The 56,821-nt window shown below is 64.3% G+C and carries 50 protein-coding genes and 2 rRNA genes (2 of these 52 only partly in view); 15 read left to right on the top strand and 37 right to left on the bottom strand.

The window, feature by feature from the left end:
- The 3 genes from holA to ACMGT0_RS04585 all read left to right on the top strand — a co-directional run.
- On the top strand, positions 1-749 hold the 3' portion of the coding sequence (gene holA / locus ACMGT0_RS04595) for a DNA polymerase III subunit delta (protein ID WP_054060059.1). Its footprint begins 289 nt before the window's first position; the window shows 749 of its 1,038 coding nt (coding positions 290-1,038); its start codon lies off the left edge, out of view; it ends in the stop codon at positions 747-749.
- A 66-nt stretch (positions 750-815) separates the two neighbouring features.
- The gene (gene arfA, locus ACMGT0_RS04590) at positions 816-977 is read left to right on the top strand and encodes an alternative ribosome rescue factor ArfA (RefSeq protein WP_017123357.1); all 162 of its coding nucleotides are present in this window, start codon (positions 816-818) and stop codon (positions 975-977) included.
- Positions 978-1,049: 72 nt separating this feature from the next.
- Positions 1,050-2,366: a lytic murein transglycosylase gene (locus ACMGT0_RS04585; protein ID WP_416771650.1), complete on the top strand. Its 1,317-nt coding sequence runs from the start codon at positions 1,050-1,052 to the stop codon at positions 2,364-2,366.
- A 187-nt stretch (positions 2,367-2,553) separates the two neighbouring features.
- On the opposite strand, the gene ACMGT0_RS04580 is transcribed toward ACMGT0_RS04585, so the two are convergent.
- The 13 genes from ACMGT0_RS04580 to ACMGT0_RS04520 all read right to left on the bottom strand — a co-directional run bounded on the left by ACMGT0_RS04580 (position 2,554) and on the right by ACMGT0_RS04520 (position 14,998).
- The gene (locus tag ACMGT0_RS04580) at positions 2,554-3,507 is read right to left on the bottom strand and encodes a S66 peptidase family protein (protein ID WP_054060061.1); all 954 of its coding nucleotides are present in this window, start codon (positions 3,505-3,507) and stop codon (positions 2,554-2,556) included.
- A gap of 5 nt (positions 3,508-3,512) precedes the next feature.
- A complete protein-coding gene (lipA, locus tag ACMGT0_RS04575; protein ID WP_054060062.1) occupies positions 3,513-4,541 on the bottom strand; it encodes a lipoyl synthase in 1,029 nt (342 codons plus the stop codon).
- 1 nt (position 4,542) lies between these two features.
- Entirely contained in the window at positions 4,543-5,193 is a 651-nt protein-coding gene (gene lipB, locus ACMGT0_RS04570) for a lipoyl(octanoyl) transferase LipB (protein ID WP_054060063.1), read from the bottom strand.
- On the bottom strand, positions 5,193-5,468 hold the full coding sequence (locus ACMGT0_RS04565; RefSeq protein ID WP_017903133.1) for a DUF493 domain-containing protein: 276 nt from the start codon (positions 5,466-5,468) through the stop codon (positions 5,193-5,195). Before ACMGT0_RS04565 ends, lipB begins: the two co-directional genes overlap by 1 nt.
- Positions 5,469-5,576: 108 nt before the next feature.
- A complete protein-coding gene (locus tag ACMGT0_RS04560) occupies positions 5,577-6,740 on the bottom strand; it encodes a D-alanyl-D-alanine carboxypeptidase family protein (protein ID WP_054060064.1) in 1,164 nt (387 codons plus the stop codon).
- Positions 6,741-6,981: 241 nt separating this feature from the next.
- Positions 6,982-8,001 carry a septal ring lytic transglycosylase RlpA family protein gene (locus tag ACMGT0_RS04555; RefSeq protein ID WP_054060065.1) on the bottom strand — a complete coding sequence of 340 codons (1,020 nt, stop codon included), beginning with the start codon at positions 7,999-8,001 and terminating at the stop codon, positions 6,982-6,984.
- Positions 8,001-9,011, bottom strand: a complete 1,011-nt coding sequence (mltB, locus tag ACMGT0_RS04550; protein WP_054060066.1) for a lytic murein transglycosylase B — start codon at positions 9,009-9,011, stop codon at positions 8,001-8,003. Before mltB ends, ACMGT0_RS04555 begins: the two co-directional genes overlap by 1 nt.
- A gap of 17 nt (positions 9,012-9,028) precedes the next feature.
- Positions 9,029-10,132, bottom strand: coding sequence for a rod shape-determining protein RodA (gene rodA / locus ACMGT0_RS04545; protein WP_010446724.1), 1,104 nt, complete (start codon positions 10,130-10,132; stop codon positions 9,029-9,031).
- A 38-nt stretch (positions 10,133-10,170) separates the two neighbouring features.
- The gene (gene mrdA / locus ACMGT0_RS04540; protein ID WP_054060067.1) at positions 10,171-12,057 is read right to left on the bottom strand and encodes a penicillin-binding protein 2; all 1,887 of its coding nucleotides are present in this window, start codon (positions 12,055-12,057) and stop codon (positions 10,171-10,173) included.
- Positions 12,058-12,066: 9 nt separating this feature from the next.
- Complete coding sequence (gene rlmH, locus ACMGT0_RS04535; RefSeq protein ID WP_003185785.1) at positions 12,067-12,534, bottom strand: 23S rRNA (pseudouridine(1915)-N(3))-methyltransferase RlmH; 468 nt, start codon at positions 12,532-12,534, stop codon at positions 12,067-12,069.
- Between the two features lie 9 nt (positions 12,535-12,543).
- A complete protein-coding gene (rsfS, locus tag ACMGT0_RS04530) occupies positions 12,544-12,969 on the bottom strand; it encodes a ribosome silencing factor (protein WP_054060068.1) in 426 nt (141 codons plus the stop codon).
- A 66-nt stretch (positions 12,970-13,035) separates the two neighbouring features.
- On the bottom strand, positions 13,036-13,698 hold the full coding sequence (gene nadD, locus ACMGT0_RS04525; protein WP_192842765.1) for a nicotinate-nucleotide adenylyltransferase: 663 nt from the start codon (positions 13,696-13,698) through the stop codon (positions 13,036-13,038).
- Between the two features lie 28 nt (positions 13,699-13,726).
- The gene (locus ACMGT0_RS04520) at positions 13,727-14,998 is read right to left on the bottom strand and encodes a glutamate-5-semialdehyde dehydrogenase (protein WP_416771644.1); all 1,272 of its coding nucleotides are present in this window, start codon (positions 14,996-14,998) and stop codon (positions 13,727-13,729) included.
- Positions 14,999-15,177: 179 nt separating this feature from the next.
- On the opposite strand from ACMGT0_RS04520, the gene ACMGT0_RS04515 reads away from it, so the two are divergent.
- Both ACMGT0_RS04515 and ACMGT0_RS04510 read left to right on the top strand, forming a co-directional pair.
- Entirely contained in the window at positions 15,178-15,864 is a 687-nt protein-coding gene (locus ACMGT0_RS04515) for a DNA-3-methyladenine glycosylase (protein WP_054061509.1), read from the top strand.
- 15 nt (positions 15,865-15,879) lie between these two features.
- Entirely contained in the window at positions 15,880-17,196 is a 1,317-nt protein-coding gene (locus ACMGT0_RS04510) for a bifunctional DedA family/phosphatase PAP2 family protein (protein ID WP_416771642.1), read from the top strand.
- 29 nt (positions 17,197-17,225) lie between these two features.
- Here ACMGT0_RS04510 and ACMGT0_RS04505 read toward each other — a convergent pair whose 3' ends face one another.
- The 3 genes from ACMGT0_RS04505 to ACMGT0_RS04495 are packed head-to-tail and all read right to left on the bottom strand — an operon-like array spanning position 17,226 to position 18,904.
- Complete coding sequence (locus ACMGT0_RS04505; RefSeq protein WP_054058561.1) at positions 17,226-17,816, bottom strand: LON peptidase substrate-binding domain-containing protein; 591 nt, start codon at positions 17,814-17,816, stop codon at positions 17,226-17,228.
- 12 nt (positions 17,817-17,828) lie between these two features.
- Positions 17,829-18,545: an LrgB family protein gene (locus ACMGT0_RS04500; RefSeq protein ID WP_416771640.1), complete on the bottom strand. Its 717-nt coding sequence runs from the start codon at positions 18,543-18,545 to the stop codon at positions 17,829-17,831.
- A complete protein-coding gene (locus ACMGT0_RS04495) occupies positions 18,542-18,904 on the bottom strand; it encodes a CidA/LrgA family protein (RefSeq protein ID WP_054058563.1) in 363 nt (120 codons plus the stop codon). Before ACMGT0_RS04495 ends, ACMGT0_RS04500 begins: the two co-directional genes overlap by 4 nt.
- 162 nt (positions 18,905-19,066) lie before the next feature.
- Here ACMGT0_RS04495 and ACMGT0_RS04490 point away from each other — a divergent pair, with 162 nt between their 5' ends.
- The 3 genes from ACMGT0_RS04490 to ACMGT0_RS04480 all read left to right on the top strand — a co-directional run bounded on the left by ACMGT0_RS04490 (position 19,067) and on the right by ACMGT0_RS04480 (position 22,021).
- Positions 19,067-19,522 carry a MaoC family dehydratase gene (locus ACMGT0_RS04490; RefSeq protein ID WP_054058564.1) on the top strand — a complete coding sequence of 152 codons (456 nt, stop codon included), beginning with the start codon at positions 19,067-19,069 and terminating at the stop codon, positions 19,520-19,522.
- A gap of 111 nt (positions 19,523-19,633) precedes the next feature.
- Entirely contained in the window at positions 19,634-21,352 is a 1,719-nt protein-coding gene (locus ACMGT0_RS04485; RefSeq protein WP_054058565.1) for a C13 family peptidase, read from the top strand.
- 27 nt (positions 21,353-21,379) lie between these two features.
- A complete protein-coding gene (locus ACMGT0_RS04480; protein WP_054058566.1) occupies positions 21,380-22,021 on the top strand; it encodes a nucleoside-diphosphate sugar epimerase in 642 nt (213 codons plus the stop codon).
- 308 nt (positions 22,022-22,329) lie between these two features.
- Here ACMGT0_RS04480 and ACMGT0_RS04475 read toward each other — a convergent pair whose 3' ends face one another.
- From ACMGT0_RS04475 to ACMGT0_RS04445, 7 genes are all read right to left on the bottom strand, one after another.
- Entirely contained in the window at positions 22,330-22,617 is a 288-nt protein-coding gene (locus tag ACMGT0_RS04475; RefSeq protein WP_054058567.1) for a YceK/YidQ family lipoprotein, read from the bottom strand.
- The gene (gene ubiX / locus ACMGT0_RS04470; protein ID WP_081009897.1) at positions 22,610-23,239 is read right to left on the bottom strand and encodes a flavin prenyltransferase UbiX; all 630 of its coding nucleotides are present in this window, start codon (positions 23,237-23,239) and stop codon (positions 22,610-22,612) included. The genes ACMGT0_RS04475 and ubiX overlap by 8 nt, the downstream gene beginning before the upstream one ends.
- Positions 23,236-24,585 carry a UDP-N-acetylmuramate:L-alanyl-gamma-D-glutamyl-meso-diaminopimelate ligase gene (gene mpl, locus ACMGT0_RS04465; protein WP_416771638.1) on the bottom strand — a complete coding sequence of 450 codons (1,350 nt, stop codon included), beginning with the start codon at positions 24,583-24,585 and terminating at the stop codon, positions 23,236-23,238. Before mpl ends, ubiX begins: the two co-directional genes overlap by 4 nt.
- Before the next feature lie 114 nt (positions 24,586-24,699).
- Positions 24,700-25,068 (bottom strand): glyoxalase superfamily protein, encoded by a 369-nt coding sequence (locus tag ACMGT0_RS04460; RefSeq protein ID WP_054058569.1) that lies wholly within the window; start codon positions 25,066-25,068, stop codon positions 24,700-24,702.
- Between the two features lie 140 nt (positions 25,069-25,208).
- On the bottom strand, positions 25,209-26,102 hold the full coding sequence (locus ACMGT0_RS04455; protein WP_054058570.1) for an NAD-dependent epimerase/dehydratase family protein: 894 nt from the start codon (positions 26,100-26,102) through the stop codon (positions 25,209-25,211).
- 128 nt (positions 26,103-26,230) lie between these two features.
- A complete protein-coding gene (locus ACMGT0_RS04450) occupies positions 26,231-27,139 on the bottom strand; it encodes a LysR family transcriptional regulator (protein WP_054058577.1) in 909 nt (302 codons plus the stop codon).
- 55 nt (positions 27,140-27,194) lie between these two features.
- Positions 27,195-27,785: an NAD(P)H-dependent oxidoreductase gene (locus ACMGT0_RS04445; RefSeq protein ID WP_054058571.1), complete on the bottom strand. Its 591-nt coding sequence runs from the start codon at positions 27,783-27,785 to the stop codon at positions 27,195-27,197.
- Between the two features lie 194 nt (positions 27,786-27,979).
- Between ACMGT0_RS04445 and ACMGT0_RS04440 the strand changes: the two genes are divergently transcribed.
- Positions 27,980-28,294 carry a putative quinol monooxygenase gene (locus ACMGT0_RS04440; RefSeq protein ID WP_054058572.1) on the top strand — a complete coding sequence of 105 codons (315 nt, stop codon included), beginning with the start codon at positions 27,980-27,982 and terminating at the stop codon, positions 28,292-28,294.
- A gap of 134 nt (positions 28,295-28,428) precedes the next feature.
- Positions 28,429-28,776, top strand: a complete 348-nt coding sequence (locus ACMGT0_RS04435; RefSeq protein WP_017903103.1) for a cupin domain-containing protein — start codon at positions 28,429-28,431, stop codon at positions 28,774-28,776.
- A gap of 85 nt (positions 28,777-28,861) precedes the next feature.
- Here the strand turns inward: ACMGT0_RS04435 and ACMGT0_RS04430 are convergent, their stop codons facing one another.
- The 6 genes from ACMGT0_RS04430 to ACMGT0_RS04405 form a co-directional block, all read right to left on the bottom strand.
- On the bottom strand, positions 28,862-29,266 hold the full coding sequence (locus ACMGT0_RS04430) for a hypothetical protein (protein ID WP_416771634.1): 405 nt from the start codon (positions 29,264-29,266) through the stop codon (positions 28,862-28,864).
- Between the two features lie 272 nt (positions 29,267-29,538).
- Positions 29,539-30,756, bottom strand: a complete 1,218-nt coding sequence (locus tag ACMGT0_RS04425) for a cytochrome c biogenesis protein DipZ (RefSeq protein ID WP_054058573.1) — start codon at positions 30,754-30,756, stop codon at positions 29,539-29,541.
- Between the two features lie 94 nt (positions 30,757-30,850).
- Positions 30,851-31,087 (bottom strand): DUF2790 domain-containing protein, encoded by a 237-nt coding sequence (locus tag ACMGT0_RS04420; protein WP_054063725.1) that lies wholly within the window; start codon positions 31,085-31,087, stop codon positions 30,851-30,853.
- A gap of 162 nt (positions 31,088-31,249) precedes the next feature.
- A complete protein-coding gene (locus ACMGT0_RS04415) occupies positions 31,250-33,613 on the bottom strand; it encodes a DNA polymerase II (protein WP_416771631.1) in 2,364 nt (787 codons plus the stop codon).
- A gap of 125 nt (positions 33,614-33,738) precedes the next feature.
- A complete protein-coding gene (gene mmsB, locus ACMGT0_RS04410; protein WP_054063724.1) occupies positions 33,739-34,626 on the bottom strand; it encodes a 3-hydroxyisobutyrate dehydrogenase in 888 nt (295 codons plus the stop codon).
- Between the two features lie 14 nt (positions 34,627-34,640).
- Complete coding sequence (locus ACMGT0_RS04405) at positions 34,641-36,164, bottom strand: CoA-acylating methylmalonate-semialdehyde dehydrogenase (protein ID WP_054060411.1); 1,524 nt, start codon at positions 36,162-36,164, stop codon at positions 34,641-34,643.
- 128 nt (positions 36,165-36,292) lie between these two features.
- On the opposite strand from ACMGT0_RS04405, the gene ACMGT0_RS04400 reads away from it, so the two are divergent.
- Complete coding sequence (locus ACMGT0_RS04400) at positions 36,293-37,240, top strand: LysR family transcriptional regulator (protein WP_054060412.1); 948 nt, start codon at positions 36,293-36,295, stop codon at positions 37,238-37,240.
- A 35-nt stretch (positions 37,241-37,275) separates the two neighbouring features.
- Here ACMGT0_RS04400 and ACMGT0_RS04395 read toward each other — a convergent pair whose 3' ends face one another.
- Genes ACMGT0_RS04395 through ACMGT0_RS04385 form a run of 3 tightly spaced genes read right to left on the bottom strand, consistent with a single transcriptional unit; the run spans position 37,276 to position 39,537 of the window.
- Positions 37,276-37,779: an OmpA family protein gene (locus ACMGT0_RS04395; RefSeq protein WP_054060413.1), complete on the bottom strand. Its 504-nt coding sequence runs from the start codon at positions 37,777-37,779 to the stop codon at positions 37,276-37,278.
- Positions 37,780-37,783: 4 nt separating this feature from the next.
- Positions 37,784-39,055: a diguanylate cyclase domain-containing protein gene (locus ACMGT0_RS04390; RefSeq protein ID WP_416771628.1), complete on the bottom strand. Its 1,272-nt coding sequence runs from the start codon at positions 39,053-39,055 to the stop codon at positions 37,784-37,786.
- The gene (locus ACMGT0_RS04385; protein ID WP_239688082.1) at positions 39,052-39,537 is read right to left on the bottom strand and encodes a YfiR family protein; all 486 of its coding nucleotides are present in this window, start codon (positions 39,535-39,537) and stop codon (positions 39,052-39,054) included. Before ACMGT0_RS04385 ends, ACMGT0_RS04390 begins: the two co-directional genes overlap by 4 nt.
- A 435-nt stretch (positions 39,538-39,972) precedes the next feature.
- Here ACMGT0_RS04385 and ACMGT0_RS04380 point away from each other — a divergent pair, with 435 nt between their 5' ends.
- The 4 genes from ACMGT0_RS04380 to ACMGT0_RS04365 all read left to right on the top strand — a co-directional run bounded on the left by ACMGT0_RS04380 (position 39,973) and on the right by ACMGT0_RS04365 (position 44,409).
- The gene (locus ACMGT0_RS04380; protein ID WP_273826367.1) at positions 39,973-40,824 is read left to right on the top strand and encodes a sugar phosphate isomerase/epimerase family protein; all 852 of its coding nucleotides are present in this window, start codon (positions 39,973-39,975) and stop codon (positions 40,822-40,824) included.
- A gap of 12 nt (positions 40,825-40,836) precedes the next feature.
- Complete coding sequence (locus tag ACMGT0_RS04375; RefSeq protein WP_054060417.1) at positions 40,837-41,895, top strand: isopenicillin N synthase family dioxygenase; 1,059 nt, start codon at positions 40,837-40,839, stop codon at positions 41,893-41,895.
- Between the two features lie 37 nt (positions 41,896-41,932).
- A complete protein-coding gene (locus tag ACMGT0_RS04370) occupies positions 41,933-42,724 on the top strand; it encodes an ABC transporter substrate-binding protein (RefSeq protein ID WP_054060418.1) in 792 nt (263 codons plus the stop codon).
- 140 nt (positions 42,725-42,864) lie between these two features.
- The gene (locus ACMGT0_RS04365; RefSeq protein WP_416771625.1) at positions 42,865-44,409 is read left to right on the top strand and encodes an amino acid ABC transporter permease/ATP-binding protein; all 1,545 of its coding nucleotides are present in this window, start codon (positions 42,865-42,867) and stop codon (positions 44,407-44,409) included.
- 40 nt (positions 44,410-44,449) lie between these two features.
- Here the strand turns inward: ACMGT0_RS04365 and recD are convergent, their stop codons facing one another.
- From recD to ACMGT0_RS04340, 5 genes are all read right to left on the bottom strand, one after another.
- A complete protein-coding gene (recD, locus tag ACMGT0_RS04360; RefSeq protein WP_416771623.1) occupies positions 44,450-46,537 on the bottom strand; it encodes an exodeoxyribonuclease V subunit alpha in 2,088 nt (695 codons plus the stop codon).
- Positions 46,534-50,223 (bottom strand): exodeoxyribonuclease V subunit beta, encoded by a 3,690-nt coding sequence (gene recB, locus ACMGT0_RS04355; protein ID WP_416771621.1) that lies wholly within the window; start codon positions 50,221-50,223, stop codon positions 46,534-46,536. The genes recD and recB overlap by 4 nt, the downstream gene beginning before the upstream one ends.
- On the bottom strand, positions 50,220-53,681 hold the full coding sequence (gene recC / locus ACMGT0_RS04350) for an exodeoxyribonuclease V subunit gamma (protein WP_416771619.1): 3,462 nt from the start codon (positions 53,679-53,681) through the stop codon (positions 50,220-50,222). Before recC ends, recB begins: the two co-directional genes overlap by 4 nt.
- A 203-nt stretch (positions 53,682-53,884) precedes the next feature.
- Positions 53,885-54,000: ribosomal RNA gene (rrf, locus tag ACMGT0_RS04345) — 5S ribosomal RNA — on the bottom strand.
- A gap of 149 nt (positions 54,001-54,149) precedes the next feature.
- Positions 54,150-56,821, bottom strand: a 23S ribosomal RNA gene (locus ACMGT0_RS04340) (it continues 219 nt past the right edge of the window).

The raw sequence follows: 56,821 nt of genomic DNA, 5'->3' as shown, positions 1-56,821 counted from the left end.
TGGAGTACTGCGCGCGACCGGCCGACGATACCCTGCTGCTGATCAGCCTGCCCAAGCTCGACGGCAGCGCGCAGAAGACCAAGTGGGGCAAGGCGCTGATCGAAGGCCAGCAGACCCAGTTCATCCAGATCTGGCCGGTGGATGCCAACCAGTTGCCGCAATGGATTCGCCAGCGCCTGGCCCAGGCGGGGCTTTCCGCCCAGCAGGATGCCGTGGAACTGATTGCCGCACGGGTCGAGGGCAACCTGCTGGCCGCCGCCCAGGAAATCGAAAAGCTCAAGCTGATGGCCGAGGGCGGGCAGATCACCATCGAGACGGTGCAGGCGGCGGTGGCCGACAGTGCCCGCTTCGATGTGTTCGGCCTGGTCGATGCCGTGCTCAATGGCGAGGCAGCCCACTCCCTGCGCATGCTCGAAGGGCTGCGTGGCGAAGGGGTCGAGCCGCCGGTGATTCTCTGGGCCCTGGCCCGGGAACTGCGGCTGCTGGCCAACCTGTCCCAGCAGTACAGCCAGGGCGTACCGCTGGACAAGGCCTTCAGCCAGGCCAAGCCGCCGGTGTGGGACAAACGCCGACCACTGATGAGCAAGGCCCTGCAACGCCACTCGGCACAACGCTGGAGCCAGTTGCTGATGGATGCCCAGCGCATCGACGCGCAGATCAAGGGCCAGGCTGCCGGCTCGCCATGGAGCAGCCTGAGCCGACTCAGCCTACTGATGTGTGGACAGCGTCTGGCGCTGCCAGCGGAATAACCCCACTGGACAGACAGGTGCATCTGCCTGATGATTCGCGCTCTTCCAACCCAAGAGTGCACTGCCATGAGCAAGCCGTCCCGGCGCCGTCCCAACAAAGCCAAATCGATCATCGCCCAGCCACTGTTCCGAAGCCGCCAGGAACAGCCGGCCAAAGGCAAGGGCAGCTACCGTCGCGAAGCCTTCCAGTCCAAAAGCTGGGAGGCTTCTGACTTTCTGGCCGCGTGAAAGTGTCATCACGACCTGCACCCCCAAGGCATGATAAGGTCAACACCTGATTCGCATTCTTCGGACCCGCGCATGCCCTTTAGTCTCACCCTCGGTTGGCCTTTGCGCCGACTGTTCGCCTCCACCAGCTTCATCCTGCTCGTCGCCTGTGCGGAAAAGCCCACGGCCGCCGACGCCCAGCCGCTGCCAACACTGCCCGCTACGCCGGTGCCGACTCCCGCAGCAGCACCTGCCACCGATACCCCGTTTATCCAGCCCGCCCAGAGTTTCGAGGATTGGCGCGCGGCATTCCGTATCGAGGCATTGCGCGCCGGGATCACCCCGAATACCTTCGACAACGCCTTCGCCGGCGTCAGCCCCGACATGAGCGTGATCAAGGCCGATCGCAGCCAGCCGGAGTTCACCCGGCCAGTGTGGGAATACCTCGACGGCGCACTGTCGGCGACCCGCGTGCGCAAGGGCCAGGCCCTGCTGGTGCAGAACAGCGCGGTGCTGCAGAGCATCGAGCAGCGTTATGGCGTCGACCGCGAGGCCCTCGTCGCGGTCTGGGGCATGGAGAGCAACTTCGGCCAGTTCCAGGGCGATAAATCGGTGATCCGTTCGCTGGCGACCCTGGCCTACGAAGGCCGTCGTCCGGGCTTCGCCCAGAGCCAATTGCTGGCCGCCCTGCAGATCATCCAGCATGGTGATATCCGTCCGGAACAGATGCTCGGCTCCTGGGCCGGCGCCATGGGCCAGACCCAGTTCATCCCGACCACCTACAACAGCTATGCGGTGGACTTTGACGGCGATGGCCGCCGGGATATCTGGAACGATTCGGCCGATGCCCTGGCCTCGACCGCCAACTACCTGCAAAGCTCGGGTTGGCAGAAAGGCCAGCCTTGGGGTTTCGAAGTCGCGGTACCGGCCGGTTTCGACTACTCGCTGGCCGACGGCGCCATCCGCAAGCCGGTCAGCGAATGGCTGCAGATGGGCGTGCAACTGCCCGCCGGCGTCGCCCTGCCCTATGGCGCCGCACCGCTCTCGGCTTCGCTGCTGCTACCGGCGGGTTATCGTGGGCCGGGGTTCCTGGTGCTCGACAACTTCCGCGCCATCCTCAAGTACAACAACTCGTCGTCCTATGGCCTGGCGGTCGGGCTGCTGTCCCAGCGGTTCAACAGTGGTGGCGTAATTCGCGGCAGTTGGCCCAAGGATGACCTGCCACTGAGCCGCAGCGAGCGGATCGAGTTGCAGACGCTGCTCAGCAGCACGGGCTACGATGCCGGCAACCCGGATGGGATCATCGGGGCCAACACCCGCAAGGCCATTCGCGGTGCACAGCAATCGCTGGGTTGGCCAGCGGATGGCTATCCGAATCACAAGCTGCTCGAGAGCCTGCGCAAACGCTAGAAAGCAACGCGCTCCCTTAGGAGCCGGGCTTGCCCGCGCAGCTTTCAGTGGCCGCGCTGGCCTCTTCGCAGGCAAGCCTTGCTCCTACAGTGCATGTCGTAACAGTTTGGGAGCGGGCCCTGTTCGCGGGCAAGTCGGATCGCCGCACCGCCTGCCTCTACAGGCCTCGTGTCGAATCTGGACGAAATCAGATCCGCACCACATCCTGCTCCAGCACCAGCCGCCGTGCATCGGCCTCCAGGCGCACCTGCGCACCCAGCGGCAGCGTCAGGTTCGGGTCGCAATGCCCACTGCGCCAACCGGCCAGCACCGGAATCCCCAGGGGGCCCAGTTCCTGCTTGAGCAGCCTCGCCAGGGCATCGCTGTCGACCCCGGCAAAATCCCCCACCAGCACGCCCTTCAGGCCTTCGAGCTTGCCTGCCAGGCGCAGGTGGGTGAGCAGCCGATCCACCCGATACAGAGGCTCGTTGACGTCCTCGATGAACAGGATCACGCCATCGGTATCGATTTCGTAGGGCGTCCCCAGGCTGGTGCAGATCAACGTCAGATTACCGCCCTGCAGGCGCCCATGGGCGCTTCCCGGGGCCAGGGTGCTCAGTGGATAGGCTTCGGGGTGTTCGAGCGTATCACCGGCCTTGAGACGGCCACCAAGCAGGTCGAACAGGGACGCTTCGGTCGGTGGCAACTTGCCCTTGAGCAGATCGATGTTGAACATCGGTCCATGGAACGTCATGAACCCGGCGTAACGGGCAATTGCCAGGTGCAGGGCGGTGATATCGCTGTAACCGACCAGCAGCTTGGGATTGCGGGCGAGCAGCGGGTAATCGATCCGCTCCAGCAGCCGCGGGCAGCCATAACCGCCTCGCAGGCAGAGGATGGCGTCGATTTCCGGGTCGGAGAAGGCATCGTGCAGGTCCCGCAGGCGAACCTCGTCGCTGCCGGCCAGGTAACCGTCCCGTTGCGAGACACCTGGAAAGATCCGTAGCTCATAACCGCGCGAGCGTACCCACTGCCGGGCTTCCTGCGGGTCGATGGCGACCGGGCCGGCCGGGGCGATCAGGCCGATCACCCCGCCCTGGGGCAGTGCCGACACCGCGCTTTGTTCCGGGTAGAAGTCCCGCACGGGTCGAAGGCTGCCCATGGGTCTTACGACGCTCCCAGCAGTTCGGCCTTGACCAGCTTGGCCTGCTCGTCGGCATGGTACGAGGAACGCACCAGCGGGCCCGAGGCGATGTTCTTGAAGCCCATCTTGTAGCCTTCCTCGGCGAACCAGGCGAAGGTGTCCGGATGGACGAAACGCTGTACCGGCAGGTGACTGCGCGATGGCTGCAGGTACTGGCCGAGGGTCAGCATGTCGATGTCATGCTCGCGCATGCGCTTCATCACTTCGATGACTTCGTCGTCGGTCTCGCCCAGGCCGAGCATCAGGCCGGACTTGGTCGGTACGTGCGGGACCATCTGCTTGAAGCGCTGCAGCAGGGTCAGCGACCACTGGTAGTCGGAACCCGGACGCGCGGCCTTGTACAGGCGCGGTACGGTTTCCAGGTTGTGGTTGAACACATCCGGCGGCTCGGCCGCGGTGATTTCCAGGGCGACGTCCATACGGCCGCGGTAGTCCGGGACCAGGGTCTCGAGCTGCACGTTCGGCGACAGCTTGCGGATCTCGCGGATGCAGTCGGCGAAGTGCTGGGCACCGCCGTCACGCAGGTCGTCGCGGTCCACCGAAGTGATCACCACGTACTTCAGGCGCAGGTCGGCAATCGCCACCGCCAGGTTCTTCGGCTCGTCGACGTCCAAAGGCTTCGGCCGGCCATGGCCGACGTCGCAGAACGGGCAACGACGGGTGCAGATGTCACCCATGATCATGAAGGTCGCGGTACCGCCGCTGAAGCACTCGCCCAGGTTCGGGCAGGAGGCCTCTTCGCAGACACTGTGCAGCTTGTGCTTGCGCAGCAATTGCTTGATGCGGTCGACTTCCGGCGACACCGGGATGCGCACGCGAATCCAGTCGGGCTTCTTCGGCAGCTCGGTAGTCGGGATGATCTTCACCGGGATCCGCGCGACCTTCTCGGCACCACGCAGCTTGACGCCGGTTTCGACTTTCGCACGGGCCGGGCGCTCGGAAACATCCAGCGCCGGGATCAGGGTTTGCACAGCGTCTTGCGCAGTAGTCATATCAATCGATTCCGCCCGTGAGGGTCGTCTGCTCAGCATAGTCGAGGTGTTTGACGAGCTGCGCACGCAGCCGGGCACTTACCTCGGCAAATTCAATCGGTCCTGTGTGGTCGCGCAGCTGGGTCATCGCCAGCCCCGCATAACCGCAGGGGTTAATCCGTCGGAACGGCGCCAGGTCCATGTCGACGTTCAACGCCAGGCCATGGAAGGAACAGCCGTTGCGAATCCGCAGACCCAGGGAGGCGATTTTCGCGCCATTGACGTATACCCCGGGAGCATCGGCCTTGGCCTCGGCCTGCACGCCATACTCGGCGAGCAGTTCGATCAGGCTGCGTTCCATCCGGCTGACCAGTTCGCGCACGCCGAAACCCAGGCGGCGAACGTCCAGCAGCAGATAGGCCACCAGTTGGCCAGGCCCATGATAAGTCACTTGGCCGCCACGATCGACCTTCACCACCGGAATGTCGCCCGGCAGCAGCAGGTGCTCGGCCTTGCCGGCCTGGCCCTGGGTGAAGACCGGCGGGTGCTGCACCAGCCAGACTTCATCGGGAAACTCTTCGGACTTGCGTCCGTCGGTGAATCGCTGCATGGCATGCCAGACCGGCTCGTAAGGCGTCTGGCCGAGCTCGCGAAAGCCCAACATGCCTGCCATCACAGCACCATGTGTACGAAGCCGGTGGCCCGCAACTCGCTGTTGATGTTGTACAACTGGTCCTGGTCGGTGGCCACGATGTGCAGCTGGATCGTGGTGTACTTGCCGTTGCTGCTCTGGCGTTCGTCCACCCGCTGGTCGTTGATCGTCGCATGCTTGCGGACGATCTCGACGATCTTGTCCTTGTTGCCCACACCCGTGTCACTGATCACCTTGACCGGATAGTCGGTAACCGGGAACTCGATTTTCGGAGCTTTTACTTCAGTGTCTGTCATGACAATAACGGCCTCGTAAGCCCAGGCAACGGACGTGCCTCGCACCCGGGTCGGGTGGAGGCACGCAAATCGACACTATGTGATGAAAATGCCGCTGGTGAAACCGCGTCAGTTGAACATGCCGTAGAAGAACATGCGGATGCTATCCCACAGGCGACGGAAGATACCACCTTCCTCCACCGCGTCCAGCGCGATCAGATCAGTGCTGCGCACCACCTTGTCATCCAGTTTGACTTCCACTTTACCGATGACGTCACCCTTGGCGATCGGCGCGACCAGTTTCGGGTTGATGGTCATGCTGGCGGCGAGCTTTTTCAGCTGGCCTTTAGGCATAGTCATGGTCAGGTCTTCGGCCAGGCCGGCCTTGACTTCGTGGGTGGTGCCTTTCCAGACCGGCGCCTTGGCCAGCTCGGTGCCCTTCTGGTAGAAGGTCTGGGTTTCGAAGAAGCGGAAACCGTAGGTCAAAAGCTTCTGGGTCTCGGCTGCACGGGCCGCTTCGCTGTTGGTACCGAACACCACCGCGATCAGGCGCTGGCCGTCACGCACCGCCGAGGACACCATGCAGTAGCCGGCTTCTTCGGTGTGGCCGGTCTTCAGGCCGTCAACGGTCTTGTCACGCCACAGCAACAGGTTGCGGTTGGGCTGCTTGATGCCGTTCCAGAAGAATTCCTTCTGCGAGTAGATGGCGTAGTGCACCGGGTCGACACGGATGATCGCGCGAGCCAGCAGCGCCATGTCGTGGGCCGACGAGTAGTGCTCGGGGTTCGGCAGGCCGGTCGGGTTCATGAAGTGGCTGTTGCTCATGCCCAGATCGCCAGCGGTCTTGTTCATCATGTCGGCGAAGGCATCTTCGCTGCCGGCGATGTGCTCGGACAGCGCCACGCTGGCGTCGTTGCCGGACTGGATGATGATTCCGTGCAGCAGGTCGCTGACGGTCACCTGCGAACCGACCTTGACGAACATCCGCGAACCACCGGTACGCCAGGCGTTCTCGCTGATGGTCACCGGATCGTTCTCGCCGATCTGGCCGCGACGGATTTCCAGGGTCGCGATGTAGGCGGTCATCAGTTTGGTCAGGCTCGCCGGCGGCAGGCGCTGGTCGCCGTTGTTCTCGACCAGCACGTTGCCGCTGGCGGCATCCATGAGCACGTAGGACTTGGCGGCAAGTTGCGGCGACGCCGGCAACGCCATGTCATCGGCAGCCCAGGCGGCGGGCGCCATGATCAACGGCACAAGCAGGCACAAACGTTTGGCAAAGGTGGTGATGTTCATCCGTCTCTCGAAATCGCTAATGGAAACTTGCCCTCACGGGCAAAACTAATCAGACAGCCAGAGGCTGCCCCGTGTTCGGTTGCTCGCTCCACCACCCTTTCCAGGCTTTTATTATTAAACGAACCAACAACCAGGCCCCGGCCCCAGGCTCAGCACCCCATGTATCCGCGCTCGCCCAGGCGGCGTTGAAACATTCTGTACAGAGCCTTGGAAGGCTACCCAATCCGCCATTTTGCCTGTGTTACTCCGACGTCACCAGACTTGGCGAGCCGAGATTGGCCAGGCGGACACTGTTCTGCACCTGCTGGACCTCATCCGGCGTGCCGATCGGCCCCATCCGCACCCGATGCAGTGTCTGCTGGTTGCGTACGATCGAACTGACGAACACCGGCGCCTTGACCATCGAGCTCAGCTTCGAGCGCAGCAGTTCGGCAGCGTCCGGGTTCGCGAAGGCGCCCACCTGGAGATACTGGCCAGAGGCTGGTACCGCACCGTTTTTTTTTGCATCGGCCTGTGCCTGCACAGGGACCACGTCGGTGGCGTGCTGTTGCGGCGGTGGCGTCCACTGCTCGATGGTGCCGGTGGAAGCCGACAGAGCCGGCGTGGACGTCTGCGCCACCTGCGGTTCATTGAGCATCAGCGGCGCCGGCCGGCCACGCTGGGCCCACCATTGTTGCGGATCGATGCCTTCGACCCGGACCCGCGCCGTGCCGATCTCGGCGTAGCCGAGCTTCTTGGCGGCGGCGTAGGACAGGTCGATGATCCGGTCGGAATAGAACGGCCCGCGGTCGTTGACCCGCAGGATCACACTGCGATTGTTGTCCAGGTTGGTCACCCGCACGTAGCTGGGCAGCGGCAGGGTCTTGTGTGCGGCACTCATGCCGTACAGGTCGTAGACCTCGCCGTTGGCGGTGTTCTGGCCGTGGAACTTGGTGCCGTACCAGGACGCGGTACCCTGGGCGATGTAGTTCTTCGAATCCTGCAGCGGGAAGTAGGTCTTGCCCAGCACCGTGTAGGGGTTGGCCTTGTAGGGACCGGAATGCAGGGTCGGGGTGGCGTCGGGAATCCGCGATACATCGACGTCCCACCATGGCGCGCCGTCCTTGTGGGCCCGGTTGATGTCCAGCCCGGGCTTGGAACGGATCGCATTGGAAGACGACGACTGATAGGGCGAACGGCTGGACGAGCAACTGACCACCAGCACCGCCAGCGCGGTGCAAGCCAACAGCTTCAGTGGTTTGGAAATCGGCAAAGCCTGCATTACTTGACGCCCCGTGCTTGGACCAACAGGTCAGACAGCTGATGCACGGCCATGGCGTACATTACGCTGCGGTTATAGCGCGTGATCGCATAAAAATTCTTCAGGCCCATCCAGTATTCAGGCCCATTGTCGCCTTCCAGGCGAAATGCCGTCACCGGCATGTCATCGCGCAGCGCATCATGACTCGACCAGCCCAGTGCCCGCAACTCCCCCACGGTCTTCACCGGGTCGAGACCGGGGCTCAGCCCCTGGTCGACCTGGTCACCGCGCACATCGGCGCGACTGACCACCGGCTCGCCGGTCACCCAGCCGTGGCGCTTGAAATAGCTGGCGACACTGCCGATGGCGTCGTCGGCGTTGGTCCAGATATTGATGTGGCCGGTGCCGTCGAAATCCACCGCATAGGCGCGGAAACTGCTCGGCATGAACTGCGGCAGGCCCATCGCCCCGGCGTAGGAGCCCTTGAGGCTCAGCGGATCGAGCTGCTCCTCGCGGGCCAGCAGCAGGAACTCGCGCAGTTCCTTGCGGAAGAACTCGGCGCGGGGCGGGTAGTCGAAGCCCAGGGTCGACAGGGCATCGATCACCCGGTAGTTGCCGGTGTTGCGGCCAAAGAAGGTTTCCACGCCGATGATCGCGACAATCACCTGGGCCGGCACGCCATATTCCTGCTCGGCGCGGGCCAGGGCGGCCTCGTGCTGGCGCCAGAAGTCGACGCCACGGGCGACCCGGGCATCGGTGAGGAACATCGGGCGGTATTCCTTCCACGGCTTGACCCGCTCGGCCGGCCGGGAAATCGCATCGAGAATGCTCTGCTTGCGCTCGACCTGACGGAACACGTCCATCAGTTGCTCACCGGCGAAACCATAGTCGCGGGTCATTTCACCGACGAACTCGGCGACTTGCGGCGATCCTTCGTAATCACCGGCCAGCGCCCCCGGCGCGGCCCCCAGGCAGCCGAGAAGGCCCATCCAGGGAGCGCATCGAGCCGCCCAGTCGCGCATCACTTGCATTGAACTGTTCACCTTAATCAAACCTGTGCGATCCACTTACGGTGGGTATGGATCGACATCAAAATCCCAAACGCTGACAGCAGTGTCACCAGCGAAGTTCCGCCGTAGCTAATGAACGGCAACGGCACCCCGACGACAGGCAACAGGCCACTGACCATACCGATATTGACGAAAACATAAACGAAGAAAGTCATGGTCAGGCTGCCAGCCAGCAGCTTGCCGAACAGGGTCTGGGCCTGGGCGGTGATCACCAGCCCACGACCGATCAGCAACAGGTATAGCAGCAGCAGGACGCAGATCCCCACCAGGCCGAACTCCTCGCCCATCACCGCGATGATGAAGTCGGTGTGGCTTTCCGGCAGGAAGTCCAGGTGCGACTGGGTGCCCAGCAGCCAGCCCTTGCCGAACACGCCGCCGGAACCGATGGCGGCCTTGGACTGGATGATGTTCCAGCCGGTCCCCAGCGGGTCGCTTTCCGGGTCGAGGAAGGTCAGGATCCGCTGCTTCTGGTAGTCGTGCATGATGAAGAACCACATGCCCACCGCCACCGGTACCGCCGCTGCCAGCACGCTGAGGATCCAGCGCCAGCGCAGCCCCCCCATGAACAGCACGAACGCGCCACCCGCCAGCACCAGCAGCGAGGTGCCGAGGTCGGGCTGGCGGACGATCAGGATGAAGGGCACGCCGATCAGCATCAGGCTGATCCCCACATGCTTGAGCTGCGGCGGCAGGGTGCGCTTGGACAGGTACCAGGCGATGGTCGCCGGCATCAGGATCTTCATGAATTCCGACGGCTGGAAACGAATGACCCCGGGAATGTTGATCCAGCGCGTCGCGCCCATGGCGTTGTGGCCCATGACGTCCACCACCACCAGCAGCATGACCCCCAGCACATAGGCCAGGGGCACCCAGCGGGCCATGAAACGCGGCTCGAACTGGGCAATGACGATCATCGACACCAGGCCGATACCGAAGGACGTCGCCTGCTTGATCAGCAGGTCCCAGCTCTTGCCGCTGGCCGAGTACAGGACGAACAGGCTGCCGGCCGCCAGGGTCAGCAGCAGGACCAGCAACGGGCCGTCGATGTGCATGCGCTGCAACAGGGTGGCCCGGCGGCGCATCACATCCTCACTGGAGAGGATGCGATCGAAATTGGCAATCACGGCGTAGCCTCCGCGGTAGTAGTGCCAGCGTATTCAGGTTTGAGCCGGCCATCCGGGCCGAGCAGCCAGGCATCCATCACCTGGCGGACCACCGGCGCCGCGACGCCGGAACCGGACTCGCCGTTCTCGACCATCACCGCGACGACGATCTTGGGGTTGTTGGCCGGGGCAAAGCCGACGAACAACGCGTGGTCGCGATGGCGTTCCAGGACCTTCGAGCGATCATATTTCTCACCCTGCTTGATCGCCACGACCTGAGCCGTACCACTCTTGCCGGCGATCAGGTACTGCGCGCCGATCGAGGCCTTGCGCGCGGTACCACGGGCACCGTGCATCACCTGCTGCATGCCGTGGTTGACCTTGTCCCAGTCCGACGGGTTGCGCAGGACGATATCCGGCATCGGGTTGTCATCCTTCGGCCGCTGGCCCTCGATGGTCTTGGCCAGGTGCGGCCGGTTCCACACGCCCTTGTTCGCCACCAGGGCCGTGGCCTGGGCCAGTTGCAGCGGCGTGGCCTGCATGTAGCCCTGGCCGATCCCGAGGATCAGCGTCTCGCCCGGGAACCAGGCCTGGCGGCGCGTGGTGCGCTTCCACTCGCGCGACGGCATCAGCCCCGGCGATTCCTCGAACATGTCCAGGGAGACCTTCTGGCCCAGGCCGAACTTGTTCATGTAGCTGGCCAGGCGGTCGATCCCCAGCTTGTGGGCCAGGTCGTAGAAATAGGTGTCGTTGGAACGCATGATCGCCGTGTCGAGGTCGACCCAGCCGTCGCCGGTGCGGTTCCAGTTGCGGTATTTGTGATCGTAGTTCGGCAACTCGTAGTAGCCGGGGTCGAAGACTCGCGTCGAGGCGTTGACCACACCGCTGTCCAGGCCGGCGATCGCCACCGCCGGCTTGATGGTCGAGCCGGGCGGGTACAGACCGCGCAACACCCGGTTGAACAGCGGCCGGTCGATGGAATCGCGCAGTTCGGCGTAGGCCTTGAAGCTGATGCCGGTGACGAACAGGTTCGGGTCGAAACTCGGCTGGCTGACCATTGCCAGCACCTCGCCGGTGCTCGGATCGAGCGCCACCACCGCGCCACGACGGCCACCCAGGGCTTCCTCGGCGGCTTCCTGCAGCTTGATGTCCAGGCTGAGGACGATGTCCTTGCCCGGTACCGGATCTGTGCGCTTGAGCACCCGCAGGATACGACCGCGGGCGTTGGTCTCGACCTCCTCGTAACCGACCTGGCCATGCAGCTCCGCCTCGTAGAAGCGTTCGATGCCGGTCTTGCCGATATGGTGGGTACCGCTGTAGTTCACCGGGTCGAGGACCTTGGCCTCCTTTTCGTTGATCCGCCCCATGTAACCCACCGAATGGGCGAAGTGCGCGCCCTGTGGATAATGGCGAACCAACTGCGCGACCACCTCGACGCCCGGCAGGCGGAACTGGTTCACGGCGACGCGGGCGATCTGCTCCTCGGTGAGCTCGAACAGGATCGGCACCGGCTCGAACGGCCGGCGCCCCTGGCGCATGCGTTTTTCGAAGAGCACGCGATCCTCGGGCGTCAGTTGCAACACCTCGACGATCACATCCAGCACTTCCTGCCAGTTGCCGGCCCGTTCGCGGGTCATGCTCAGGCTGAAACTCGGCCGGTTATCGGCCACCACCACACCATTGCGGTCGTAGATCAGGCCGCGGGGCGGCGGGATCGACTGCACATGGACGCGGTTGTTTTCCGACAGGGTCGAGTGGTAGTCGTACTGGATCACCTGCAGGAAATACAGGCGGGCGATCAGCACACAAATCAGCAGCACGACCACCACCGCGCCGACCACGACACGGTTACGCACCAGACGGGCGTCTTTCTCGTGGTCCTTGAGGCGAATCGGCTGGGTCATTCGGCAGGCTTATTTGTGATAGGGGTGGCCGGACAGCACGGTCCAGGCACGATACAGCTGTTCACCGATCAGAATCCGCACCAGCGGGTGCGGCAGCGTCAGCGGCGACAGCGACCAGCGCTGATCGGCCCGTGCACAGACTTCCGGCGCCAGCCCCTCGGGGCCACCGACCATGAAGTTGACCGTACGCGAATCCAGGCGCCAGCGATCCAGTTCGACCGCCAACTGCTCGGTGCTCCACGGCTTGCCGTGGACCTCCAGCGTGACGATCCGCTCGTTGGGGCCGACCTTGGCCAGCATGGCCTCGCCTTCCTGACGGATGAAACGAGCCACGTCGGCATTCTTGCCCCGGGTATTGAGCGGTATCTCCACCAGTTCCAGCGCCAGTTCGGAAGGCAGACGCTTGGCATACTCATGCCAACCCTCTTCCACCCATTTGGGCATGCGGGAACCGACGGCAATCAGACGCAGACGCACGGGCGACCCTTATTCCATGTCCTTGTTGAGCTTGGCGAAGTGCTCATGGGAGTTTTCCGGGCTGTGGTGGGCAGCGCTGGCCGAACGGCTCTGCTCGGCACCGGCCCACAGGCGCTCCAGGTCATAGAACTGGCGAGCCGAGGCGGTCATCATGTGCACGATGACGGTGTCCAGGTCCAGCAGCACCCAGTCGCTGTCGCCCTTGCCTTCCTCGCCCAGCGGACGCAGGCCCTTGGCCTTCACGTTCTCGCGCACCTTGTCCAGCATCGCGTTGATCTGGCGGTTGGAGGTACCGGTGGCGATCACCATGTAGTCGGTGATGCTGTTCTTGTCACGCACGTCGATGACCTGGATATCCTGGGCCTTGACGTCTTCCAGTGCGGCCTTGGCCACTTCGACGATGTCCGCGCCGTTCAAAACTTCTTTGTTCGTCATATAAAACTCATTCAGCTCGTATGTTTGGCGATTTCTTCGCGCAACTTGCGGCGTTGAAACCCACCTTCAGTTCGACGCACGGTACAGACCGTGCGCATCGATATAGGCCAGGACCGCGTCAGGCACCAGGAAACGTACCGACTTACCGCTGGCCAGCAGTTGACGGATCTGGGTGGCCGACACCGCGAGGGGTGTCTGCCAGACGAATGTAATATGCCCGCCAGGCCCCGGCAGGGCCTTCGGGTCGCTGACCGACCGTGCGGCCAGCAGGTTGCGCAAGGCATCCGGCGGCTCGCTGTCGGCATCCGGGCGTTGCAGCACCAGGATGTGGCAATGCAGGAGCAACTCCTCCCAGCGATGCCAGGTGGGCAGGCCGCAGAATGCGTCCCAGCCCAGCAACAGAAACAATTGGTCCTCGGCGGCCAACTCGGCCCGCATGAGTTCCAGGGTGTCGATAGTGTAGGACGGCTTGTCCCGCTGCAGCTCCCGATCGTCGACCACCAGCGGCGCGATGCCGGCCACTGCGCATTCGACCATCGCCAGCCGGGCACGCGCCGAAACCTGCGGCGTGTCGCGATGAGGAGGCCGGGCGCTGGGCATCAGGCGCAACTCATCGAGCTCCATCAGTTCCGCGACCTCCAGGGCACTGCGCAAATGGCCGATGTGCACCGGGTCGAAGGTTCCGCCGAGCACACCGATGCGCCGAGGTGGAACTTCGCGAGGGGGCACGGCGGCTGACTGGCGTTTGCCGACCAAGTCAGAGCGACTCCTGGCCACGCAACTGCCCGTCGCCGACCACGATGTACTTCTCGCAGGTCAGGCCTTCCAGACCGACCGGTCCGCGGGCGTGCAGCTTATCAGTAGAGATGCCGATCTCGGCACCCAGCCCGTATTCGAAACCATCGGCGAAGCAGGTCGGGGTGTTGAGCATCACCGAGCTGGAGTCGACGTCGGCCATGAAGCGCCGGGACTCGGCCAGATCCTCGGTGACGATCGAGTCCGTGTGATGGGAACCGTAGCCGTTGATGTGCTCGACGGCCATGTCCAGGCCGTCGACGACGCGGATCGACAGGATCGGCGCCAGGTATTCGGTGTTCCAGTCCTCTTCGGTCGCCGCCACGGCCTCGATGATCGCCCGGGTCCGCGCGCAGCCACGCAGCTCGACGCCCTTGGCCCGGAACTGCTCGGCCATGGCCGGCAGGAAGGACTCGGCCACGGCCTTGTCCACCAGCAGGGTCTCCATGGCGCCGCAGATGCCGTAGCGATAGGTCTTGGCGTTTAAGGCGATGCGCCGGGCCTTGTCGAGGTCGGCACGGGCGCTGACATACACGTGGCAGATGCCGTCCAGGTGCTTGATCACCGGCACCCGGGCATCGCGGCTGATCCGCTCGATCAGGCCCTTGCCGCCACGGGGTACGATCACGTCGACATACTCGGGCATGCTGATCAGCGCCCCGACAGCGGCCCGGTCGGTGACTTCCACCACCTGCACGACGGCCGCCGGCAGGCCGGCCTCGTCCAGGCCGCGCTGGATGCAGGTGGCGATGGCACGGTTGGAGTGGATCGCTTCGGAGCCGCCACGCAGGATCGTCGCGTTGCCGGACTTCAGGCACAGGCTGGCGGCATCGATGGTCACGTTCGGCCGCGATTCGTAGATGATCCCCACGACCCCCAGCGGCACGCGCATCCTGCCGACCTGGATACCCGACGGCCGGTAGCTCATGTCGCGGATCGCCCCGACCGGGTCCGGCAGGTTCGCTACCTGGCGCAGACCGACGATCATGCTGTCGATCCGCGCCGGCGTCAGTGCCAGACGCTCGACCAGCGCCGGCTCCAGACCATTGGCGCGGGCAGCGGCCAGGTCGAGCTCATTGGCGGCGACCAGTTCGTCACGCGCCGCATCCAGCGCGGCGGCGGCGGCGTGCAGCGCGCGATTCTTCTGCGCGGTGCTGGCACGGCCGATCACGCGGGAAGCCTCGCGGGCTGCGCGACCCAGGCGGGTCATGTAGTCAGGAACGGACTCGGTCATGGTCTTGAGGAGGTCTTGGCAAAGAAGAAAGCGGCCGATTATAGCTGTCGCGCCGCCTGACGGACAGCGGTGCCGGGCGGATGGTCGAAATGCCGCACAAACAGCCGCCATTCAGCCTGAATTAAGCACAAAATCGGTATGATTGGCCTCCAAACAGTCCGGAATGCCCATCAGCGACGATGTCCAATCTGACACCCCTCCCCCTGCCAAACGCCCTGCCAGACAGCTTTTTCGACCGCGACGCGCAACTGCTCGCCCGCGAACTGCTGGGAAAAGTCATACGTCATCGGGTCGGCGATCTGTGGCTCGCGGCACGCATCATAGAGACCGAAGCCTACTACTTCGAGGAAAAAGGCAGCCATGCCTCCCTCGGCTATACAGAAAAGCGTAAGGCTTTGTTTCTGGATGGCGGGCACATCTATATGTACTACGCTCGCGGTGGCGACTCGCTGAACTTCAGTGCCCGGGGGCCGGGGAACGCCGTGCTGATCAAGTCGGCCTATCCCTGGACCGACGACCGCTCAGGCCCCGCCAGCCTGGCGCAGATGCAACTGAACAACCCGGACGCCCAGGGTGGCCCGCGCCCGGCGCAGAAACTGTGTGCCGGCCAGACCCTGCTGTGCAAGGCGCTGGGCCTGAAGGTGCCGATCTGGGACGCCAAGCGCTTCGACCCGCAGCGGCTGTTCGTCGAAGACGTCGGCAACCGGCCGGCACGCATCATCCAGACCACCCGCCTGGGCATCCCCCTGGGCAGGGATGAGCACCTGATGTATCGCTTCGTCGATGCCGAATATGCCACCTGCTGCACCCGCAACCCGCTGCGCCGGGGCCAGGTCGAAGGCAGGGACTACCACCTGCTACCCTGAACAAGGAAATCGCCCATGGGCCCATGGCTCGATAGCATCACCGGCTGGCTGACAGCCAATCCGCAGTGGCTCGGCCTGGCCGTGTTCATCGTCGCCTGCGTCGAATGCCTGGCCATCGCCGGCATCATCGTGCCGGGCACCGTCCTGCTGTTCGCCATCGCCGTCCTGGCCGGCAGCGGCGCCCTGCCGCTGGGTGAAACCCTGCTGCTGGGGTTTCTCGGCGGCCTGCTCGGCGACGGCTTGTCCTACACCCTGGGCAGGCGTTTTCACCAGAACATCCGCCGCCTGCCCGGCCTGCGCCAGCACCCGGAATGGATGAACGGTGCCGAGTCCTACTTCCAGCGCTACGGCATCGCCAGCCTGCTGGTGGGACGCTTCATCGGCCCGTTGCGGCCAATGCTGCCGATGATCGCCGGCATGTGCGACATGCCGCTGCCACGCTTCATCGGCGTCAGCCTGCTTGCCGGCGCCGGCTGGTCGGTGGCCTACCTGCTGCCGGGCTGGGCCACCGGCGCGGCGTTCCGCCTGCCGCTGCCCGAGGGGTTCTGGCCGCAGACCGCGGTGGTCGCGGCGGGCCTCGCGGCCCTGATCGGCCTGTGCATCCATTGCAGCCTCAAGCGCCATCCACGGGCCACGCTGCTGATTTCCGGGCTGAGCCTGTTGCTGCTGGCCGGCCTGTTCCTCGGCTACCCGCACTTGCAGGCGTTCGACCAGGGGCTGATGGCACTGGTCCAGGAGCACCGTGACAGCAGCTTCGACCTGATCGCCGTGATCATCACCCGCCTGGGCGACTTCCGCACCCAGTTCACCGTCGCAACGGTGCTCACGCTGCTGTTGCTGCTGGCCCGGCAATGGCGGCATGCGCTGTTTTTTGGCGGCACCCTGGCCGTCACCGCCATCGGCAACACCGCCACCAAGCATCTGTTCGCCCGCATGCGTCCGGAAGTCCTCAGCGACCCGATCACCAGCTACAGCATGCCCAGCGGTCACAGCTCGGGCTCGTTCGCCTTCTTCCTGGTACTGGCGGTGCTGGCCGGCCGCGACCAGCCACCCCGGATGCGCGTCACCTGGCTGCTGCTCGGCTGCCTGCCAGCGTTCGCCGTGGCGTTGTCACGGGTCTACCTGGGCGCGCATTGGCCCACGGACATCCTGGCCGGGGCCTTGCTGGCGATTGCCGTCCTGGCTGCCAGCCTGACCCTGAGCCAGCGCCACCTGCCGCTGGGCAGCATGCCACCACGGGCCTGGTGGCTGATCCTGCCGGCCGCCGTGGCGCTGTACGGCTCACATGCGCTGTGGCACATACCTCAGCAGTTGCTGCGGTATGCCTACTAGTGGCCTGTGCGAATTAGCCACACAGGCCACTAGGCGAACAGTTCGCCCTGCAACTCGTCAAGCAGTTCCTGGATCGCATCCAGGCGCTGCTGCGGATCATCGAGCTCCAGCAGATCGATCTTGTCCAGATCGGAAAACGGCAGCAGATAAGCCAGCTGGTTCGCCAGCGACTGCTGCCCACCGGCCTCGGTGCCCATGTTCAACGCCGCGACCATCGGGTGCTCGGCCAGGGCCTTGAGCAGGGCCACCAGGTCTTCGTCCTCATCCTGCAGCGGCTGTTCGGGAACCTCGTCCAGCCACTGCACCTGGGCGACGGTCAACTGGTCCTTCTGCAATTCGCTGTCGAGCACACGAAAGCGCCGGCCGCCCTCGACCCGGATCCCCAGCAGACCGTTGTCCTGCTGCTGGAAATCGCGAATCAGCGCCTCGCAGCCGATCCGGGCGAAGCCCTGCGGCGCCGGGCCGACCTCTTCGCCTTCAAGGATGCACACCACGCCAAAACCGCTGCCCTGCTTCATGCAGCGACTGATCATGTCCAGGTAACGCGCCTCGAAAATCTGCAGATCGAGGGTGCAGCCGGGAAACAGCACGGTGTTCAGGGGGAACAGCGCCAAGCTCATACAAGGGTTTCCTTAAACCATCCAGGTGACGATCAGGGGCAACAGTACCGCAGTGGTCACGCCCATCAAACTCATCGCCAGCGCCGCGAAGGCACCGCATTCGTCGCTTTCCTGCAGGGCCACCGAGGTGCCCACCGCATGGGCGGTCATGCCCAGGGCCATGCCCCTGGCCTCGGGCCGCATCACACCCAGGCGGGTCAGCATGGGCGGGCCGGCAATCGCGCCGATCACCCCGGTGATCAGCACGAACACCGCGGCCAGGGCGGCCACACCGCCGATCTGCTCGGCCACCAGCATCGCAATGGGGGACGTCACCGATTTCGGTGCCATGGTCATCAGCATCCGCGGCTCGGCGCCGAACCACCAACCCAGCAGCACGCACAGGCCAGTGGCAATCACGCCACCAATCACCAGCGTAGTAAAAATCGGCCAGAACAATTGTCGGATCCGCCGCAGGTTGAGGTACAGCGGCACCGCCAGGGCAACGGTCGCCGGGCCGAGCAGGATGCCGAGAATCTCGGTGCTCTTGCGATATTCGGCATAGTCCAGGCCACACAGCAACAGCACACCGACCACCAGCGCCATCGACGCCAGCACCGGCTGCAGGAAGATCCAGCGGGTTTTCTCGAACCCCGCCAGCACCAGTTGATAGGCGCCCAGGGTGACTCCGATACCGAACAGCGGATGGTGAATCACCGCCGCCCACGCCCCTTGCCAATCCAATGTCATCGTTCGCCCTCGCGCCGATCCTTGCGCCGGATCAGCCAGTTCATCAGCACCCCGACCAGGGCCATGGAAATCAGTACCGACAGCACCAGCGAGCCGACAATGGCCCAGAAATCCGCGGCGATATCGCTGGCGTAGACCATCACGCCCACGGCCGGCGGCACCAGCAGCAACGGCAGGTAGCGCAGCAGGCTGCTGGCCGCCTCGCTCAACGGTGCCCCGACCTCACCCCGAATCAGCAGGAAGGCCAGCAACAGCAGCAGGCCGATGATCGGCCCCGGCAACATCGGTACACACAAATGATTGATAGCCGTGCCAAGCAACTGGAACAGCACCAGCCAGGTCAGGCCGCGCAGCAACATCCGTACTCCCCCTTGTCAACGCACCCCATTATAAGCATGCCGATACGCCGGCATTCGCCAAAGCCATGGTCGCTTGACCGGGCACAACGGCCGTGATGATCTACAGTGGATGCCAAGGGCTGCAACCCAAGGCCTGACCCCGAACGACCAAGGAGAGGCTCAATGCCCTATGTACCCGTAGCGCAACTCAAAGACTATGTCGGCAAGGAACTGGGACGTTCCGAATGGTTCACCATCGACCAGGAGCGCATCAACCTGTTCGCGGAGGCCACCGGCGATTATCAGTTCATCCACGTCGACCCGGTCAAGGCCGCGCAAACACCTTTTGGCAGCACCATTGCCCACGGCTTTCTCTCGCTGTCGCTGATCCCCAAGCTGATGGAGGACATCCTGATCCTGCCCGAAGGCTTGAAGATGGTCGTCAACTATGGCCTGGACAGCGTGCGCTTCATCCAGCCGGTCAAGGTCGACTCGCGGGTGCGGCTCAAGGTCGAGCTGGTCGACGCCACCGAGAAAAAGCCGGGCCAGTGGCTGCTCAAGGCAACCGCCACGCTGGAGATCGAAGGCCAGGAAAAACCTGCCTATATCGCTGAACCTCTGTCGCTCTGCTTCGTCTGAAGCGACATCCGGGCTGCGGCACGAAGCGGCGACGGTGCTGTTTCGTGCTTTACCTCTGGACACGACACAATGCTTCGGCATACTCGGTCCCCTAATTGCCCGGATCCCGTCATGCGCCCATTTGCACCCCTTGCCCTGACCCTGTTGCTCACCGCCTGCGGTGATGGCGAATCACTGCTACCGCCGGACGCCCGTCTGCCGGACGGCGGCCGCTACCGCGGGGAAGTGGTCAATGGCCTGCTGCAAGGCCAGGGGCGCATCGACTACCCGAACGGCAGCTGGTATGCCGGGCAGTTCCTCAATGGCCAGTGGCATGGCGACGGCGAGTGGCACGGCAGCAACGGCGAGGTCTACAAGGGCCAGTTCCAGCAGGGCCTGTTCCATGGCCAGGGCACCCTGACCCTTCATGACAGCAGCTACACCGGCGGTTTCAAGCTGGGCCGACGCAACGGCGAAGGCACCCTGAAGGAAGCCGGCATGACCTACCGCGGCGAATTCAGGGACGACCAGTATTCCGGCCTCGGCCACCTCGAACTGGAAGACGGCAGCCAATACCAGGGCGAGTTCGCCCACGGCAAGCCCAACGGCGAGGGCCAGCGCAGCGATGCCAGCGGCAACCAGTTCACCGGGCGCTTCGTCAACGGCCAACTGGAAGGCGTCGGGACCTTCAACAGTGCCGAAGGCGACCAGTACGCCGGCGGTTTCCGGCACAACCAGCTGAACGGCAAGGGCCGCTATGAAAACGCCGACGGCGATGTCTGGATCGGCGAGTTCAAGGACGGCGTACTCAATGGCCAGGGTGAACTGATCGGCGTCGATGGCAGCCATTATCGCGGTGAGTTCAGCGAATGGCGCTTCAACGGTTTCGGCCAGTTGAACCTGGCCGATGGCAGCCACTATGTCGGCGAGTTCGCCAGCGACACGTACGAGGGCCGGGGCATCCTGACCCTGGCGGACGGCCGGGTGCAAAGCGGCATCTGGAGCAATGGCCAGCGGGTTCGCGAGGCCGATGGCAAACTGCTGCCGGACCAGCTCGAACTGGGCCTGCTGGCCCAGGGGCCCCTGTTGGAAAAAGCCCTCGCCGCGGTTCCGGCCTCCACGCCGGCCATCGAGCTGTACAGCCTGGTGCTGGCCGGTGACGGCAAGCAGAGCGTCTTCCTGCGTGAAGCCGACTATGTCGGCAAGATGCTCGCCACCCGCTTTGGCGCCTATGGCCAGATCAGCCTGGTGAACCATCGCGATCACCTGATCGATCGGCCGATGGCCACCCGCGAAAACCTGCACCGGGCCGCCCAGGCCCTGGCCGAACGCAGTGGCCCGGAAGACCTGATCTTCATCTACCTGACAAGCCACGGTACCCACGCCCATGAACTGGTGCTGGACCAGCCACGCCTGGAACTGGCCGACCTGCCCGCCGATGAAATGGCCCAGGCCCTGGCCCCGTTGAAGAACCGCGACAAGGTCATCGTCATTTCGGCCTGTTACTCCGGCGGCTTCATTCCGGCCCTCAAGGATGAAAGAACCCTGATCATGACCGCCTCGCGGGCCGACCGGGTGTCCTTCGGCTGCTCCGAGGAAGCGGACTTCACCTACTTCGGCGATGCCCTGTTCGCCCAGGCCCTGAACCAGACCGACGACCTGCAGCAGGCCTTCAACCTGGCCAAGGCCCATGTTGCCGAACGTGAGCAGGCGGACAACTTCGAGGCGTCGGAACCGCAGATCTGGGCCCCCAAGGGCGTGCTGGCCCACTGGCAGCAGCTACGCAAGCAACAGGCAAGAAAAGCGTTGCAAAGCGCTTCACTGGACAGCAAGGGCGCCAAGAGCAACTAAGCTGATTCGTATCAAGGGAGATATTTTATGTACTTGACGCCTCAGCACATCCTGCTCGCTGGAGCCACCGGCCTGACCGGTGAACATCTGCTGGACCGACTGCTCAACGAACCCACGGTCAGTCGCGTCCTCGCCCCTTCGCGTCGCCCACTGGCGAAACATCCGCACCTGGAGAACCCGGTCGGCGACCCGGCGATCTTCCTGCCGCAACTGAGCGGCCGGGTCGACCTGGCGATCTGCTGCCTGGGCACCACGATCAAGCTCGCCGGCTCCGAAGAAGCCTTTCGCGCTGTCGACCACGATATGGTGGTGGCTTTCGGCAAGCGTGCGCGGGAACTGGGCGCGCGGCACCTGATCGTGGTCAGCGCGGTGGACGCCAACCCGAAATCCAAGGTGTTCTACAGCCGGGTCAAGGGTGAGATGGAGGAGTCGCTGAAGGCCCAGGGCTGGCCGCAGTTGACCATCGCCCGGCCGTCGCTGCTGATCGGCGAGCGTAGCGAACCGCGCCTGGCCGAACAGTTGGCGGCACCGCTGTCGAAGCTGATTCCCGGCAAGTATCGCGGGATCGAGGCCTGCCAACTGGCCCGGGCGCTGTGGCGCCTGGCGCTGGAGGAGCAGGACGGGGTGCGGATCGTCGAGTCGGATGAGTTGCGCCGGCTCGGCAAGTAGCTTTCGCCAGGTAGATTTTTGTTGCCAGGGCGGGACTCTTCGCGGGCAAGCCGCGCTCCTACAGGACCGCGTGAACCGATTCGACCGCCTGCAGGAGCGGGCGGCGCGGCGATCCGGCTTGCCCGCGAAGGGGCAAAACACGATCCCCGGCCCTAGGCTGTGTACGAAATTGTTTGAAACGCAGGTTAGGCAAGGCAAAAACCGGCGAGGAACGGCCGGGGTCGCGCCCGACTTTACTGGAGTAAATGAGCATTCCGAGCCGGTTTTTAACGCCGCATAACCAAGTTTCAAGCGATTTCGTACATAGCCTACAACCCACCCGTCGCCTGAAACCCGACGCCCAACGCCGTGAACACCGACAACGGCAACAGCAGCGTATCGAGCAAGGCACTCGCCGGCAGGTCCAACCCAGGATACCCCGGCGCCTCGGCGCCGAACCGGTCACGGGCACAACAGCCACCCTGCAACGCGTACAGGTCCAACCGCGTGCCGGCATAGACGAGCGGCGCCCCGGCCTTGCCGGCATCCAGCGTCCGCGCCGTCGCACAACCCGCCAGTTGCAGTGCCAGCAGCAGGCCCAGCAGCGCCTTACTCATTGCTGTTCAAATGATGCTCACCCCAGCGCGGCAGCATGTCCTGGGGGATATTCAACAGATTGAGAATCCGCGCCACCACGAAATCCACCAGGTCGTCGATGGTCTGCGGCTGATGATAGAAGCCCGGCGAAGCCGGCAGGATCGTCACGCCCATGTTCGACAGCTTGAGCATGTTCTCCAGATGAATGCTCGAATACGGCGCCTCGCGCGGCACCAGGATCAGTTGCCGACGCTCCTTGAGGGTCACGTCCGCCGCCCGCTCGATCAGGTTGTTGCAGGCGCCCGTGGCGATGGCCGACAAGGTCCCGGTGGAGCATGGCACCACCACCATCGCCGCCGGCGAGCCGGAGCCGGAGGCCACCGGCGACATCCAGTCCTCCTTGCCGTACACGCGGATCTGCCCGGCCTGGGCCCCGGTGTACTCGGTGAGGAACGCCTGCATCGCCTGCGGCTTGGGCGGCAGGGTGACGTCCGTCTCCGTCGCCATCACCAACTGCGCCGCCTTGGAGATCAGGAAGTGCACTTCGCGGTCCTCGCGCACCAGGCAATCGAGCAGGCGCAAGCCATACTGCGCCCCGGAGGCGCCGGTCATCGCCAGGGTGATACGCTCCGGGCCGTTCACCGCAGGGCCTCGGCCAGTTTGCCGTGCAGCCCGCCGAAGCCGCCGTTGCTCATGATCACCACGTGCGTGCCGGGCTTGGCCTGGCTTTTCACCCGTTCGATGATGCCCTCCAGGGAGTCGCTGACAATCGACGGCACACTGCACAAGGCCGCCGTGGCGCCCAGGTCCCAGCCGAGATTGGCCGGCGCGTACCAGATCACCTGATCGGCCTGGACCACGCTCTCCGGCAGGCCATCGCGGTGAGCGCCCAGTTTCATGGAGTTGGAACGCGGTTCGATGATGGCGATCACCGGTGCATCGCCGACCTTCTTGCGCAGGCCGTCGAGGGTCGTGGCAATGGCGGTCGGATGGTGGGCGAAGTCGTCGTAGATGGTCACGCCGTGGACTTCGGCGACCTTTTCCATGCGCCGCTTGACGCTCTTGAACGCACTCAGACCGGCAATACCCATCGCCGGCACCACGCCGACATGCCGCGCCGCGGCCAGGGTGGCCAGGGCATTGGCGACGTTGTGCTGGCCGGTCAGTTCCCACTCGACCGTGCCCTGGGCCACGCCCTCGAACAGCACCTCGAAACGCGAACCGTCCTCGCTGAGCAGGCGCGCCTGCCACTGGCCACCGGCACCGGTGGTCTGCACCGGGGTCCAGCAGCCCATGTCGATCACCCGCTTCAACGCCGGCTCGGTGGTCGGGTGAATGACCAGGCCTTCGCTGGGGATGGTCCGTACCAGGTGGTGGAACTGCCGCTCGATGGCTGGCAGGTCGGGGAAGATGTCCGCGTGGTCGAACTCCAGGTTGTTCAGGATCGCCGTGCGCGGATGGTAGTGGACGAACTTGGAGCGCTTGTCGAAGAACGCGCTGTCGTACTCGTCGGCCTCGATCACGAAGAACGGCGTGCCGCCCAGGCGCGCCGATACCGAGAAATTCTGCGGCACGCCGCCGATCAGGAAGCCCGGGCTCATGCCCGCGTGCTCCAGCACCCAGGCGAGCATGCTGCTGGTGGTGGTCTTGCCGTGGGTGCCGGCCACGGCCAGGACCCAGCGCCCCTGCAGCACATGGTCGGCCAGCCACTGCGGGCCGGACACGTAGGGCAGGCCCTTGTTCAGCACGTACTCGACCGCGGGGTTGCCACGGGACATGGCATTGCCGATCACCACCAGGTCCGGGGCCGGATCGAGCTGGGCCGGGTCATAACCCTGGGTCAGTTCGATACCCTGGGCCTGCAGTTGCGTGCTCATCGGCGGATAGACATTGGCATCGGAGCCCGTCACGTGATGGCCCAGTTCCTTGGCCAGAACAGCCATCGAGCCCATGAAGGTGCCGCAGATACCCAGAATATGAATGTGCATAGTCGACCTCGTAAAACATGGCCGCAGGTTAGCCCAGGGCGGGGGAAATCGCACCTTGTGTTTCAGATTCGAGGTGACTGGCAGGGCTTCGACATCGATTCGAAGCCCTGTGGCTCAGACGCAGATCGCGTTGGTGAACACCAGGCGGTTGCCGAACGGGTCGGCGATCGGCATGTCCATGCTGCCCCAGGGCATGGCCTGGATTTCCGGACGGGCGTAGCCGAAGCCCTTGGCCAGCAGTTGTTCGCGAAAGGCTTCCAGCTCGTCGGTCTCGATACGCAGCGCCGAACCCGGAGTGCTATCACCGTGATGCTCGCTCAGGTGCAACACGCAATTGCCCTTGGACACCTGCAGATACAAGGGGAAACCCGGCTCGAAACGATGCTGCCAGTCGACCTGGAAACCCAGGAAGTCGACGTAGAACTCCAACGCCTTGCCCTCGTCGAAAATTCGCAGAATGGGGGTGGTCTTACCGAAGCTCATGTCAGGTCTTCCTGGCGGTTCTGGATCAAAGCGCTTCGGCCATGGAACGGGTTTCTTTAGTGGCTCAGTGCCATTATCGCGCAAAAGCGCGACTTCGTTCGCAAAAACCTGACGCCAATCACCAGCATAGCCGCTTGGGCTCAAACCATCTCGTTGAGGATCCAGTCGATCACCGAGTTGCGCTTGGGTACCCAGCCCAGCAGTTCACGGGCGTTGCTGCCGCGGACCCGGCTGTTGGAACCCAGGCCGTAATTGGCCATCTCATAACCCCACTCGGCCTCGGCGTCCGCCAGCGGCCAATCCTGCGGCTCACCCAGGTTCAGCGCCCTGGCCATGGCGGTGGTCATGTCTATGAACGAGGCTTCGCCGCTTTCGACGAAATAGAAGGTGCCCGGCGGGTTGCCGGTCAACGCCAGCAGGTACAGCGCCACCACATCCTCGATGTGCACGTTGGACCAGATGTTCTGCCCGCTCCCGACGTGCCGGACCACGCCACGCTTGCGGGCCTGCTTGAGCAGGCGCGGCAACTGCACGCTGTCACGCTTGACGCCCAGGCTGTGGCCGTAGATCAGGGTGTTGCAGAGCACCGCCGAGCGCACGCCGGATTTCGCCGCGTCGAGCACCCGGTGGTCGATGGCCACCCGCGCCGCCTTGTCGACGGTCGGTTCCGGCAGCCGGCCTTCGTAATAGACGATATCGCTGGCCTTGCCGCCGGAGGCGTCGCCGACGATGCTCGAACCGCTGGTGTGCAGGAACACCTTGTCGGAACCACGCAAGGCGTCGAGCAGCGCCTCGACCGCACCGCGATGGTCGCTGCTGGCAGCGTTGATCACCGCATCGGCCTGGCGCGCCTGCTCGGCGAGCAGTTCGCTGTCGTCCAGGCTGCCGACCACCGGGGTAATGCCCAAATCACGCAGTTCCTGCACCTGCTCGGCACTGCGCACCAGCCCGGTGACCCGATGGCCGGCGGCGACCAGCCCGGTCGCGATGGAACCGCCAATGAAACCGGCGGCGCCGGTAACGAATACGTTCATGGAGAACTCCCTGCATGGATAAGTGATGGAGCGAGTATCGAAAACTTATCCGTGCCGAATAACCCCCTATTGCCCAATTCACTCTTGCGCTGGAGTCACGAATCAAGAGCTGGCGCCCAGCGTCAGGGCTATGCCACCACGGGCCCCGCATACCCCGCCAGCTTGCCCTGGATGAAATCGAGGAAGCACTGGATACGCAGCGCCAACTGCGAGTTGCGGTAGTACACCGCATGGATCGGCTGGCGGTAGCCGCTGTTGGCTTCGGGGAGGATCACCTGCAGGCGGCCGGACTGGATGTCCTGGTGAGTCATGAAGTGCGACAGGCAGACGATCCCCTGCCCCTCCAGCGCCAGTTGGCGCAGGGTCTCGCCGCTGGAGGCGCTGAGGTCGGGGCGGATCTGCCAGCGGTCGCCCTGGGCATGCCGCAACGGCCAGTGATTGAGCGTTTCGGTCTGGGTGAACCCCAGCAGGGTGTGTCGGGACAGCTCATCGACACTGACCGGCTCGCCGTAACGCGCCAGGTAGGCGGGGCTGGCCAGGATGTTCAGCGGGCTGCTGCCCAGCGAGCGGGCATGCAGGGTCGAATCCGCCAGGTGGCCGATGCGGATGGCGATGTCGGTGCTCTGCTCCAGCAGGTCGATGATCAGGTCGTTGCTGTTGAGTTCCAGCTGGATGTCCGGGTACAGGCTGCGAAACTCGGCGATGTACGGGACCACCGCGTGCAGCATGAACGGCGAGGCGGCGTTGATACGCAGGCGCCCGGCGGGCGTCTGCTGGCGCAGGGCCAGGCGTTCTTCCAGCTCGTCCATCTGCTCGAGGATCTGCTTGGCCCGCTCGAAGAAGAACTTGCCTTCCTCGGTCAGGTCCATGCGTCGCGTGGTGCGATTGATCAGCGTGGTCTCGAGCTTGGCCTCCAGCCGCGACAGGCTGCGGCTGACCGCCGACGGCGTCTGCCCGACCTGTTCGGCCGCCGCGGAAATCGAACCGCACTCGATCACGCAGACGAAGATCTGCAACTCATCCGACCTGGCTTTCACACTCACCTCTCAACTCAAGAGCCTGATATTAGCCGGCCTCGAGGCAAAAGGAACCTCACTTCGGCAAATCGAAAACCTCTGCCAGGTGCTGCTCGTAGCGCCGGATATCCGCCTCGATGGCCGGTACCTTCATCACGTCGACACAGAGAAAGGTCGGCAGGCCGCTCATGCCGAGGAACTGGTTGGCCTTGTGAAACGGGAAGTAGACCGCATCCACGCCCTTGGCCTCGAAGAAATCGGTGGGGTCGTCGAAAGCCTGCCGTGGCGCGTTCCAGGTCAGCGACAGCATGTACTGCTTGCCCTGGATCAGACCACCGCTGCCGTACTTCTGCGAGGCGTCGGAACGCGTCCGGCCATCGTTGGCGTAGAGGCTGCCGTGGCCCGCGGTGAACACTTCGTCGATGTACTTCTTCACCGTCCAGGGCGCGCCCATCCACCAGCCAGGCATCTGGTAGATGATCACGTCGGCCCAGAGAAACTTGGCAACTTCCTCGGCGACATCGTAGCCCTGGTCGATCCAGGTCTGTCTGACATCGCAACCGGAGCGATCGAGGTAGGCCACGGCGGTTTCATGCAGGGTGGCGTTGTAGCGGCCGGCGGAGTGGGCGAACGCCTTGCCGCCGTTGAGTAGCAGGATCTTTTTCATGGTCGGTCTCATGGAGGGCGGCCCCAAGGGCAGCCCGGTCGACAGGTTCAGGTGCGGGCGCAGGTTAGCCCTCGCACGCACGGCGAAAAAGCGTGGCTGACGCAAATCGCTTTTGCCGTAACGGCACGAATGCTCGACGTATTGTTGCCTTAGCATTGACGGCCTCCAGAACCTGTCCTGCCCGGAGTGAATCCATGAGCCAACCCTACGGTTTTATCCTGCATGCCAAGACCCGCCCGGAAAAGGCCGAGGCCTTCGAGGCGCTGTTTCGCGCCTATGTCGAACCCAGCCGCCGGGAAGACGGCTGCATCGAATACCACATGCTGCGCGACCACGCCGACCCGACCCTGTTCATCTTCTACGAGATCTGGCAATCGAAGGCTCACCTGGACGTGCACTCGGCGCTGCCGCACATGCGGGCCTTCCACGAGCAGCGCATGGCGTTCCTCGAGCGGGATTTCGAGATCCGCCTGATCGACATGCTCAGCCCATCCTCGGCCAGCCGCTGATCAACAGCGGCCCCCTGCCGGGCGAAAACGGCCTGTGCGCGCATGGACAGCTGGATGTCGAGCCTGGACATCCCTGCGGCGGGCGCCCCCGTTAGGGTGCAGGCTTCATTCAGAACCTGTGCCCGGAGCCCAGCATGTCCAATCCACCGATTACCGTTCTGCGCGATACCCACCCACTGCCGGTGCTCGACGCCTGCAAATGGGAAAAGCTCGAAGGCGATCCGCACACCGTCAACCTCAACGCCTACAACAGCGAAGACGGCAGCAAGATCATGGGCACCTGGATCTGCACCCCGGGCAAGTGGCGGGTCGATTACGTGAAGTGGGAGTACTGCCACTTCCAGGAAGGCTACTGCATCATCACGCCGGACGGTCAGGCGCCGATCCACTTGAAGGCCGGCGATATCTTCATCGTCGAGCCAGGCATGAAGGGCACCTGGGAAGTCGTCGAGACCGTGCGCAAGTACTTCGTGTTCGCCTGACAGCACCAGGCGCGTTTCGATCCGGGCCCCGTCTCGAAAGACACGGGGCCCTGTCGTGAGGAACGGTTCGAGAGGTCGTCAATCTTCAAGCGACACGACGTTCCAGCAAGCGATCCGAGCCACCTTCGGCCACACGACGCTCCAGCAGGCGATCGGAACCACCTTCCGCCACACGGCGCTCCAGCAGGCGATCGGAACCACCTTCCGCCACACGGCGCTCCAGCAGACGATCGGAACCACCTTCCGCTACACGGCGTTCCAGCAAACGGTCCGAGCCACCCTCCGCCACACGGCGCTCCAGCAGGCGATCGGAACCACCTTCCGCCACACGACGCTCCAGCAGACGGTCAGAACCGCCCTCCGCCAGCCGATGCTGGTTGATCGCGCCGAACCCGGTTGCCGGCACATTGGCCGAAGCGGCATTCGCCAGGCCGAGGCCACCGACCAAAGCCAGGGTGAGGGCCAGGGAAGCGGTAGAGAACTTGAACATGGGTAACACTCCTGCGTTTGTGAGTAAGACTCTGAGGGTTGGGTGGGGCCTGGACCGGCCTCACCGTTCGACAGGTACATTTCAACGCAGGGCTGTATCCACCGTGTGTCGCGAACGGGCGATAAGGTGGCGCACTGTATGGCGGCGGGCCACGTACACAGTCTGATACAACGTGCCGATGCCCGAGCCCGGTGCCACTCGAACACCCGCCCACAAAAAAGCCGCAAGGTCCGTGGCGGGACCTTGCGGCTATCGCTGCCGGATTCCGGGGCTCAGCTGGCACTGCCAGCCTTGGCCTCCTGCAGCAGGGTCTGGATGACCTTTTCCTGTTCGTCATAACGGCCTTCGCCGAAATGGGTGTAGCGCACCTGCCCCTTGGCATCGATCAGGTAGTGGGCCGGCCAGTACTGGTTATCGAACGCCCGCCAGATACGGTAGTCGTTGTCGATCGCCACCGGGTAACCGATCCCCAGTTCCTTCACCTGCTGGCGCACGTTGCCGAGGATCTTCTCGTAGGCATATTCGGGGGTATGCACGCCGATCACCACCAGCCCGTCCTTCTCGTATTTCTTCGCCCAGTCCTTCACATAGGGCAGGGTGTGCTGGCAGTTGATGCAGTCGAAGGTCCAGAAGTCCACCAGCACCACCTTGCCGCGCAGGGACTCACGGTTGAGCGGCGCCGAGTTCAGCCACTCCACCGCACCGTCCAGCGCAGGCATCGCGCCCTTGGCTTCGAGGTCGACCGCCGTGGCCGCATTGGCCTTGCTGATCACGTAGTCGATGGCCCGCGGAATCTGCTTGAGCAGGCTCTGCTCCACCGACGCCGAGCCCTGTGACGAGGTACCGGCGAGCAGGGTGTTGTTCGCCCCGGTCGAGATCAGCACCGCCGACAGCAGGACCAGCACGCCGGCCCCACGCCGCAGCCAGCCGGTCACCGGGATGGAAGGCTTGAGCCGGTTGACCAGGCCACGGCCGGCGAAGATCAGCGTGCCGAGAGACAACGCACTGCCCAGGCCATAGGCCAGCAGCAACAGGCTGGTCTGTGCATTGGCGCCCTGCAGCATGGCGCTGGTCAGGATCACGCCGAGAATCGGTCCGGCACAGGGTGCCCACAACAGCCCGGTGGCGACGCCGACCAGCAGCGCGGCCAACGGCCCCGACAGCTGGCGCGCCGCCGGATCGAGGCGATTGCCCAGCAGCACGAACGGCCGCGACAGCCAGGCCCCCGCGCGGGCGGAAATCAGTGACAGGGCGAACAGCACCATCACGATCAGCGCCAACTGACGGCCGGCAGCGTTGGCCTGGATCACCCAGGCGCTGCTGACCACCGCCAGGCTCGACACCAGGGCGAAGGTCAGCGCCATGCCGCCCAGGGTCAACAGCACCGACGAGCGGGAACGATCGGCCCGCGCGAAAAGGAAGGGTACGACCGGCAGGATGCAAGGACTGAGCACCGTCAGTATCCCGCCGAGGAAAGCGATAAGCAGCATGACGTCACCTGGCAGATGCAGGCATGAAACCGACCGCGACGCGGTACGGTTTCATGCGGGTGGAGGAGAGAGCGTGAGGCGGGTTCCCAAGGCCTCAGCTGCCCAGGTTGCAACTGGCGAACTTGCCGTATTCCAGGGTGTGGGTCTGGCCCTGGGAGTCCAGGTAGGTCAGGTGCGCCTTGGCGACATCGCAACTGCCCATGGCATCGGTGGTGATCGACACCACGTGCCGGATATCCGGTTTGGCGCTGGCGGCCTGGGCCGGGGCGGCGATGGCCAGGAGGCTCAGGGCGGACAACAGGCCGGCGGTGCAGAGTGCTTTCAGTTTCATGGCGATTTCCTCAAGTGTGTATTCGGTTGGTTGGAGCCAGTGTTGTCTGCCTCCCTGGAACCTATTTGACGCCCTTGAGGTATCTCGAATGTGTGCGCAAGCCAGGGTTCTGAAGTGCGCAAGTATCACCGCCCCTCCCAGATACATTGCAATACAAAACCCTCAGAACAGGCCCATCTGCCCGCCGATCAGGGTGGTGAAATCGTCCTGCACGAACGGCAGGATCGCGTCCGCCACCGGCTGCAACTGCTTGGTGATGTAGTGCTCGTAGTCGATGGGCGACCGACGCACCTCCAGCGGCTCCGGCCCGGCCTGGGCAATCACGTAGCTGATCCAGCCGCCGCCCTGGTACTGTCGCGGCCGCCCCTGGGCGACGTTGTATTCATCGGCCAGGCGTGCCGCCCGCACCTGCGGCGGCACGTTGCGCTCGTAGTCGCCGAGCCGCCGGCGCAGGCGCTTGCGATACACCAGCAGGTCATCCAGCTCGCCCGCCTGGGTACGCCGCACGTAGTCACGGACGTAATCCTGGTAGGGCTGGCAGCTGAAGATGCGTCGGTACAGCTCCTGCTGGAACGCCTGCGCCAATGGCGACCAGTCGCTGCGCACGGTTTCAAGCCCCTTGTAGACCATCTCCTCGCGGCCGTCGGCACGCACCACCAGCCCGGCATAACGCTTCTTGCTGCCCTCCTCGGCCCCGCGGATGGTCGGCATCAGGAAGCGGCTGAAATGGGTTTCGAACTGCAGTTCCAGGGCACTGTCCAGGCCCAGTTCCTGCTTCAGGTGTTCGCGCCACCAGTCGTTGACCCCGGCCACCAGCTGGCGGCCGATCTGCGCGGCCTCCTCCTGGCCATGGGCGCGCTTGAGCCAGACGAAGGTCGAGTCGGTGTCGCCATAGATCACCGTGTAGCCCTGGGCCTCGATCAGTTGCCGGGTGCGGCGCATGATCTCGTGCCCGCGCAGGGTGATCGACGAGGCCAGGCGCGTATCGAAGAAGCGGCAGCCACTGGAACCGAGCACGCCGTAAAAGGCGTTCATGATGATCTTCAGGGCCTGGGACAGCGGCGCATTGCCGTCGCGCTTGGCCGCCTCGCGGCCCTGCCAGACCGTCTCGACGATCGACGGCAGGCAGTGCCGCGTGCGGGAGAAACGCGCCCCGCGAAAGCCCGCCACCGACTCGCTGTCGTCGGGATGCCGCAGGCCCTCGATCAGCCCCACCGGGTCGATCAGGAAGGTACGGATGATCGACGGGTACAGGCTCTTGTAGTCCAGTACCAGCACCGACTCGTACAGCCCGGGCCGCGAGTCCATGACGAAACCGCCGGGGCTGGCCTCGGGCATGCGTTCGCCGAGGTTCGGCGCGACGAAACCCTGGCGATGCATCAGCGGCATGTACAGGTGGGTGAAGGCCGCCACCGAACCGCCGCTGCGATCGGCCGGCAGGCCGGTGACGGTGGCGCGTTCGAGCAGGAAGGTCAGTAGTTGGGTCTTGTCGAAGATCCGCGTGACCAGTTCGCAGTCCTTGAGGTTGTAGCGCGCCAGGGCCGGCTTGTCCTCGGCGAACATGCGATTGATCTCGTCCATGCGCTGGTAGGGGTTGTCGATCGACTTGCCCTCGCCGAGCAGGTGCTGCGCCACGTATTCGAGGCTGAAGGACGGGAAGCTCCAGGTCGCCGAACGCAGCGCCTCGATGCCGTCGATGATCAGCCGGCCGGCCGCCGCGGCGAAGTAGTGGGTGTTGCGCGCACCGTTGTCGCGCCAGCCCATGACATCGCCCCCACGCCCCAGGCGCAGCGGGATGCTCAGGCGCTGGGCATGTTCATGCAGCACCTTGAGGTCGAATTGCACCAGGTTCCAGCCGATGATTGCATCCGGATCGTGCCGGGCCAGCCAGTCGTTCAGGGCTTCGAGCAGTTCACCGCGGCTCGCTCGATAGTCGAGCTTGAAATCGACCTGGCTGGCGTCACCGTTCGGCGGCCCGAGCATGTACACCTGGCGCTCGCCACAACCTTCCAGGGCGATGGAATACAGCTCGCCCTGCATGGTGGTCTCGATGTCCAGGGACACCAGCCTGAGCCGTGGCCGATAGTCCGCCGTCGCCTTGAGCTGGGTATCGAGCAGCGGCCCGTCGGTATTCGGCGTACCGGCGAACAACACCGGCGCGGTGATGAAACGCTCCATGAGAAAGCGCTCGGGAGGGCGGATATCGGCCTCGTAGACATCCACCCCGCCCTGGCGCAACAGCTTCTCGATGTTCATCAACTGCCGGTGCTGCTGGCAATACAGGCCGCACACCGGGCGGTGGTGAAAATCCATCAGTGCCAGCGGGCGCCATTCCACCCCCCGCTCTTTGCTCAACAGCTGGGCGGCACGCTCACGCTGTTCGGCGGGAATGAAGGCAACCGAGGGTTGTGGCGGCAAGCGCACGTGACGGGGGCCGGCGTCGGTCGCCAACCAGAATTCGACCTGCGTACCCGCGGGGGTGTCGCGCCAATGCCGGGTCAGGACAAAACCCTGCTGTAGATCCACCACCGCCCCCTCGAAACCGATTCTCGGCAGTCATTCTACTGTGCCGGGGGATACGCGGATAACGTTTGGACGCACGTCCCGGAAAAAACCGGGGACCCGCCCGACGCGAGCCCCCGGAAAAAACCTTACTCGGGTTTGCGATAGGCACCGATGATGGCCGAGAAGTCCTTGCCGCCCTCCCCGCGCAGGCTCATGGCCTGGTACAACTGCTGCGCCACGGCACCGAGGACCACCGGCTGGTGGGCCTGGCGCGCGGCCTCGGTGGCCAGGCCCAGGTCCTTGAGCATCAGTTCGGCGCCGAAGCCGCCGGTATAGCCACGCGACGCCGGTGCGGTGTCGATGATGCCCGGCCAGGGGTTGTAGGTGTCGGAACTCCAGCAGCGGCCGGTGGAACTGTTGATCACCCCGGCCAGCACCTGGGTGTCGATGCCCAGGGCGGCGCCCAGGGCCATGGCCTCGCTGACGCCGATCATCGAGATGCCCAGCAGCAGGTTGTTGCAGATCTTGGCGATCTGCCCGGTGCCGACCTCGCCGCAATGGACGATGTTGCGGCCCATCTGTGCCAGCACCGGTTGCAGGGTGGCGAACAATGGCTGGGAAGCGCCGACCATGAAGGTCAGGGTCCCGGCCGCCGCGCCACCGGTACCGCCGGATACCGGCGCGTCGGCCATCGCCACATTCTGTTTCGCCGCCGCGGCGGCAACGTCCTTGGCGGTCTGCGGATCGATGGTGCTGCAGTCCACCGCCGGCACGCCGGCGCCGATCCCGGCCAGCACCCCGTCCTCGCCCAGCCAGACGCTGCGCACATGGGCGGCGGCCGGCAGCATGGTGATCACCAGTTCGCTGCCCTCGGCCGCGGCCTTGGGCGAGGTGCTGATGGTCCCGCCGAGGGCCGCCAGCTCCTTGAGCACCGTCTGGTTCAGGTCGAACAGGTTCAGGCTGTGCCCGGCCTTGATCAGGTTGCGCGCCATTGGCGCGCCCATGTTGCCCAGTCCGATAAATGCGATCTTCATGGCCCGTTCCTCGCTCAGCGCAGGTTGATGGTGGTGTTCACGCCATGGTTCTCGCTGTCGTCATCGAACCAGCGCGCGGTGACCGTCTTGGTCTGAGTGTAGAACTGCACCACCTGCTTGCCGTAGGGACCCAGGTCGCCGAGCTTGGAGCCACGGGAGCCGGTGAAGCTGAAGAACGGCACCGGCACCGGGATCGGGATGTTGATGCCGACCTGGCCGATATCGATCTCGCTCTGGAACTTGCGCGCCGAGGCGCCGCTCTGGGTGAACAGGCCGGTGCCGTTGCCGAAGGGGTTGGCGTTGACCAGGGCGATGGCCTCGTCGAGGGTGTCGACCTCCATCACCGCCAGCACCGGGCCGAAGATTTCCTGGGTGTAGATATGCATGTCGGTGGTCACCCCGGAAAACAGGGTCGGGCCGACGAAGTTGCCCTGCTCGAAGCCCGGCACGACGATCGCGCGGCCGTCCAGTTCGAGCTTGGCGCCTTCCTGGATGCCGCTTTCGATCAGGCCCAGCACCCGCTCCTTCGCCCGCTTGGAAATCAGCGGACCGACGTCGGTGCCCGGCTCGCTGCCGGCGTTGACCTTGAGCTTCTGCGCCAGCGCCTTGAGGTCCGGCAGCCATTGCTTCGCCGCCCCTACCAGCACCACCACCGAGGTGGCCATGCAACGCTGGCCGGCCGCACCGAAACCGGCGCCGACCAGGGCATTGAGGGTCTGCTCGCGGTTGGCGTCGGGCAGCACCACGGCGTGGTTCTTCGCGCCCATCATCGACTGCACGCGCTTGCCATGACGACCGGCGAGGTCATAGACGTGGGTACCGACGGCGGTCGAACCGACGAACGAGACCGCCTTGATGTCCTTGTGGGTGCACAGCGCATCCACCACCTCCTTGCCGCCGTGCACCACGTTGAGCACGCCCGGCGGCACGCCGGCTTCCAGCGCCAGCTCCACCAGCATCAGGGTCGACAGCGGGTCCTGTTCGGACGGTTTGAGAACGAAGGTGTTGCCGCAGGCGATCGCCATCGGGAACATCCACAGCGGGATCATCGCCGGGAAGTTGAACGGGGTGATCCCGGCGCAGACGCCGATCGGCTGGCGCAGGGTGTAGGTGTCCACGCCACCGGCGACGTTCTCGGCGAACTCGCCCATCTGCAGGGTGCCGATCGAGCAGGCGTGCTCGACCACTTCCAGGCCGCGGAAGATATCGCCCTCGGCGTCCGCCAGGGTCTTGCCCTGCTCGGCGCTGAGCACGGCGGCGATGCGCTTGGAATGTTCGCGGATCAGCGCCTGCAGCTTGAGCATGATGCGCATGCGGGCGCCGATGGGGGTCAGCTTCCAGGTCTGGAAGGCACGCTGGGCGGCGTCGATCGCCGCATTCACTTCAGCGGCAGTGGCGAAGGGCACCTTGGCCAGCACTTCCTGGGTCGCCGGGTTGACGATGTCGTGCCACTCACTGCTCTGGGATTCGACCCACTCGCCGTCGATCAGCAACCGGGCGGTCTTGAGGGTGGCGTCGGGCTTGAGAGAAACGTTCATGGAAGTCTCCTGAATTATTGTAATGGCCGAATCCTGGACGGGACGATACCCGAGCATGGTGACTGGACTGTTTTTGGAGTATAGATGTGCATTCTTCTAATAAGAACGCACATAAAAACCGGATCAACATGCAAAAAAACATCACGTCTTTGGGTTCATTGAACTGGGACGACCTGAAGTTTTTCCTTGAGGTTGCCCGTACCCGCAAGGCCAGCAGCGCGGCCAAGCGCCTGGCGGTGGACTACACCACGGTGTCACGGCGCATCAGTTCGCTGGAGGCGGCCCTGGGCACCCTGCTGTTCGAAAAGTCGCGCACCAGCGGCTTCGTCCTCACCGCCGAGGGCCAGCGCCTGATGGGCTATGCCGAGTCCATCGAAAGCACCCTGCACATGGCCTGCGAGCAGGTGTCGGGGTCTGGCGTGGCGCTCTCGGGGCATGTGCGCATGGGCTGCACGGAGGGCTTCGGCAGCTTCTTCATCACCCCGCAACTGAGCCATTTCGTCGACGCCTACCCGGCGATCTCGGTGGATATCCTGCCGCTGCCGCACTTCATCAGCCTGTCCAAGCGCGAGGCGGATATCGTCATCGCCCTGGAGCGCCCGGAGCACGGGCCCTATGTGTGCTGCAAGCTGTGCGACTACCGCCTGCAGCTGTACGCGACCCAGCCGTACCTGGACCAGCACCCGCCGATCCGCCGCGCCAGCGACCTGGGCCGGCACCGTTTCGTCAGCTACGTCGACGACCTGGCGTTCAGCAACGAGCTGCTGTACCTGGCCAACCTGCTGCCCAACGCCACCGCCAACCTGCGCAGCACCAGCGTGATCGCCCAGTTCGTCGCGGCGCAACAGGGCCGGGCGCTGGCGATCCTGCCGTGTTTCCTGGCGGCCCAGGACCCGAACCTGCTGCCGGTGTTGCCGGATGAGGTGAGTATCACCCGGCAGTTCTGGATGTATTGCCGGGAAGATCTGCGAAAACTCAAGCGGATCAATCTGTTGTGGGACTACATTCGGGAAGTCACGGAACTGAATCGACCGCTGCTGCTGGGGGAGACGCGGGCGCTTCGGTTCGTCGATTAGAATGCCGCCAGTCGGATAGGCCTCTTCGCGGGCACTCAGTCGGCAATCACCACGATCGCCACCCGGCGGTTTTCTGTCCGCCCGGCCACGGTGCTGTTGCTGGCCACCGGTTCGCGGCTGCCCAGGCCACGGACCTGGATGTTTTCCGGCTTCATCCCGGACTGCCGCAGTACCGTCGCCACACTGTTGGCCCGGCGTACCGACAACTGTTCGTTGTAGTCGTCCTTGCCCGACGCATCGGTGTGCCCATCCACCCGCACCCGCTGGATATCCACGCTGAGCAGGGCCCTGGCGATCCGCTCGACGATGGCCTGGCTTTGCGGGTTCAACCCATCCAGGTCACTGCCGAACAGCACCTTGCCCGACAGGCCGAAAGCCCAGCCATCGTCCGTCAGTTCGAAACCCTGCTGCTTGAGGACGGCGATCTGCGCCGGGCTCAGGCCTTTCTGCGCAGCCGTCTGGCAGCCGCCCAGCGCCAGCAGGGCGGCAAACAGGGCAACGCTGAAAAATCGCAGGGAACGTTGGGTCAAGGTAGACAAGGGTTCAACTCCTGGTGGGGACTGAGGCGGCGCTGTGCTCCGACTGCGCGGTGTGTCGACTGCCTCGGGAAAGGCGCTTGGCCTGGTACATGGCGCCATCGGCGGCATTGAGCAACGACCCCGGGGTGTTGCCGTGATCGGGGTAGACGGCGATGCCGATACTCAGCGAGGTGACGACCTGGGTCGGGCCGGGCACCGGGATCGGCAGTTCCATGCTGGCGATGATCTTCTCGGCAATCTGCTCGGCGTCCTCGATGCTGTGCAGCGGGGTCAGCAACACGGCGAACTCGTCGCCGCCAAGCCGCGCCACCAGGTCATCTTCACGCAGTTGCGCGCGCACCCGCGTGGCCACGGCCACCAATACCGCATCGCCTGCCGCATGGCCGAAGGTGTCGTTGATTTCCTTGAAGCGGTCGCTGTCGAGAAACAGTACCGCCACCCGCTCGCCCTGCCGGGCACCGTTGCGCAAGGCGCGCATCAGCCGACCTTCGAAGAAGGCCCGGTTGGGCAGGCCGGTCAGGCTGTCGTGGCTGGCCTGGTGCGCCAGGGTCTGGTTTTCGTTCTGCAGGTGCGTCTGCCAGGCTTCCAGCTCATCGAGCAGGGCATTGAAGTCGTTGCCGAGGTTGTCCAGTTCGACAATCTGCGCCGGCGGTACCCGCCGCTCGAAGGCCCGCTCGCTACGCACGGCGTGGGCCACTTCGGCCAGGCTGCGCAGCGGCACGAGGATCCCGCGCAGCAGCCGGCGGGCCAGGTACAGGCCGAGCCAGGCCGCCAGCACGCTGCACACCAGGATGCCGGCCAGGCCGCTGAGCAGGTAGCGCATCAGGCTGGCGCCATGACCGGTCAGGCGCACGCTGCCGACCTCGCGGTTCTGGTGCAGGATCGGCAGTTCGATGGGCTGTTCCAGCAGGCTCCTCGCCAGTTGCATTTCCAGCCGCGACAGCAGACCGGTTTCCGGGCGTTGCCAATGGGCCAGGCGCTGGCCGCTGGCGGTGAAGATCTCGGCCTCGGCCACTTCTTCGCTCGAGGCGATCAGGTCCAGGGCTTCGGTCGCCGCACTGCGGTCGTTGAACACCACCGCCGCCTCGACGGTGTAGCTGATGGAGCGGGCGATCAGGTGCAGGTTGTGGTCGGCGTAGACCCGAAGCGCCAGCACACCGAGCAAGGTCAGCGAAACGCTGACCAGGCCGACCGCCGCCAGGGCCACCAGCATGTGCCCACGCCCCAGCACCGAACGCAGGGTGCGGCGGTTGTCCGGCTTGTGCAGACCGATCATGGCTGTGGGGCCCGCCGGCGGGACAGTTGCAGGACGCTGGGGTGAATGCGCACGCCGCTGCGGGCCACCGAATCCAGGTTGACCTCGAACGCCACCTGCTCGTCGCCGACACGCAGGCAGAACAGGCTGCCGACGACGCAATGATCGCCTTCTTCGCTGATGCTCAGCACCGCATGGCCGGCCAGTGACGCGAACAACTGGTTGCGCTCGTTGCTGGACAGTTGGCCGATGTACACCGCGTCACAGCTGTCGCCGACGGCCGGATTGCTGGCCAGCAGGCGCTGTACCAGCACCGGGCGGCCGGTGGCCTGGGTCGTGCCCTTGACCAGGTCATCGGTGTATTGGGTCGGCCCGACGATGCACAGGCGCAACTGCGCCGGCTCCACCGGCCAGCGGGCGTAGCTGAGAATACCCAGCACCACCTGGGTGACGGCCTGGGCCCGCTGCTCGGCGCCGCCACGGGGAGCGGCGTCTTCGGCCATGCCCGAGTGCATGAACAGGCAACACAGGACGGACGCCGCGAACTGTCTTGAGCCAAAAAACCGCCACATCATCCAGGCAGCCATGTTCATGTGAGAATTCTCTGGATACTACGTCAGAATATTGCCGCAACGATAGCATATAGCTGGCAAACCAGCGTTAGATTGAGATCATGCATAGCCCACTATTGGTTTAGAAATCTCTGAAGTATCGATTTGAGGTTTGCTATTTTTTCCCGCCTGCGGGGCTGCCTAAGATCGACCCATCGCCCTTCGCAGGCTGGTTCATGACGCTGCGCAAGCGGCGCCTGGCGTCAGTGAGACCGCCCCACAGAAGAGGGCCGGCTCGACGAAACCTTTCCAACTGCCCTAACCGCTCGCCCAGGCTTCACGCCGTGGCGGGTCCCGAGCAGCTTGAGGTTTGGTCGAGGTTCACTGATGAAACTGGAGATTTTCCGCACCCTGTGGGGCTACACCGCCAGCAAGGCCCAGGCACTCGACGAGTTGCTGGAGGCCGGCTTCGACGGCATGGAAGCCCGCCTGCCACTGGCGGCCGCAGAACGTGCCGAGTTCGCCGCCTTCCTGCGTGCCAACCGCACGCCTTACATCAGCACCGTCTTCACCGCCTACGATGTGCTCCCCGAGCAGTCGGCAGCCCCCGTCGAGCATCTGCGCGACCTCGAACAGAAACTCGCCTGGGCCGCCGAGCTGGAGCCACGTTTCGTCAACGTACTGGCCGGCAACGACCGCTGGCCCCTGGCGCAGCAGGTGGAGTTCTTCGGCCAGGCCATGGACCTGGCCCGCCGGCAGGGCCAGGCCTGCAGTTTCGAAACCCATCGTGCACGCTCGCTGTTCAACCCCTGGGTGACCCTTGAGCTGATCCGGCAACTGCCCGACCTGCGCTTCACCAGCGACATCAGCCACTGGGTGGTCACCTGCGAGCGCCTGCTCGACGACCCGGCCGACGACCTGCGGCCATTCGTCGAGCGCGTCCACCATATCCAGGCCCGGGTCGGCTATGACCAGGGCCCGCAGGTGCCTCATCCCGGCGCCCCGGAGTACGCCCGCGAGCTGGCCTTCCACCAGGCCCACTGGGAAAGCGTCTGGCGCGCCCAGCAGGCCCGCGGTTACACGGTCAGCACACTGACCCCGGAGTTCGGTGCCGACGGCTACCTGCATCACCTGCCCTTCACCAACGTTCCGGTCGCCGACCTGTGGTCGCTCAACGTGTGGATGGCCCGCACCGAGCGCGAGCACTTCGACCGTTTCCGTCATTCAACCCAACCGTGAGGCGTTCGCGTCATGCCTGAGAACAGTCACAAGCATCCGGCCCAGGCCAATTTCAAGAGCATTCCGGTGGTGGATATCGCCGGGTTGTTCAGCGTCGAACTGGAACATCGGCTGGCGGTCGCCGATCAATTGGGCACCGCCGCCAGCGAGGTCGGTTTCCTCTACATCACCGGGCACGGCATCGACCCGCAACTGATCGCCAACCTGCGCCAGGCGGCCAGGGACTATTTCGCCCAACCGTTCGAAACCAAGATGCAGCACTACATCGGCACCTCGAAGACCCACAAGGGCTTCGTGCCCGAGGGCGAAGAGGTGTATGCCAAGGGCAAGCCGGACCACAAGGAAGCCTTCGACATCGGCTTCGAGGTGCCGGCGGACGACCCGCTGGTGCTGGCCGGCACCCCGCTGCTGGGGCCGAACGAATGGCCGACGCTACCGGGTTTCAAGGAGGCCGCGCAGGCCTACTACGCCGCGGTTTTCGCCCTGGGACGCAAGCTGTTCGGCGGTTTCGCCCTGGCCCTGGGATTGGAGGAAAACACCTTCGATGCGCTGGTCACCCGGCCGCCGTCGAAGCTGCGGCTGATCCACTACCCGTTCGATGACGCCGCCCAGGACGCCCCGGGCATCGGCGCCCACACCGACTACGAGTGCTTCACCATCCTGCTGGCCGACAAGCCCGGCCTGGAGGTGCTGAACGACCAGGGCCAGTGGATCGACGCGCCACCGATCCCCGGCACCTTCGTGGTGAACATCGGCGACATGCTCGAAGTGATGACCGCCGGTGCCTTCGTCGCCACCGCCCACCGGGTACGTACCGTCAGCGAGGAGCGTTACGCCTTCCCGCTGTTCTACGCCTGCGACTACCACACCCTGATCCGGCCGCTGCCGAGCTTCGCCAAGGCGGGCCAGGAATACGAACAGATCGCCATCGGCGAGCACATGTACGGCCAGGCGCTGCAGACCTACCAGTACCTGCGCCGGCGCGTGGAGAACGGCGAGATCGACCTGCCGGAAAAAGCCCGCAAACCCTCGAGTTTCGGTCACCTGAAAAACCAGGCGCAGCCTTCCTGAACCTGCCGCTCACCTACCCAACCCGGAGTTATCGTCCATGCTCAAGCACCTCCCTGGCCTGACCCTGCTCGCCACCACCCTGTTCTGCACCGCCAGCGCCTTCGCCGCCGCGACGGCCACGCCCGGCCAACTGAAAATCGGCATGGAAATCACCTATCCGCCCTTCGAGTCCTACGACGCGGACAAGAACGTGGTCGGCTCCGATCCGGAACTGTCCCACGCGCTGGCCAAGCACATGGAGAGCAAGGCGGAGTTCATCGACACCAAATTTCCGAGCCTGATCATGGGCCTGAACGCCGGCAAGTTCGACGCGATCATTTCCGGCATGTACATCACCCCCGAGCGCCAGACCCAGGCCATGACCATCGCCTACGCCAGGACCGGCGCGGCGATCATGGTGCCCAGGGACAGCGGGCTGAAGCCGGCGACGCCGGAGGACCTGTGCGGACTGAAGGTCGGCCTGGAACAGGGCACCACCTGGGTCGCGCAGTTCCGCAAGCTGTCCAGCGAATACTGCGTGCCCAAGGGCAAGGGGGAGATCACCGTGAGCGAATACCCCTCGGCGCCGGAGGTCACCCAGGCGCTGCTGTCGAACAATATCCAGGCGCAGGTGGAAATCGCCGGTGCGGCGAAGATGATTGCCGAGCGGACCAAGGGCCGGGTGGTGGTGACCACCGAACATCCGATCTACCAGCAGACCCTGGGGATCTTCGTGAAGAAGGGTAATGACGCCACTTACCAGGCACTGCTCAAGGCGTTCGAGGAGACGAAGAAGAGCGGTGAGTACACGGCGATCCTGAACAAGTACGCGCTGGAAGCGGCGGAATAAGCACACGCCCCGTGGAAGACGCACCTCCTGTGGGAACCGCCCGGCCGGCTCCCACAAGGAAGGTGTTCACCCCGATCGGTTTCTCCAGGGGCAATGTTTTTCCCCAAAAAGGCGCCAGGCCCTGAATCACCGAGGTTCCCATGCAATTCGATTGGCCCTATTTTCTTTCGCTGTTCTCGATGCCCGCCTTCTGGCAGGCCTGTGTCACGGTGGTCGAGCTCAGCGCCCTGGCCTGGTTCATCGGCATGGTGCTGGGCTTCGTCCTGGCCTCGGCCAAGCTGTCGGCCTCGGCCTGGCTGCGCGTACCGGCCGCGGTGTACATCTGGTTCTTCCGCAGCATTCCGCTGCTGGTGCTGGTGGTGTTCGTCTACAACCTGCCGCAACTGTTGCCGGCCACCGGCCGGGTGCTGTCCAACCCGTTCTACTCCGGGCTGTTCGCTCTGGTGGTCACCGAGGCGGCGTACATGGCCGAGATCCATCGCGGCGGGCTGATCTCGGTCGCCAAGGGCCAGAAGGAGGCCGGCCGCGCCCTCGGCATCGGCCTGCTCGGGCTGCAACGGCTGATCGTGATTCCCCAGGCGTTCCGCATTTCGCTGCCGACGCTGATCAACGAATACATCACCGTGGTGAAACTGACGTCGCTGGTCTCGGTGATCTCCCTCACCGAAATCCTCACGGTCGGCCAGCGTCTCTACGCGCAGAACTTCCTGGTGATGGAAACCCTCGGCGCGGTGGCGGTGTACTACGTGCTGATCGTCAGCCTGTTCGGCTGGCTGCTGCAACGCCTGGAGCGCTACCTGGACCTGAACCAGCGCAAGCCGCAAGCCCTCGCCGACAGCGCCACCGCCAGCCTCAGGTCGCGCCTGCTGCCGTCACCGGCGAGCGTCCGCCCGCTGCCGATGGCCGGAGCCGCCCCGGCCCTGCAGTTGCGCAATATCCACAAGCGCTACGGCAATCACGAAGTGCTCAAGGGCATCGACCTGAACGTCGGCAGCGGCCAGGTGATCTCGATCATCGGCCCGTCCGGCTCCGGCAAGACCTCGCTGATCCGTACCATCAACGGCCTGGAAAGTATCGACCAGGGCGAAATCGTGCTGTTCGGCGAAAGCTTCATCAGCGCCAGCGACCGCGCCAACAGCCCGCAGGTCCGCCGGGGCGTGCGCAGCATCGGCATGGTGTTCCAGAACTTCAACCTGTTCCCGCACCGCAGCATTCTCGACAACGTCACCCTGGCGCCGCGTTATCACGGGGCCAGCCATGAACCGAGCGAGCAGCGGGCGCTGACGCTGCTGGACAAGGTCGGCCTGCTGGCCCATGCCCACAAGTACCCGCACCAGTTGTCCGGCGGCCAGCAGCAGCGGGTGGCGATCGCCCGGGCGCTGGCGATGGAGCCGCAGATCATGCTGTTCGACGAGCCCACTTCGGCCTTGGACCCGGAGCTGGTGGGAGACGTGCTCAAGGTGATCCGCGAGCTGGCCGACGAAGGCATGACGATGCTCATCGTCACCCATGAGATGGATTTCGCCATGTCGATCTCCGACCGGGTGATCTTCATGGAGAGCGGCGTGGTGCAGCTCGATGCCAGCCCGCGGGAGATTCGCGAGGGTGATCAGGGGGAACGGGTGCGACGGTTCATGGGGATCGAGCGCCAGGAAGTGGCGGCGCTGGACAGGGTTGGGCGTTGAGGTGAGGGGGCGGCCCTTCGCGGGCAAGCCCTGAATCCCGCTACCCCAGCTCCAGCATCAGCCCGCTCAGGCGCTTGACCTTGCGCCGCACCGCCTCCTCGAACACCCCGCCACGCGGTTCGAGCAGGCTGAACCAGTCCTTGGCCCGGGTGATCCCGGTGTAGATCAGTTCCTTGGTCAGCACCGGGTTCAGCGCCTCGGGCAGGATCAGCGCGGTATGGGTGAACTCCGAGCCCTGGGACTTATGCACGGTCATGGCGTAGACGGTTTCCACATCGTTCAAGCGGCTCGGCAGGACGAACCGCACACCGCCCTGGCCGTCGTTACGGGGAAACGCCACCCGTAGCATCTGCTTGCCCACTTGCGGCCCATCGCGCTCGGGCAGGCGCAGGGCGATACCGATATCGCCGTTCATCAGGCCCAGCCCGTAGTCGTTGCGGGTCATCAGCACCGGCCGGCCCTCGTACCAGTGCTGGTCGCTGTCGATCAGCCGCCTCGCATAAAGCGCTTCGGTGATGCGCTGGTTCAAGCCTTCGACGCCCCAGGGTCCCTTGCGCACGGCGCAGAGCAGCTGGAACTCATCGAAGGCGCGCAGCACCGCACGCGCCCAGTCTTCCCAGCACGGGTCATCGAGGTCACGCTCAACGGACGGACGATGACCGCGCATCACGTCGAGGTAATGCCGATAGCCCTTGCGCTGGCTGCCCTCGCCATCGAGCACCAGCTTGTCGAACTTGCGGTCCTGCTCGCCCTTGAGGGCCAGGGCGAACAGGTCGGCATGCGCGCCCGCCTGCAACAGGGCACGGGCCTCGTCGGCCGCCTGCTGGTTGACCAGCCGCGCCAGCTGGCCGATGCCGCTGCCTTCGCCAAAGCGTCGCGAGTGGCGCAGCATCACCACCTGCTGGGCCAGCGAATGGCTACCCTCGGCGGCCTCGCACAGGCCACTGGTGCCGATATCCTCGCCACTGACCGCCAGCAGCCAGGCGCGCGTGCTGGCGCTGTACCAGCCCTCCTCGGCATCGCGGCACAGGTCGCCGAGCACCGCGCCAGCTTCCACCGAAGCCAACTGGTCCTTGTCCCCCAGCAGCACCAGCCGCGCATGCACCGGCAGCGCGTCGAGCAGGTTGGCCATCATTTCCAGGTCGATCATCGATGCCTCGTCCACCACCAGGACATCCAGCGGCAGGCGGTTGCCGGCGTGATGGCGGAAGTGTCGGGTGCCCGGGCGACTGCCGAGCAGGCGGTGCACGGTGGTCACTTCACTGGGGATCCGGGCACGCACCGCTTCATCGATGGTCAGCGAACGCACCTGGGCACTGATGGATTCGGTCAGCCGCGCGGCGGCCTTGCCGGTCGGTGCGGCGAGGCGGATGCGCAGCGGCTTGCCCGCCTCCACCGCCGGCGCCTGGAGCAAGGCCAGCAGACGCACCACGGTGGTGGTCTTGCCGGTGCCGGGACCGCCGGTGACGATGCTGAAAGCACCTCGCGTGGCCAGGGCACAGGCCAGTTTCTGCCAGTCGATGCGCCCGCTGCTGCCGGCGGCGCCAAACAGTTCGGTGAGGCGCCGGGCCAGATCGTCCGGGGTGGCTTCCTGTTCGGCCAGCCGCAGGCGCAAGGCGCTGTCGATCCGCCGCTCATAGGTCCAATAACGACGCAGGTACAACCGCCGACCACTGAGCACCAGCGGCCGCTGTCCGGCCTCCAGGCTCTCATCGTCGGCCAATGCCACCAGCGGGCTGGCCTGCAATGCCCGGCACCAGGCCTCGCCATCCAGCGCCACCAGCAGTTGCGAGGGCAGTAGCAGCGCCGCGCTCTGCACGTCGCCTTCCGGCGGCATCGACAGGGCGAAGTCCGGCTCGCTCAGGGTTTCCAACAGGTCGAGACAGACATGCCCATGACCCAATTGATGACTGGTCAGGGCGGCCGCCAGCAGCACCAGCGGATCGCCCTGCGGGTCGAGCTCATGCAGGAAGGCCACGAACGCCTTGTCCAGCGCCCGTACCCAGCCGCGCTCGAACCAGCGTTCGAGCAACAGTAGCAGGTCCTCGGCGCGGGTCAGCGGTGCCAGTTCGGCGAGGCTGTCATCATTCAGCGCAGTGGGCAGCAGGTCGGCGAAGGAACGTTTCATAAAAGACTCCCCTGCTCCCAGGCGGGTTCGGATTTCGGTACCGGCTTGCCCTGGAACAGCAGGTCCAGTTGTTCGATCAACACGCGTGGCGGCCGGGCGAAATAGGCGCCCTGGCTCGGCGCGCGGGTGCCGCGCAGGAACAGGTACAGGGCCCCGCCCATGTGCCGGTCGTAGTCGTAGTCCGGTACCCGTGCCTTGAGCTGGCGATGCAGGGCCAGCAGGTAGAGCACGTACTGCAGGTCGTAGCGGTTCTCGAGGATCGAGGCGGCCATGGCCTGCTCGGTATAGGCCGCATCGTCGGCACCCAGCCAGTTGGACTTGTAGTCGGCCACGTAGTAGCGGCCCTGATGCTCGAAGGTCAGGTCGATGAAGCCCTTGAACATGCCGTTGAGCAGTACCGGTTCGGCCGCCGCCCGGGCGACGCCGCCGTGGGTGTGGCGACGAACCAGTGCGTCGACCTGCTGCACGTCGACCTTGTGGCTGGCGAACCAGAACTCCATTTCCACCTGGTAGCTGGCGAGGCTGTTGAGCGCCACCGGCGGCTGGCCGTCGCCAAGGCGGAAAGGCACCTGCAGCAGGTGCGCGAGCCAGTCGCTCAGGGTCTCGATCCAGCCCTTCCAGCCACGCAGGTTGCAGCGCGGCGCGACGGCCTTTTCGATCAGCGCGCGGTCGGCCGTGAAACGTTCGTCACCGGCCCACTCCAGCAGGCCATGGAGAAAGGTGCCGGGGTTCGGCCCCCGGGGAAAACGATGGATATCGCCTCCGCTGGCCAGCACTTCGCGCGGTGCGTCCGGGTCCAGCCGCTCGTCGTCGAAGAGTTTCTGCGCCTGGGGGTTTTCCGGCGCTTCATCACTGCCGGCGCCCAACTGCTCACTGATGCGTAGGGCACTGTAGGAAGCGATCCACCAATGCTCGGCGGCCTTGCGCCTGGGCAGCAGCGGTTCGAGCAGGGTCGCCTGGTTGCGCGCAGGCTGGTACGACAGGTCGTTGGGCACGGGCAGTTCCTGGCAGGCCAGCGCCGGGCAGCCCTGTTGCAGATCGCGCAACCAGCCGGCCAGGCCAGTGGATTCGGCCAGCACCGCACCGCCACCGAGCAGGTAGCCCAGGGCCGACAGGTGCAGCACCGAACTGTTGTGGTTGCCACGCTTGAGGTCGGCCACGCCCAGCCAACAGGCGTGCCGGGCGCGGGTCAGGGCCACGTAGAGCAGGCGCAGGTCCTCGGCCAGGCGCTCGTCGTCGGCCTGGGCGATCAGTTCGGCGGTAGGCTTGAGGCTGACCTGGGCCTTGCCGTCGCTGTCGTGGTAATGCAGCGGCAGCCGGCTGCCGTCCACCGGCTTGACCGAGCAGATGAAGGGCAGGAACACCAGGGGATATTCCAGGCCCTTGGATTTGTGGATGGTCACGACCTTGACCAGTTGCTCGTCGCTTTCCAGGCGCAGGATCTGTTCTTCACCGGCCTGCCCGGACAGCGCCAGGTGCTCGCCGAGGTGGCGGATCAGCGCCTGTTCGCCATCCAGCTCACCGGAGGCCTGTTGCAGCAGCTCGGACAGGTGCAGCAGGTTGGTCAGCACCCGCTCGCCGTCACTGCGGGCCATCAGCGCCTGGGGCAACTGGAAGTCATGCAGCAGGCGGCGCAGCATCGGCAGCACACCCTGGGTCCGCCACAACATGCGGTAGCCACGGAACTGCATGACCCGCGCCTCCCAGGCCAGTTCGTCCTGGTTCAGCCGCTCCAGTTCGGCCAGCGGCAGGTTCAGAGTGATACAGGCCAGGGCCGCGCGCAGCGGGCGCTCGACATCCGGCTCGGCGCAGGCCTTGAGCCAGGTCAGCAGGTCGTGGGCTTCCTGGGCGGCGAACACCGAGTCCTTGTCCGACAGATACACGCTGCGCACCCCTCGCGCGGCCAGCTCGCCGCGTACCGCCTGCGCTTCCTGGCCGTCGCGGACCAGGATGGCGATATCCGAGGGCAGCACGCCCTGCAGTTGGCCGTCGCGGCTGAAACCGACGCGGCCCTGCTGCCCGCCATTGAGCAGGCCGACGATCTCGCTGGCGCAACTGGCGGCCAGTTGCTGGCGGTAGACCGCGCCGGACAGCGGCTGCTCGGAGGACAACTGCCAGACGTTCAGGGCCGCCTGGGGCTGGCCATCGATCTGGAACGCCTCCTTGCGGCCCTGAGACTCTACCGACACGAAGGGTACCGGGTTGTCTTCGCCCTCGCGGAACAGGAAGGCACCACGGCCCTGCTCCCGCTGCTCGGCCCGTTCGAACACATGATTGACCGAGCGGACCATCGCATGGCTGGAACGGAAGTTGGTGTCCAGGGTGTGCAGGCGGCCGAGGGTGGCCTGGCGCGCGCGCAGGTAGGTGTAGATATCGGCACCGCGGAAGGCGTAGATCGCCTGCTTCGGGTCGCCGATCAGGAACAGGCCGCCATCGGGGCTGTTGTCCTCGATGCGGTAGATGCTTTCGAAGATCCGGTACTGCACCGGGTCGGTGTCCTGGAATTCGTCGATCAAGGCCACCGGGAACTGCTCGCGGATCAGCCCGGCCAGGCGCTCGCCGCCCTCGGCACGCAGCGCGGCGTCGAGGCGCAGCAGCATGTCGTCGAAGCCCATTTCGGCGCGACGGCGCTTCTCGTCCTCGAAGCGTGCGCCGACCCAGCGGGCGGCGTGTTCCAGCACCGCGGCGTCAGGGGTCGGCAAGGCATCGAGGCTGGCTTTCAGGGCGGCCATCGCCTCGAGCGCGGGATGCCGTGGGGCCTCGCCCTTCCAGGCTTCGGCCATGCCCTCGGGGGTCAACCGGGTGAAGCCGGTGCCGATATCCAGTTGTTCCAGGGCTTCGTCTTCGGCCCAGGCGGTGAGCTTTTCGAACCAGGGTTCGAAGTAGCGCGCCTGCATCTTGCGACCGTCGACCGCCTTGCTCGCCACGCCTTGCAGGCAGATCTCGCGCAACTCGGCGGCCCACTGCTTCCAGGGTGCCTTGATCTGCAACAGGGCTTCACGGCGTTCGAGCAGACAGGCCTCGATCAGTTCGGCAGGCTCCGGGGCACCTTCTTCGTTGTCGCGGTCGACATTGCCGAACAGCGCACGCACCCTCGGCAATAGAGCGTCAGGCCCGACCCAGTTGGCGCGCACCCAGTGCAGCGCGTCGCCCTGCATCTTGTAGCAATAGAGCCGCCAGTAGTCGCGCAGCACTTCGCCGAGCAGCTCGCTGTGGTCGGTTTCCAGGGTCTGGGTGAACAGGCTGCCGCTATCGAAGGCGTGCTCGCGCAGCATGCGCTGGCACCAGCCGTGGATGGTCGAGACCGCAGCCTCGTCCATCCATTGCGCGGCGATGTCGAGGCGATTGGCGCAGGCGGGCCATTGCTCGGCGGCGTATTCGGCACGCAGTTGGGCGATCAGGTCGTCCGGGGCCGCGATCTCGTCGCGGAAAAAACGCGCGGCTTCGGCCAGACGGGTGCGGATACGGTCACGCAGCTCCTTGGTGGCGGCATCGGTGAAGGTCACCACGAGGATCTGCGGCGGCAGCAGCTCGCGCCCGAACCCGGCCGCCTCGCCGCCATGGCCGAGAACCAGGCGCAGGTACAGCGCGGAGATGGTGAAGGTCTTGCCGGTACCGGCACTGGCTTCGATCAGTTGGCTGCCGCGCAGCGGGAAGGCCAGGGCCAACGGTGTCTTGTCGCTCATGGGCGCGCCTCCTCGTTCACCAGGGAGCGCCACGGTGCTTCGAGCAAGGGTCGATAGAGGCTGTCGCACCAACCCTCGAATTCCTCGCTGGCCACCAGCGCATCGTAGTCGGCGAACTGCCGGGCCAGGGCCGCACTTTCCCGCCGCTCGCCCTCGCTGTTGACGCCATCGCCCTCATAGGCCTTGCGGGCGGCGGCCTCGGCCTTGGCCGGATCCGGCTGGGATAACCAGGCGAACGCGGTCTTGATCGCCACCGGCAAGGGCCGGCGCATGCCCACCTGCCAGGCCAGCAGCAATTCGCCGAGCAGAGTGTGGGCCCGCTCCGGCTCGAAGGGAGGCAGCAACAGGGTATCGTCGCTGGCGACCAGCGCGGTAGATAGCGGCACGCCGCAGGCACAGGCCACCAGATGCTCGACCCAGGGTCGGGTCAGGCGATGCCATTTGCGGGTCTTGAGCGAGCCGATGCCGTTGGGGATCGTCGTGACGGCCAGGTAGCCGCCATCGCTGCGTTGATGCAGGCCGGCCAGCCAGCCTTCCAGACGCACGCCACTGCTGCTATCGATGCTGACCGGCACGGCGCTGGGCACTGGTGTCGGCCAAAGCATCAGCAGTTGCCGGTAGCGCTCCAGCAGGCCGGGCAGCGGCTCGATCAGTTCCTGTTGCAGCAATTCACCGAAGCCGGCCATGGGCAGCAGGCCGCTGCCCTGCAGGCGCCGGGCCTGGTCGTTCAACGCCTGCTGGGGATTGTCCACCTGCTGCAAGGCGGCATTGAGCAGGCTGTCGCTGAGGCTATAGCGTTGCAGCGCATCGAGGACGAAGGGTTCCTCATCGGCCAATGGCGCTTCGGCGGCCTCGAAGAAGACTTTCAGGCGCTGGCTGAAGAAATGCCGCACGGGGTTGCGCAGGAAATCTTGCAGTTGGGCCAAGGTCAGCGGCTCATCCTGGCTGTAGGGGGCGAGCTCACCGGCAGGCTCGCTGGAGCCCTGCTGCTGGTGCAACTGCTGCCATTCACGGGCGTAGCTGAACAGGCCGGCATCCCCTTCGTGGAAATAGCGGGCACTGAAGGGCTGCAGCGGGTGCTCCCGGGTCAGGGCTTCGAGCAGGCGTTCACCGTCGGCGTCGGGCAGTCGCCAGCCGCTGGCGATATGGTCGCGCAACTGGCCGATCAGTACCGAGGCCGGGCGCTCGCTGTTGTCGCGAATGCTGCGACCGACCCAACTGATGTACAACTGTTCACGGGCCGAGAGCACAGCTTCGAGCAGCAGGTAGCGGTCGTCTTCGCGGCGTGAGCGGTCGCCGGGGCGGTAGTCGCTGCCCATCAGGTCGAAGTCCAGCGGCGGTTGGGCGCGCGGGTAATCGCCGTCGTTCATGCCGAGCAGGCAGACCAGCTTGAACGGGATCGCCCGCATCGGCATGAGGGTGCAGAAGTTCACCGCACCGGCGAGGAAACGCTGGGACAGGCGGCCCTGGTCGAGACCGGCAAGCCAGGCCTCGCGCACCACGGTCAGCGGCAGTTCCTCCTGCAGGTCGACGGCCTCGCAGGTTTCCAGCCAGGTGGCGCGCAGTTGTTCGAGCTGGATCAACAGGTAGTCATCGTGCTCGGTACTGGCGAGAAAGAACAGTTGCAGCAGCGCTTGCAGGCGCTCGCCCCACTGCTGCGGGCGAGCCGGTTCGCAGAGTTCCTGGTGGGCGATTTCCAGGGCATCGAGCAGGGCGACCACCGGACCGATCAGCGCGGCATCGAGGCCGCCAATTTCGTCATAAGGCTCGATGCCTTCGCAGCCTTCACCACTGCCAACGGCGTAACCCAGCAGCATGCGGCGCAGGCCGAAACGCCAACTGTTCTGCTCCAGTTCATCGGGCAGGCCGAGATCGGCGCGTTGCTCGGCACTGAGGCCCCAACGGATGCCAGCGCCTTCGATCCAGCGATGCAGGGTCGGCAGGTCGCGTTCCTGGACATTGAAGCGGGCGCGCAAGGCCGGCACGTCGAGCAGGTCGAGAATTTCGCTGACCGGGAAACGGCTGTCGGGCAGCTTCAGCAGGTGTTCGACGGCGATCAGCAGCGGGTCGCGTCCACGCTGGCCCTGGTCCGCCAGAGTGAAGGGGATGAAGCGCGGATCGCTGCGTTCGAGCTGGCCGAAGACCGCACGGATATGCGGGGCGTAGCTGTCGATGTCCGGAACCATGACGATCACGTCACGGGGGCGCAGATCCGGGTTGGCGCTGAAGCGGGCGAGCAACTGGTCGTGGAGAATCTCCACTTCGCGCTGGGCGCTGTGGGCGACTTCGAAGCGGATCGACTGATCCTGCAGCAGGTCGACGGCAGGCCAGCGTTCACGGGTTTCGGCCAGCGGGCGCAGTTCGAGGATATCGTCCTGCAGTTGGTTGAGCAGGGTCTGCGGCGTGCTGTCGCTGAACAGGTCGATGCGACCATCGCGAAAAGCCGCCCGGTAGCTGTTCGGGTCGTCGTAGCTGTCGAGCAGGTTGATGTAGTCGCGGCCCTGCTTGCCCCAGGCGGCCAGCAGGGGGTGGGCATGCTGGTGCAGGGCCTCGGGGTCGAGGCTCAGGGGCATGCCGGGCTTGCGTGATTGGCGCTTGTATTCGTTACGCAGCAGGTCCTTGTCGGCGACGATGTCGGTCCAGTGGTGACGGCAGGGGTTGTGTACGCAGAGCAGCACCTGGCTGAACCGCGCCAGGCCGGCCAGGGCTTCGAGGGCCTGGGCCGGCAGCGAGGAAATGCCGAAGACGATCACCCGTGGGGGCAGGCCTCGCGGGGCGGCTTCGAGGTTGTTGATACGCTCGATGAACCGCTGGTGCACACCGGCCCGGCTCTGGGCCATGCCTTCGGTACCAACATCCAGCAACAGTGCGCGCCACAGCTCGGCCTGCCAGCAGTTGGCCGGGTTCAGCGGCTTGATCTCGCCGCGGACATTGCGCAACTGGTGGCGGCCGGCAGCCCAGTCTTCCAGCCAGTCGGCACGGTAGACCTGGTATTGGTCGAACAGGTCGGCCAGGCGTTCGGCCAACTGGTAGCGTTTGCGCAGGTCGCTGTCGTGGGTCAGGAAACGCTGCAGGGGTTCGAAGTGCGGCTGGTCGATCAACTCCGGCAACAGACGCATCAGGCGCCAGGTCAGCGGTGCCTTGTCGAGCAGCGACTTGGCCGGAATCTCGTCGCGCCCCAATACCATGCGGTAGAGCTGCCACAGGAAGGTACCGGGTAGTTGCACATCGATGGCGGCGGCAATGCCGCAGCCCCCGGAGTCGTCCTCCTCGGCATCTTCGGCCAGGGCAAGCTTCAACCACTGGGCGATGCCGTTGCTCTGCACCAGGGCAATTTCGTTCTCCAGGGGGGCCAGGGGGTAACGCCGCATCACGTTGATCACCAGGCTGCGCAGTTCCTCAGGGCTGTTGCTCTGCACAACCATGAACGCAGGATTGAGTGACGTCGCGTCCGGCATGACGACTTCCTTGGAGAATTCAGAAACGAAGGCAGAACTTTAACATCTATGCCGGATGAGGATGGTGCTGCCCCCGTGCTGTGACGCGGAGCGTGGTGGCCTCTTCGCGGGCAAGCCCGGCTCCGGACGTTTCAACGCCCGTTTCAACACCGCAAAAGACAAAACCCCTACCTGCCTGCGCAGATAGGGGTTTTGGAATTTAATCTTGACGATGACCTACTCTCACATGGGGAAACCCCACACTACCATCGGCGATGCATCGTTTCACTTCTGAGTTCGGGATGGGATCAGGTGGTTCCAATGCTCTATGGTCGTCAAGAAATTCGGTAGCCGGCTCGTTGCCTGGGCAACGCTCCAGCGAATCGGGTACGTGACAGTCTTTGGTGTTTTGTGCGTGGCAAACTTTCGGTTCACTTCGTCTTCATACACCGCAATCTGCTCATTCGACGCAAATTGCTTGGGTGTTATATGGTCAAGCCTCACGGGCAATTAGTATGGGTTAGCTCAACGCCTCACAGCGCTTACACACCCCACCTATCAACGTCGTAGTCTTCGACGGCCCTTCAGGGAACTCAAGGTTCCAGTGAGATCTCATCTTGAGGCAAGTTTCCCGCTTAGATGCTTTCAGCGGTTATCTTTTCCGAACATAGCTACCCGGCAATGCCACTGGCGTGACAACCGGAACACCAGAGGTTCGTCCACTCCGGTCCTCTCGTACTAGGAGCAGCCCCTCTCAAATCTCAAACGTCCACGGCAGATAGGGACCGAACTGTCTCACGACGTTCTAAACCCAGCTCGCGTACCACTTTAAATGGCGAACAGCCATACCCTTGGGACCGGCTTCAGCCCCAGGATGTGATGAGCCGACATCGAGGTGCCAAACACCGCCGTCGATATGAACTCTTGGGCGGTATCAGCCTGTTATCCCCGGAGTACCTTTTATCCGTTGAGCGATGGCCCTTCCATACAGAACCACCGGATCACTAAGACCTACTTTCGTACCTGCTCGACGTGTCTGTCTCGCAGTCAAGCGCGCTTTTGCCTTTATACTCTGCGACCGATTTCCGACCGGTCTGAGCGCACCTTCGTACTCCTCCGTTACTCTTTAGGAGGAGACCGCCCCAGTCAAACTACCCACCATACACTGTCCTCGATCCGGATAACGGACCTGAGTTAGAACCTCAAAGTTGCCAGGGTGGTATTTCAAGAATGGCTCCACGCAAACTGGCGTTCACGCTTCAAAGCCTCCCACCTATCCTACACAAGCAAATTCAAAGTCCAGTGCAAAGCTATAGTAAAGGTTCACGGGGTCTTTCCGTCTAGCCGCGGATACACTGCATCTTCACAGCGATTTCAATTTCACTGAGTCTCGGGTGGAGACAGCGCCGCCATCGTTACGCCATTCGTGCAGGTCGGAACTTACCCGACAAGGAATTTCGCTACCTTAGGACCGTTATAGTTACGGCCGCCGTTTACCGGGGCTTCGATCAAGAGCTTCGCTTTCGCTAACCCCATCAATTAACCTTCCGGCACCGGGCAGGCGTCACACCCTATACGTCCACTTTCGTGTTTGCAGAGTGCTGTGTTTTTAATAAACAGTCGCAGCGGCCTGGTATCTTCGACCGGCATGGGCTTACGGAGCAAGTCCTTCACCCTCACCGGCGCACCTTCTCCCGAAGTTACGGTGCCATTTTGCCTAGTTCCTTCACCCGAGTTCTCTCAAGCGCCTTGGTATTCTCTACCTAACCACCTGTGTCGGTTTGGGGTACGGTTCCTGGTTATCTGAAGCTTAGAAGCTTTTCTTGGAAGCATGGCATCAACCACTTCGCGTCCTAAAGGACACTCGTCATCAGCTCTCGGCCTTAAGATCCCGGATTTACCTAAGATCTCAGCCTACCACCTTAAACTTGGACAACCAACGCCAAGCTGGCCTAGCCTTCTCCGTCCCTCCATCGCAATAACCAGAAGTACAGGAATATTAACCTGTTTTCCATCGACTACGCTTTTCAGCCTCGCCTTAGGGACCGACTAACCCTGCGTCGATTAACGTTGCGCAGGAAACCTTGGTCTTTCGGCGTGGGTGTTTTTCACACCCATTGTCGTTACTCATGTCAGCATTCGCACTTCTGATACCTCCAGCAAGCTTCTCAACTCACCTTCACAGGCTTACAGAACGCTCCTCTACCGCGTCACTTGCGTGACACCCGTAGCTTCGGTGCATGGTTTGAGCCCCGTTACATCTTCCGCGCAGGCCGACTCGACTAGTGAGCTATTACGCTTTCTTTAAAGGATGGCTGCTTCTAAGCCAACCTCCTAGCTGTCTAAGCCTTCCCACATCGTTTCCCACTTAACCATGACTTTGGGACCTTAGCTGACGGTCTGGGTTGTTTCCCTTTTCACGACGGACGTTAGCACCCGCCGTGTGTCTCCCACGCTCGGCACTTCCAGGTATTCGGAGTTTGCATCGGTTTGGTAAGTCGGGATGACCCCCTAGCCGAAACAGTGCTCTACCCCCTGGAGTGATACGTGAGGCGCTACCTAAATAGCTTTCGAGGAGAACCAGCTATCTCCGAGCTTGATTAGCCTTTCACTCCGATCCACAGGTCATCCGCTAACTTTTCAACGGTAGTCGGTTCGGTCCTCCAGTCAGTGTTACCTAACCTTCAACCTGCCCATGGATAGATCGCCCGGTTTCGGGTCTATACCCAGCGACTAAACGCCCTATTAAGACTCGCTTTCGCTACGCCTCCCCTATTCGGTTAAGCTCGCCACTGAATATAAGTCGCTGACCCATTATACAAAAGGTACGCAGTCACAGAACAAAGTCTGCTCCCACTGCTTGTACGCATACGGTTTCAGGATCTATTTCACTCCCCTCTCCGGGGTTCTTTTCGCCTTTCCCTCACGGTACTAGTTCACTATCGGTCAGTCAGTAGTATTTAGCCTTGGAGGATGGTCCCCCCATATTCAGACAAGGTTTCTCGTGCCCCGTCCTACTCGATTTCATGGCCAAGAGACTTTCGCGTACAGGGCTATCACCCACTATGGCCGCACTTTCCAGAGCGTTCCGCTAATCTCAAGGCCACTTAAGGGCTGGTCCCCGTTCGCTCGCCACTACTAAGGGAATCTCGGTTGATTTC

It is taken from the genome of Pseudomonas sp. RHF3.3-3, assembly GCF_048069595.1.
Lineage (GTDB): Bacteria > Pseudomonadota > Gammaproteobacteria > Pseudomonadales > Pseudomonadaceae > Aquipseudomonas > Aquipseudomonas fuscovaginae_B.
The sequence above is the reverse complement of the archived record's forward strand: the minus strand, read 5'-3'. Positions and strand labels throughout refer to the sequence as shown.

Coding starts and splice junctions, on each gene's coding strand:
- recC (WP_416771619.1), bottom strand. CDS start 53,681: ATGCCGGACGCGACGTCACTCAATCCTGCGTTCATGGTTGTGCAGAGC.
- ACMGT0_RS04510 (WP_416771642.1), top strand. CDS start 15,880: ATGGGCCCATGGCTCGATAGCATCACCGGCTGGCTGACAGCCAATCCG.
- ACMGT0_RS04385 (WP_239688082.1), bottom strand. CDS start 39,537: ATGGCCGAAGACGCCGCTCCCCGTGGCGGCGCCGAGCAGCGGGCCCAG.
- ACMGT0_RS04495 (WP_054058563.1), bottom strand. CDS start 18,904: ATGTTGCTGCGCGGCCTGACCTGGCTGGTGCTGTTCCAGTTGCTTGGC.
- recB (WP_416771621.1), bottom strand. CDS start 50,223: ATGAGCGACAAGACACCGTTGGCCCTGGCCTTCCCGCTGCGCGGCAGC.
- ACMGT0_RS04580 (WP_054060061.1), bottom strand. CDS start 3,507: ATGGGCAGCCTTCGACCCGTGCGGGACTTCTACCCGGAACAAAGCGCG.
- ACMGT0_RS04375 (WP_054060417.1), top strand. CDS start 40,837: ATGCCTGAGAACAGTCACAAGCATCCGGCCCAGGCCAATTTCAAGAGC.
- ACMGT0_RS04515 (WP_054061509.1), top strand. CDS start 15,178: ATGTCCAATCTGACACCCCTCCCCCTGCCAAACGCCCTGCCAGACAGC.
- ACMGT0_RS04460 (WP_054058569.1), bottom strand. CDS start 25,068: ATGAGCTTCGGTAAGACCACCCCCATTCTGCGAATTTTCGACGAGGGC.
- ACMGT0_RS04480 (WP_054058566.1), top strand. CDS start 21,380: ATGTACTTGACGCCTCAGCACATCCTGCTCGCTGGAGCCACCGGCCTG.
- ACMGT0_RS04555 (WP_054060065.1), bottom strand. CDS start 8,001: ATGCAGGCTTTGCCGATTTCCAAACCACTGAAGCTGTTGGCTTGCACC.
- arfA (WP_017123357.1), top strand. CDS start 816: ATGAGCAAGCCGTCCCGGCGCCGTCCCAACAAAGCCAAATCGATCATC.
- ACMGT0_RS04425 (WP_054058573.1), bottom strand. CDS start 30,756: ATGCTGCTTATCGCTTTCCTCGGCGGGATACTGACGGTGCTCAGTCCT.
- ACMGT0_RS04380 (WP_273826367.1), top strand. CDS start 39,973: ATGAAACTGGAGATTTTCCGCACCCTGTGGGGCTACACCGCCAGCAAG.
- mmsB (WP_054063724.1), bottom strand. CDS start 34,626: ATGAAGATCGCATTTATCGGACTGGGCAACATGGGCGCGCCAATGGCG.
- ACMGT0_RS04430 (WP_416771634.1), bottom strand. CDS start 29,266: ATGTTCAAGTTCTCTACCGCTTCCCTGGCCCTCACCCTGGCTTTGGTC.
- rodA (WP_010446724.1), bottom strand. CDS start 10,132: ATGCGCCGCCGGGCCACCCTGTTGCAGCGCATGCACATCGACGGCCCG.
- mpl (WP_416771638.1), bottom strand. CDS start 24,585: ATGCACATTCATATTCTGGGTATCTGCGGCACCTTCATGGGCTCGATG.
- ACMGT0_RS04565 (WP_017903133.1), bottom strand. CDS start 5,468: ATGACAGACACTGAAGTAAAAGCTCCGAAAATCGAGTTCCCGGTTACC.
- ACMGT0_RS04445 (WP_054058571.1), bottom strand. CDS start 27,785: ATGAAAAAGATCCTGCTACTCAACGGCGGCAAGGCGTTCGCCCACTCC.
- lipA (WP_054060062.1), bottom strand. CDS start 4,541: ATGACTACTGCGCAAGACGCTGTGCAAACCCTGATCCCGGCGCTGGAT.
- ACMGT0_RS04400 (WP_054060412.1), top strand. CDS start 36,293: ATGCAAAAAAACATCACGTCTTTGGGTTCATTGAACTGGGACGACCTG.
- ACMGT0_RS04500 (WP_416771640.1), bottom strand. CDS start 18,545: ATGACATTGGATTGGCAAGGGGCGTGGGCGGCGGTGATTCACCATCCG.
- ACMGT0_RS04365 (WP_416771625.1), top strand. CDS start 42,865: ATGCAATTCGATTGGCCCTATTTTCTTTCGCTGTTCTCGATGCCCGCC.
- ACMGT0_RS04435 (WP_017903103.1), top strand. CDS start 28,429: ATGTCCAATCCACCGATTACCGTTCTGCGCGATACCCACCCACTGCCG.
- ACMGT0_RS04440 (WP_054058572.1), top strand. CDS start 27,980: ATGAGCCAACCCTACGGTTTTATCCTGCATGCCAAGACCCGCCCGGAA.
- mltB (WP_054060066.1), bottom strand. CDS start 9,011: ATGCAAGTGATGCGCGACTGGGCGGCTCGATGCGCTCCCTGGATGGGC.
- recD (WP_416771623.1), bottom strand. CDS start 46,537: ATGAAACGTTCCTTCGCCGACCTGCTGCCCACTGCGCTGAATGATGAC.
- mrdA (WP_054060067.1), bottom strand. CDS start 12,057: ATGACCCAGCCGATTCGCCTCAAGGACCACGAGAAAGACGCCCGTCTG.
- rsfS (WP_054060068.1), bottom strand. CDS start 12,969: ATGACGAACAAAGAAGTTTTGAACGGCGCGGACATCGTCGAAGTGGCC.
- ACMGT0_RS04405 (WP_054060411.1), bottom strand. CDS start 36,164: ATGAACGTTTCTCTCAAGCCCGACGCCACCCTCAAGACCGCCCGGTTG.
- ACMGT0_RS04370 (WP_054060418.1), top strand. CDS start 41,933: ATGCTCAAGCACCTCCCTGGCCTGACCCTGCTCGCCACCACCCTGTTC.
- ACMGT0_RS04475 (WP_054058567.1), bottom strand. CDS start 22,617: ATGAGTAAGGCGCTGCTGGGCCTGCTGCTGGCACTGCAACTGGCGGGT.
- ACMGT0_RS04420 (WP_054063725.1), bottom strand. CDS start 31,087: ATGAAACTGAAAGCACTCTGCACCGCCGGCCTGTTGTCCGCCCTGAGC.
- ACMGT0_RS04490 (WP_054058564.1), top strand. CDS start 19,067: ATGCCCTATGTACCCGTAGCGCAACTCAAAGACTATGTCGGCAAGGAA.
- lipB (WP_054060063.1), bottom strand. CDS start 5,193: ATGGCAGGCATGTTGGGCTTTCGCGAGCTCGGCCAGACGCCTTACGAG.
- ACMGT0_RS04455 (WP_054058570.1), bottom strand. CDS start 26,102: ATGAACGTATTCGTTACCGGCGCCGCCGGTTTCATTGGCGGTTCCATC.
- ACMGT0_RS04505 (WP_054058561.1), bottom strand. CDS start 17,816: ATGAGCTTGGCGCTGTTCCCCCTGAACACCGTGCTGTTTCCCGGCTGC.
- ACMGT0_RS04390 (WP_416771628.1), bottom strand. CDS start 39,055: ATGATCGGTCTGCACAAGCCGGACAACCGCCGCACCCTGCGTTCGGTG.
- ACMGT0_RS04485 (WP_054058565.1), top strand. CDS start 19,634: ATGCGCCCATTTGCACCCCTTGCCCTGACCCTGTTGCTCACCGCCTGC.
- ACMGT0_RS04585 (WP_416771650.1), top strand. CDS start 1,050: ATGCCCTTTAGTCTCACCCTCGGTTGGCCTTTGCGCCGACTGTTCGCC.
- ACMGT0_RS04520 (WP_416771644.1), bottom strand. CDS start 14,998: ATGACCGAGTCCGTTCCTGACTACATGACCCGCCTGGGTCGCGCAGCC.
- ACMGT0_RS04560 (WP_054060064.1), bottom strand. CDS start 6,740: ATGAACATCACCACCTTTGCCAAACGTTTGTGCCTGCTTGTGCCGTTG.